Below are 40,436 nucleotides of genomic sequence, written 5' to 3' on the forward strand. Positions count from 1 at the left end.
TCGGGCGGGTTGTGCGCGGCGAAGCTGTTCTGCTTGCCGCTGGGGATAGCCAGAGCCAACGCGCGAGTAAACGCCTCGACTGCTGCCAGGGTCAGATCACGGTCGTTCAGATTGCTCCGCAGCTTGTGTAGATCGAGCACCGCATAGCGATAGAGGGTGGCCGAGTTGAACTCAACTTGGCCGATCATGCCGGCGCCGGTTTCGCCGGCATCGCCCTTGTCGTCAACCGCGGTGAAGTAGTCGAACTCCCGCTCAACGCGGTGGGTGCTGATGGCGTGGGCGACCTGGCAGGCGGCATCCTGATTCACTGCCGGCAAGTCGGCCAGCATGCGGCCGAACAGGGCGACATCGACAGCCTTACTGCGCCCAAGGATGTCTTTTAGCTCATCCTTGAAGTCTGCTGACACATCCGAACGTTTTATCTTTTTCTTCTCCGCCAACTCCTTGAGCTTGTTCGCGTGCTTCGTCACCAGTGCTTTCATCGCGTCCACCTCGGTAGCCGAGACGAACAACAGGTAAGACAGGACAGGAGCAGACTTCTCCTCTTTATCGCCTCCAGAATCCTCATCCTTCTTATCCTTCGACTTGAGCGCTTGCTTTACGATCTCGTTGAACTTTGCCGGCTCGTCCAATCCCGCTGCTTTGAGCTCGTCGAATAACACGCGGTCGAGGTGACGCGTCCTCACTCCCAGATCGGCTGCGGACACAAGCCCAGACGATTTGAATCGATCTCTAATCGCTTTCTTCTGACATTGGCTGCTCTGCCTTGCCCGACGATGGCCACCGAAGATCGCGTCTTTGGGGGCACCAGTATCATCTCGGTTGAGGTTGGAAGGGGCGAAGTTCTGGATCAGGTGGTATTCGAGGAATGCGCTCATAGTCAATCGTTCCTTCATTCGTCGTCGGTGGTTTCGGTGGCGGTCTGGGCAGCCCGGTAGAAGTCGCGTGCCCACGACTGGCGCAGGCGACTGGGGTCGGCATGAGGGCTCATCCAGTGTTTGAGGTCATCGAGCAGGCGTGCGTAGTTGCAACCGATGCCATCAGCCGCGAGCAAGCTCACTGCTTGTCGCAAGTACTCGACAATATTCTCTGCGTCGGCGCCAAGTAGCGCGATGAAACGCCCTTCGATGCTGGCACTGTCGCGACACTGAAACAGTTCTCCCAGGGCCGCAGCAAAACTCTGCTCAGCCTGCTGCGGATGGCGGGCGAACAGGCCCGCCACCGCGTAAAGGGCCAGACGCCGCGCGTCGCGTTCGTGCACCGCGTTGCTGGCAAAGCGCTCGACGTACGGAAACGCCCTCGGATCGCTGCCCGGCGCAAACGCCAGGCTGTGACGTAATGCTGCCAAGGCACCGCGGTCCCGCTCTCTGAGGCCCTGCAGGTAAGCGATGAACTGTTCGGAATGTGCGCTCACGACGCAGCCTCCTTGTGGGGCGAGAGGGATTCGGAAAGTGTGGCGTGCTTTTTCACCAAGCTCTGAAAGCGCGGCCAGTAGCGAGCATCGGCGCGCGCCGCGCGTGGTGAGTTGCCGAGCCCCGCCAGCACCTGTTGCCAGGCATCCATGGCAGCACTGCGCAATACGCCGCGCCACTGCCTCGAGGCCGACTCGAACTCGCCCTCGCCGATCTGTTGCAACACCGCAGGCAAGCTGCGTTCGGCGCTAGCGAAATACGTCGTGTTAAGCGGCCCCGCCTCGACCAAGCTGCGTGCGCGGGCGCGTGTGTCCTTGCTCGACGGGTCGGGCAGAGTATCGGCCAGCAGGCCGGTCGCCAATCGCTTCAGTTCTGCGAACAATGACTCGGCATCCGCTACCCTCTCGCGCAAAAACAACCCTTTCTCGGCTTCCAACAACAGGGCTGTGGGAAGCACGAGTCGTTCAGAACGCCAGCGCAATAGTTTGCCCTTATTGCTGGCCAGGCCAGCGACCAACAAGGGTTGATAGATCTGCTCGAACGCGTTCAGTGCTTGGTGCAGCCCGAGAGCAAACTGCACAACGGCGGCAGCCTGAACGCCCTCTCCGGTACTCGGCACCAGGGCCGGCAAGTCACGCCAGAGCACCCGACCATCGCCGAAGGTAAGGCGCACCAGTCCGTTGCTACCGGCACGGAAACTGGCCATCGGGTCTGGCGCCTGGGCATCCTCGCCGAGTGCCATGCCCGCAGCGAAGTGCAGGCAACGGACACCACCATCCTCCTCGCGGCATAGCAGCACCGCGCGGCTCAACCGTGTGTAGCGATCATTCGGGCCGCTGGCCAGTGTCGGCTCACCACGCAGCGCAGCGATGCTAAGCGAATCCCGCTCCCAGTTCGGCAAGTCTGGCTGATGGCCCTCGCGCGGGGCCGAATGCAGAGCGAGGAGCAATGTACGCGCGAGTGAATGGCCTGTCGGCAACACAGCGGCCGTATTGGTCAGAGGCCCCGCCTTCTCCGAGCTCTTCAGCTTCTTGCCCGGGAAGAATCCGCCTGGTACGAACTGAAGATATCCAAGCAAGGATCTGAGAACGCTTGCCGGGTTCCATGGACCCTGCGCGTATATCTCTTGGTTGAACATCTCAGGGCCATAGAACTGCTCCAGCGCTACCGTGTTAACGGGGTACAACGCCCTTGTTTCTTCGCAAGTAGCTAGCGCCGCCACCTGCATGAACGGATGCTCGGGGTGAAAAAGCCAGAAACGTTCGCGCCAATGCTCCAGGTAGGTGCGGATTTCAGCCAGAGGCAGTCCTTCCCGATACCAGCGCGCCCGATCCTTGTCGCGCCAATCACCAAACGCGGCAGCCAGCGCCCGATGAGTAATCGCAAGCAACAGTCGGTACTCGGCTACCAGACTGGGTGGAGCTGTCTCGGCCAGGCCGACGATCTCGCCGCTACGTGCGAAGGTCTCCAGCAGTCCCAACTCCATCACCCGCCCATCGGCCAGGCGCACGGGCAGCCAGGGCTCGTCCAACAGACAGAAGTCCTTGCTCATGCCCCCTCCTTGTTCGCGCCATCGGCGGGCTCGTAGACCAGCCCGAGTTTGTCATCCAAGCGCAGGTGTACGCCGTCCTGCGCATACCTGCCCTGCTGCAAAGGCAACGGATAACAGTTGCGCAGCGCAGGATGCTGGAACGCCAGCGGTACCACCGCACACTTGAGGCGCTTGACCAGCCAAGTACGCGAGACCTTCAACTGGCGGTCGTGGAGTCGGCGCGCCAGCCCGTCCGGCAACGGCTGGTCGGGCGAGAAGGGCTCTTCGTCCCGACGCAGGCACCAGCCGCCGTCGACCACCTCCAGCGGGATCAAGGTGATCGATTCACGGCCCAGCCGGGTCCTGTTCTCCAGCCCCGTGCCTTCGCCTTCCTCGTTGCCGCGCGGCCTGTGCAAATAGGCGGACTGCGGTTCCTCGGTCGGGTCGATAGCGATGTGCTGTGCCGCCAACCGCTCGTTCTTCACCTTGGCTAAGTACTCGCCGTACGACCCGACCTCGATACGTTCACGAGCGGCCGCTTCCAGATCGTCAGGCAGGGGAGCGTCGCTGTACACGGCCTGCACCAGGCGGTCGATGTCGCCGGGCAGATCGAGCACTGCCTCGTCCCGAAGCAGCGCCCAGGTACGCAGCAGGATATAGGCGTCGTAGACATATCCCCAAGCGGTGTCCTTGAGTTCGGGTAGCACTTCGCGATTGAGCCCGGCTACCCACAGTCGCGCCTGCCGATGTCGCGCTGGCCTGCAGCGCTCGTGGCGATGCAGGCGGCCAGCGCGCTGCAGCAAGAGGTCCACCGGCGCGAGATCGCTCAGCATGAAGTCGAAGTCGATGTCGAGCGACTGCTCGGCCACCTGGGTAGCGATCAGCAAGGCGCGCGCCGGTCGCTCGCCTCCAGTGCCAAAGGAAGCCAGCACTTGGCGTTCGCATGCGGCTCGCTCATCGGCGGGAAATCGCGCATGGAACAGCTGCAGGTCCGCCGCATCGCCCAGGCGGTCACGAAGGTGAAGATAGAGTCTCTGCGCCCGGTCGACCGTATTGACGATCAACGCGCCGCAACCGCCGCCAGCGAGCTGCTCGATGGCGACATCGGCGAGCGATTCCACGCCTTCTGCGACGCTCGACAAATGGACCGGCGCCAGCGGTCTGGCGGCGAAGCGCTCACCGCGCACACCACCGTTGTCCGCCAGCAGCAGGCGAGGGTAATCGAGTTCGGGAAGCTCAAACTCGCCCACACCCCAAGCACGCAACAGCTCGTTGCGCCGCGCCTGTGGCAAGGTCGCGCTCATCAGTACGACCGAGCAACCGAGCGCTCGCAGCCAGCGCAACAGGACGACGATCAAGCCGTTGGTGTAGGTGTCGTAGGCGTGCACCTCGTCGAGCACCACCACCCGATTGGCTAGCCCCCACAGCCGAACGAAGTGGTGCTTGACGTTGAGTACAGCGAACAAGGCCTGGTCAATGGTACCGACACCGTAGGGCGACAACAGCGGTCGCTTGCGCTGGGCAAACCAGGCGGACGCAGACAGACTCTCTTGCGGATCGTTGGCAATGCCTCGAAGGTGCCGAATTTCTTCGTTCATTCCGGCGCCACCGTGCACCAGCTGCACGTCCAAAGGGCCGCTGGCAAATTGCCTCAGGAAGGTCAGTGCACGTCGAAACAGCGCGTTACCAGTGGCCTGGGTCGGAAGGGCCAAATACAACCCGCGATGACTATTCGCCGCCTGCAATCGCAAGTAAGCGAGAAACGCCAGTTCTGTCTTGCCTTCACCCATCGGCGCTTCGACCAACAGCAGCGCTGGCCCCTTCACGCCGTGGAGCAGCGCATCACCGACCTGTTGCAGAGGGCGAACACTGGACGCGGCATGGCCCATGATGCGTGCCAGCAGCCGGTCCGTATCGGAGGGGCTATCGAGGAGGATGAAAGCCTTGGACCAGCCGATCTCTTCCAATGCTCGTGCCGCACGATTGCGAGCATCGGCATAGTAGGCTGTGAGGTCGTCGTGTCGCTCGCCGAGCGGGAACCACTCTGGATTCGATGCGATCCAGTCAGCGGCACTCGTCATACCGGCAAGCCAGTTCACTTCCGGCAAGCTGAGCTCGTCACGGGTTGGGATGCCTATCGGTGACAAGACATTCCAATAGGTCCGAAGAATCGCGTGTCTCGCATCTGCCCACGGACGTGGTTCGCCTCGCGGCACCGCCATGTTCACTTCGTCTAGGAGGAAGTGGTATCCGTGGTGGGCACTGATGGCTTGGACGGCATGGCGCACCCAGCCCGCCTCGGTGGCCGACACTGTTGTCAGCGGCTTTCCGAGAAGTGCAGCCGTCGCGCAGGAGTGCGCCTCTACGCTACAAGCGATAGGAGGAAAAGCGAGTCCTGCATCCTCGTCGCCTTGCATTCCCTCCGGCCATTTCGCCTGAAACCCAGGTATCGCCTTGCCGAAGTCGTGAAGTCCGGCAATCGCCGCCAACCATCTGGTTACCACATCGACTGGAAGGCCAAATCGAGTACTTGCCCAGCCCGTGCTGGTTTTCGGTTCGATCTCGAGCATCGTTTCGACGACGGCCGCGACGTCCAGGAGATGGGCGAGTAGCCCATGACCGGTGGTTTCCCCGCTCTTCGCCCAAAGTACGCGTGCCGCAGTAGGCAGTTGCGAAAAGCGCAGCGTTGGAATCGACTCGTCCATTGCCACTCCCGGTCGGGCTGCCACAACGGCGGCTTGCATTACTGAGCCCAGTAGATGACTGAAAGTCGAGTCCCTTCGCGTCTCAAATTCTGAGACGGGCTCGCAAGTTGAAATACTTCACTCCGTGCGGAACGTTTTTCGCGTCCACTCATTAACCTCTCCACCATTCGTTCGACGAGACGAGCGCCTTCACCCATCACTTCACCGCAAGGTCGCTGAATCGGGTCCCATTGGCGCCGTGACCATGTCGCGACCCGACCTACACAGAGATCGAGAGCCCATGCGACTGATTAAAGACAGATTGCAGATACATGGCCTCTTTGCTTGATTGAGCTCAACTGATCGAGTAGTTATGCCCTTCATACCCCGGGTCGCCATTCAATCTGCCAGCAGGACTGATAGAACTTGGCGCCGTTCGCCCCCCAATTGCCGATGCAAGTGAGCTTCCGCACATTCGTTGAAATGGCAGCCGTCGCACTCGTGTTTGACGTAAGTTGCAATCAGACCTCCCTCGACTGGATGCAGGCTGAGTTGAGAGAGCAGTCCAGGCGCAACGGGTAGCGCGTTGCGACTCAATCCGGTCGGGAAACTGGCCGGAGGAAAGCCCAGCTTGGTCAAGAAATCCAACGAGATTCGGCCCGGATTCAAGAAAACCTGATCTCGAGCGAAAGAAACGAGCGCGCGCTGTTGAGGCTCGCTTCGACAAGCTCAGCGAGCACAATGGCCACAGCACCCGACAATGTTCAAGGCAGTAGAGATTGGCCCGCTTGGAATGCAGGATCGTCTTGAGGTCGCTGGGTGAGATCTGCTCCACGTGACCGACTGCGCCCCCTTGCGCTGCGCCTCACCAAACGCCTTTCTTTGTACACCTGCGTCGTGCGATGTGGAACGGTGTGCTGGGAGGAAATAGTTCACACCTCGCTGTTTGACGCATAACCAAAGCAATCGAGGCTTGCGGTGTTGGCGCATGAGTGGCCTGCCCCCCCCCCAACCCCGAGCAACCTGCACGAGCACGAAGTCCATCAAGCAGAGCGCGCGCTGTTGAGGCTCGCTTCGACAAGCTCAGCGAGCGCAATGGCCACAGCACCCGACAATGCACGCAAGGCGCCACCACGCGCGAAGACAGCGCTTGTTGACTCCCCGCAAAAGGCAGCGGAACGCGTTGCTTGTCCCGAGCGCGCGCTGTTGAGGCTCGCTTCGACACGCTCAGCGAGTGCAATGGCCACAGCACCCGACGATGCACGCAAGGCGCCACCACGCGCAAAGGCAACGCTTGTTGACTCCCCGCAATAGGCAGCGGAGCGCGTTGCTAGTCCAGAGCGCGCGCTGTTGAGGCTCGCTTCGACAAGCTCAGCGAGCGCATCCGGCAGCGGTGCGCGCCGACTGAGGCCCGCGCCAATCTGGGGTCGGGGCGACCATGACACGCAGGGGAAAGTATGGCGGCAGAGTCGTTTGCCGCCGACGTAGCCATGAAAATCGGATCCGACCCCATTGTTCATCCGCCGGTCGTTGCTGTGCGGTCATGAGAGACACGCGGGAGGGACATCGCCTCGACCTGCCGCGGGCGCGAGCCTTGACGGCGGCGCCCCACGGCCGCCACGTTAGCGGCATGGCCATCCCAATTCCTACTCGCCGACCGAGCGCCAGCGCGCCGCCTGCACCGCAAGTGCCGGCGCAATCCGCGCGGGAGCGCATTCTCCGCGCACTGCAGCGTGGGCGGCGTGGGCAGGCGCTGCGCGCGCTCGCTGAGCATGCTCGATCGGGCAGGAACACTCGCGCTCGCTGAGCACGTCGCCGCAGAAGCCGAGCGGCAGGGCTTCCAAACCGCTGATCGGCGTCGCGGCACTCGCCGTGCATCGATCCTGCGGCACCGAAGACATGGATCGGGGCGTTGCGGTCGATCCCCGGCGGCAGTGGGTGGCACTGCAGAACGCTCTGGATGCAGTCGGATTGCAGACCGAGCTGCGGCTGCCGGCGGGTATCCGGGAAACTGGGCCGCTGGCCGAGGGGCTCGCAGGATGACGTTGGGCGCCGGAGTCGTCGATAATGGGTGGCTTAGCTGGCCGGCGACGCGCGTTAGGGAAGCTTTGAACGAGCCGTCGTTCTGGTGAGTTGGGATCCATGGTGTTCGCTTTCACTGGATCCCGGCTTGCGCCCGGATGACGGCGTAGCGTTGCGCGAGGCCGGCTGTCGCGTTCATCAGCCATAGGACTCCGCCCATGAACCACGCCCATCGCAAGCCCTTGCCCGGCACTTCGCTGGATTACTTCGATACCCGCGCGGCGGTGGAGGCGCTAAGGCCGGGGGCGTATGACCGGCTGTCGTATACCGCTCGCGTGCATGCGGAGAATTTGCTGCGGCGTTGTGACCCGGCGATTCTGGATGAGTGTCTGAGCCAGTTGATCGAGCATCGGCGCGATCGCGATTTCCCTTGGTTTCCGGCCCGCGTGGTGTGCCACGACATTCTCGGACAAACCGCCCTGGTCGATCTGGCTGGGCTGCGCGATGCGATTGCCGATCAGGGCGGCGATCCGGCGGCGGTCAATCCGGTGGTGCCGGTGCAGCTGATCGTCGATCATTCATTGGCGGTCGAATGTGGTGGTTATGTGCCGGAAGCATTCGAGAAGAATCGGGCGATCGAAGATCGGCGCAACGAGGATCGCTTCCACTTCATCGACTGGACCAAGCTGGCGTTCAAGAATGTCGATGTGATTCCGCCCGGCAACGGCATCATGCATCAGATCAATCTGGAGCGAATGAGCCCGGTGATCGGCGTTCAGGACGGGGTGGCGTACCCGGATACCTGCGTCGGCACCGATAGCCACACACCGCACGTCGATGCCCTGGGCGTGATCGCGGTGGGCGTGGGCGGGCTGGAAGCGGAGAACGTGATGCTGGGGCGCGCTTCGTGGATGCGGCTGCCGGAGATCGTCGGCGTCGAGCTGAAGGGCCGGCCGGCGCCGGGCATCACCGCCACCGATATCGTGCTGTCGCTGACCGAGTTCCTGCGCAAGCAAAAGGTGGTGGGCGCGTATCTTGAGTTCCGTGGCGAGGGCGCGGCGTCGCTCACCCTGGGCGACCGGGCAACGATATCCAATATGGCGCCGGAGTACGGCGCCACGGCGGCGCTGTTCTTTATCGATCAACAGACCCTGGACTATCTGCGCTTAACTGGTCGTTCAGATGAGCAGGTAAAACTCGTCGAGACCTATGCCAAGACCGCCGGTCTATGGGCCGATGCGCTGAGCAATGCACGCTACGACCGCGTGCTGGAGTTCGATCTTTCCAGCGTGGTGCGCACCATGGCAGGGCCGTCGAATCCGCATGCCCGCGTGGCCACCAGCGAGCTGGCGGATAAGGGCATTGCCAAAGCCTGGAGTGAAACCGAAGGCCAGATGCCGGATGGCGCGGTGATCATCGCGGCGATTACCAGCTGCACCAATACCTCCAATCCGCGCAATGTGATTGCTGCCGGCCTGTTGGCTCGCAATGCCAATCGACTGGGCTTGTCGCGCAAACCATGGGTGAAGAGCTCGCTGGCGCCGGGTTCGAAAGCGGTGGCCCTGTATCTGCAAGAGGCCGGGCTGAAGTCGGAGCTGGAACAGCTTGGCTTTGGCATTGTCGCCTTCGCTTGTACTACCTGTAACGGCATGAGCGGCGCGCTCGATCCGGCTATCCAGCAGGAGATCATCGAACGCGATCTGTACGCCACCGCGGTACTCAGTGGCAATCGCAATTTCGATGGCCGCATCCACCCCTATGCCAAGCAGGCCTTCCTCGCCTCGCCGCCGCTGGTGGTGGCCTACGCCATTGCCGGCACGATTCGCTTCGATATCGAGAAGGATGCGCTGGGCCATGACGCCGATGGCAAACCGATCACCCTGAAGGATATCTGGCCCAGCGACGCCGAGATCGATGCCATCGTGAAATCGTCGGTAAAGCCCGAGCAGTTTCGTCGGGTGTACGACCCGATGTTCACAATCAAGGTGGAACACGGCGCTAAGGCCAGCCCACTGTACGACTGGCGGCCGCAGAGCACCTATATCCGCCGCCCGCCGTACTGGGAAGGCGCACTGGCCAAACCGCGCACCATGACCGGCATGCGACCGCTGGCGGTGCTGGGCGACAACATCACCACCGATCATCTGTCGCCATCAAACGCCATCATGGCCAGCAGTGCGGCCGGTGAATACCTGGCCAGGATGGGCCTGCCGGAAGAAGACTTCAATTCCTACGCCACCCATCGCGGCGATCACCTCACCGCGCAGCGTGCGACCTTTGCCAATCCGAAACTGTTCAACGAAATGGTGCGTAATGAGGATGGCAGTGTGCGCCAGGGCTCACTGGCCCGGGTGGAACCGGAAGGCAAGGTGATGCGCATGTGGGAGGCGATCGAAACCTATATGGAACGCGGCCAGCCGCTGATCATCGTCGCCGGCGCCGACTACGGCCAGGGCAGCTCGCGCGACTGGGCGGCCAAGGGCGTGCGCCTGGCTGGTGTCGAGGCGATCGTCGCCGAAGGCTTCGAACGCATCCATCGCACCAACCTGATCGGCATGGGCGTGCTGCCGCTGGAGTTCAAACCGGGTGTTAATCGCAACACGCTGGGTTTGGACGGCAGCGAGACCTATGACGTGATTGGCGAACGCACCCCGCGCGCCGATCTCACCCTGGTAATTCATCGCAGCAATGGCGAGCGGGTGGAAACGATTGTCACCTGCAGGCTGGATACCGCCGAGGAAGTATCGATTTACGAGGCCGGCGGTGTGCTGCAGCGGTTTGCGCAGGATTTCTTGGAGTCGAGCAAGGCGGCGTGATGTTGGGTTTCTCCTCCCTCATCCTGCGTTCCTTTCCCCCGCACCCCAACCTTGCTCGGTGCGAAACTACTGCCCCTCACCCCAACCCCTCTCCCTCCGCGGTAGAGGGGCTCTAAATCCGGACTTGCTTATGTTGTAGAGCGTGAAGCGATACGCTTTGAAAGCCCCTCTCCCCTGGAGGGGTGAGGGGCTTTCGAGCAGCACGAACTGCGAGCCGCCGAACGCCATCGCGCCTGCATGCGCGATGGCCGGGGTGCGGGTTGGGGTGAGGGGGACGAGAGAGCATGGTCATGAATAGCAAGCAGGATGACTCAGCCAGCGCGCAAGATCGATGCGCCGAACGCCCACCGATGCCGAGTCCGAATTGTGGTTTCTCCTGCGCGATGGCCGCGTCATCGGCCAGAAATTTCGCCGCCAGGTGCCAATGGGGCATTACATTGCGGACTTCGTGTGCCACGAATGCCACCTCATTGTTGAGGTGGATGGCGGGCAGCACAGCGAAGCGCGTGGCTATGATGCAGCACGCGACGCGTGGTTTCGTGAAAGCGGCTACCGGGTGCTGCGCTATTGGAACGATGAAGTCTTGAAAAGCACCGAGCGAGTCCTGGAGGATATTGTTCGGCATCTCGAATCCTGACCAGGACTTCCCCCTCACCCCAACCCCTCTCCCTCCAGGGGAGAGGGGCTTTGAAGAAACATATCGTCCTAACGCCCTGTCTCAAGCAATACCCAGCACCTCGCCACGCTTTGAGCCCCTCTCCCCTGGAGGGAGAGGGGTTGGGGTGAGGGGGAACAGACCAACAATGCAACTAAACACCCTGTTCAAGGTAGCCAATCATGGATTTCACCCCCCAACTCCGCATCCCCGCCACCTACATGCGCGGCGGCACCTCCAAAGGCGTCTTTTTCCGCCTTGATGATCTTCCCGAAGCCGCGCGCGTGCCGGGGCCGGCCCGTGATGCGCTGTTGATGCGCGTCATCGGCTCGCCTGATCCCTACGCCAAGCATACCGACGGCATGGGCGGGGCGACGTCCAGCACCAGCAAGTGCGTGATCATCAGCAAGAGCTCAAAGCCCGATCACGACGTCGACTACCTCTACGGCCAAGTGGCGATTGGCGAACCCTTTGTCGACTGGAGCGGCAACTGCGGCAATCTCAGCACAGCCGTGGGCCCGTTCGCCATCGCCAATGGTTTCATCGATCGCGCGCGTCTGCCGCAGCACGGCAGCTTCGCGGTAAGAATCTGGCAGGCCAATATCGGCAAAACCATTGTTTGTCACGTGCCAATCGCGAACGGCGAAGTGCAGGAAACCGGCGATTTTGAGCTGGATGGCGTGACCTTCCCGGCCGCCGAGATCGTATTGGAGTTCGTCGATCCGGCTGACGATGCCGAAGGCGATGGTGGGGCGATGTTCCCCACCGGCAATCTGGTCGACGATCTCGAAGTGCCGGGCATCGGCACGATCAAGGCAACCATGATCAATGCCGGCATTCCCACCGTGTTCGTCAATGCCAAGGATATCGGCTACAGCGGTAGCGAGCTGCAAGAGGCGATCAATGCTGATGTTCAGGCGCTGGCGATGTTCGAGTCGCTGCGCGCGCATGGCGCGGTGCGTATGGGGCTGATCGCTACGCTAGGCGATGCGCAGAAGCGCCAGCACACGCCGAAGATCGCCTTCGTGGCGCCGGCCGCCGACTATGTCGCTTCCAGTGGCAAGAAGATTGCCGCCGGCGAGATCGATCTGCAGGTCCGTGCCTTGTCGATGGGCAAGCTACATCACGCCATGATGGGCACCGCGGCGGTGGCTATCGGCACCGCTGCCGCCATTCCCGGCACCTTGGTGAACGCCGCAGCCGGCGGTGGCGAGCGGCAGGCGGTACGCTTCGGGCACCCATCCGGCACCTTGCGCGTCGGAGCCGAAGCGGTGAAGGTCGATGATCAATGGACGGTAAAGAAAGCCATCATGAGTCGCAGCGCCCGGGTGTTGATGGAAGGGCATGTTAGGGTGCCGGCGGAACATGGGGCGGTTGGTTAGGTCTACGGCCATATCGCCTATCGGTGCGTCCAAGACGCACCCTATGGCGAACCTCGATAGGGTGCGCTTTGGACGCACCGTTTGGGTCTGAGCACGACTACACGAGTGATACTGGAGAACACCATGTACCCAGCAGAAGGTGGCTGTGACTGCAAGCAAATTCGCTATCGCATGGCCAGCGATCCGTTGATCGTACACTGCTGTCATTGCCGCTGGTGCCAGCGCGAGAGCGGCGCCTCGTTTGCTTTGAATGCGATGATCGAGGCCAATCGGGTGAAACTGCTGGCCGGCGAACCCGAACGAGTCGATACACCAAGCGCCAGCGGCAAGGGGCAGACGATTGCCCGCTGCCCGAAATGCCGGGTGGCCTTGTGGAGTCACTACGCCGGTGGCGGCGCCAGGCTCAGCTTCGTGCGCGTGGGCACGCTGGATAATCCGGATATCGCACCGCCGGATATCCACATCTTCACCTCCAGCAAGCAGCCCTGGGTGGTGATTCCCGAGGGCGCCCGCGCGGTGCCGGAGTATTACGACGCGCGTGAGGTGTGGCGGGAAGAGAGTCTGGCGCGTTTTCGCGCGCTTAAGGCGACCGAACCGAATCCTTAGCATATCGTATAGCTGGCGAGCGCAATACCGGTGGGCCGCTCCCTGGCCTCAATGCAGGAAGCGTTGCGCCGTTTCGGGGGTGGGCAGCAGGCAGGTATCTCGCCGGCCAAACAGACGGTAGCGATTGCGGGCGATCCAGCGATACAACGGGTCGCGCAAGGCAACGGGGATAAGCCTGAACACTGCGCTCAGCCGCCAAACCCCACCGAGAAGATGCAGCACGTGCAGGATGGCATCGCTATCGGTGCGTGCCCGCCCTTCGCTCAGCAACAGGAACGAGTTTGGATCGTCGGGATTGAGACCGTGTTCGGTCAGCAATCGCCGACCGGAGTCGCTTTGCATGCTGGCAAATCGAAACTGCTCAGCGCGGTCAAAGCGCAGCAGGAACTGCACCCAGGCATTGCAGAGGTGGCAAACGCCATCGAAGACAATGATGGCTTGAACACCAGGCTCAGTCGACATGCAACCACCCGTGATAGCGCACAAGTCGACCCAGCACAGGCAGACCGCCGTAAGCGTCGAACAAGTAACGCCCGTCTTCGGACTGCTGCTCACTGCCACCAATATGCCGGGCCCAGCTCAGCGGCAAGGGTAGACTCAGCAAGCGCAAGCCGCTGGGACACCATTCGATACCGCGCTCGGATACCTGCAGCCGAAAGCGCAGGGTAGCCGGGCCCAGTCGTTCAACCAGTTCGGTACCTCGCAAGCGCAGGCGCGAACGCATGGTGTGGCCGGGAAAGTGGCGTATCCAGCATTGCCCCTGCCGATCGGCTTCAATCACCAGCCGGATCGGGCCGTGCACCGTCCGGCTGGGCAATCCGGCCAGCCGCGCTAACAGGCGGATCCATCGCCCAGGCGCTGGTTCGATGCTCACCTCGCCGCAACAGCGCACTGGCAAGCGGGCGCTGTGCAGGCGGGCAACCACCGGCGGCAATTGATCAAAGCGCTGGCCCAGATGACGAACAAAAAGCGTCCTGGCCGGCTCGTCTGTGCATGCATTGTCGATCGCCCGCACCTCGCTCATTGAATCTCCCGCGCCCTCAGCTCTTCGCATCGCTGCGGATGTGCATACAGCGTACAGCGCTGCTCGCGCACAAATGCCCCCAGGGTCAGGCCACTGCGCTGAGCCAGCTCGATGGCCAGGGAGGTGGGCGCCGAAATGGCAAATACCGCCTCGATGCCGGCACGGATCGCCTTGTGGACGATCTCGTACGAGGCACGCGAGGTGACCAGCAAGCAGGCCGGCCGAGCATCAGGCCAGTCACAGCGCTGCAACGAACGACAGGACGCACCGATCACCTTGTCGACCGCATTGTGCCGCCCGATGTCCTCGCGCACGATCAGACACGAGCCCGACCACCAGGCCGCCGCATGCACACCTCCGCAGGCCGCATTCAAGGGTTGCCGCGCCGCCATATGCGAGAACCGCTCAGCGACCTCGCGCAATGACAGACGCAGGCGATTGCCCACTGGGGGACCCTCGCCATCGATCATTCTTAACAACTCGCTACCACAGGCACCACAACCGCTGCGACCGCTGAGCACACGGCGACGCTCGAGCAGCGCGTCAAATCGTGTTTGCGGGATGTGCGCGTGCACGGCATAGCCCTGCCCGGTCTGATCATCCGACCTGACTTCGACCAGACGATACTCGGCCGGTGACTGCACGATGCCTTCGCTGAGGGCAAATCCCAGCGCGAAGTCCTCAAGATCCGTCGGGCTGGCCAGCATCACCGCATGCGGCTGATCGTTGTACAGCAGGGCCACCGGGACTTCATGGGCGACCGCATCCTGCACCGCATCGACCATGCCGTCGCGCTGGCACAGCGCCGGCAGGACCAGGCTGCCATCCGGCGCACACTCGCTGCCGATCTCGGCCGCTGAGGGCTGTATACCGAACAGCTGGCGACCGCCCGCACTGAGTCGATAGCGATTTTGATCACGATTCCGCTGATCACGCCAGGGCACGGCTTCGATCAGTCCCAGGCCACCCTGTTCGGGCGTCGGCTGCAGCACGCTGAGACAGCGCTGTAGCTCACTGGCGCTCCAGCCCAATTGCTTGCAGATTCGCGCCTGGCTGGCACCCTCGGCCTGCTGCCCCAACCAACTCAAAAGTTCAGTAATGCGCTGATCGAAGTCAGCTTCCAGTGGCGATTGCGGATCGCTGGACATGATCAAGCCGAGCGCGCGTGCAACGAGACCGGGATCGACTTCGAAGCCGGAGTGCCGGCACGTTCAGCCACACTGTCGAGCGGCACCAGCGGATTGGTTTCCGGGAAATAGCTGGCCAGGCAACCGCGCGGCAGATCGTAGTCTACCAACAGGAAATCACGCACCCAGCGCTCACCGTCATGCCAATGCGAAGCGATATCGATCCGCTGACCGGCCCCAAAACCCAGCGCCTGGCGATCATCGGGGTGGATGAAACAGACTCGTCGCTCACCATTGACGCCGCGGTAGCGGTCATCCAGTCCGTACACGGTAGTGTTGTACTGATCATGCGACCGCACCGTCATCAGTGTGAAGCGGCCCAGCCGCTCGCCCCCGCCTTGCACGCCCTGCACGTCGAGCAAGTCATGAACATACAGTTTCGCCTTGCCGCTGGCGGTGGGGAAACGACGTTGTCGGCAGGGGTGATCAAGATGAAATCCACCGGGCCGGTGCACGCGCAGATTGAAGTTCTCGAAGCCGGGCACGACTTTGCTGATTCGATCGCGAATGCGGTCATAATCGGCCAGCAGTTCTGACCAAGGCACTCGGCTGTTCGGCAGCAGCGCCTGCGCCAGTCCGACGACAATGGCCGGCTCGGACTTCAGCTGCTCCGAGGCAGGTCGGTTCATCCCCGCCGAGAGATGCACCATGCTCATCGAATCCTCGACGGTCACCGCCTGCGGCCCCTGGGCCTGCAGGTCGATTTCGGTACGCCCCAGACAGGGCAGGATCAGCGCCTGCTCACCGTGCACCAAGTGCGAGCGATTGAGCTTGGTGCTGACCTGCACGGTCAACCGGCAGCGTCGCAGGGCGGCGTGACAGCGTTGGCTATCGGGGGTGGCGGCGGCGAAATTGCCGCCCATGGCGAACAGAATCTGGGCCTTGCCTTGCAGCAAGGCATCAATGGCGCCAACCACATCGAAGCCGTGTTCACGTGGTGGCGCAAAGCCGAACTCGGCGTTCAGGGCATCGAGAAAGGCCGCGCTCGGCTTCTCGTAGATGCCCATGGTGCGATCGCCCTGCACATTGCTGTGCCCGCGCACCGGACATGCCCCGGCGCCCGGCTTGCCGAACTGGCCACGCAGCAAGAGCAGATTGATCAGACTCTGGATGGTGGCAACACTGCGCCGATGCTGGGTAATGCCCATGCCCCAACAGAGGATACTGGCCTGACTCCCGGCAAGGATGCGAGCAGCCGTTTCGATATCACTGCGCGGCAAACCGGCTTGCTGCTCGATTGCCTGCCAATTCAGCGCAGCCAGAGAGTCAGAGAGTGCCTCGAAACCCTCTGTATGCGCGGCGATGAATTCGCGATCAAGCGCACCCTGCTCAACCAGCCATTTGGCCATACCCAGCGCCACCGCCAGATCGCCACCGATGCGTGGCTGAAAGTAGTGACTGGCGATCGGTGTGCTGCCACCGCTCAACATCTCCACTGCACTTTGCGGATCGGCGAAGCGCTCAAGTCCGCGTTCGCGCAGCGGGTTGAACACCACGACCCGACAGCCGCGCTTGGCCGCCGCACGCAGCTCACCCAGCATGCGCGGGTGATTGGTACCGGGGTTCTGACCAAACACGAAGATCGCTTCGGCGTGGGCGAAATCATCCAGCACCACACTGCCCTTGCCGGAGCCGATCTGCTCGGTCATGGCGACGCCCGAAGGCTCGTGACACATGTTCGAACAGTCGGGCAGATTGTTGGTGCCAAACTCGCGCACCATCAATTGATACAGAAAGGCGGCCTCGTTCGAGGTGCGCCCGGAGGTGTAGAACAGGGCCTGATTCGGCGAGTCGAGTCGGCGCAACTCGGCGGCGATCAAAGCAAACGCATCTTCCCAGTCGATCGGCTGATAGCGGTCGCTGGCCGGCTCGTAAACCATCGGCTCGGTCAGTCGACCCTGCGCCTCCAGCCAGAGATCATCGCGTTCCAGTAGCGATGAAACGGCATGTTCTGCAAAGAAGCGACGGTCGATACGCTTGGCAGTCGCCTCGGCAGCCACTGCCTTGACGCCGTTCTCACAGAACTCAAAGGTCGAATGCGGGTTCTTGTCCGGCCAGGCGCAGCCGGGGCAATCAAAGCCGGTGGGCTGATTGGCCCGCAGCAGGGTCTTGCTGCCCAAGGCCGTGATGTGCTCATCGCGCAGCGCCTGCCAGGAGCGCCTCAAGGCATCCCAGCCGCCGGCCGGCCCGGTATAAGGCTCCACCCGCGGCGTGGGTAATTGGGGTCGTGGCGGACGGGAATGAGGCATATCGCTTCCTGCGCTGGAACATGGCCGCCCCTGGTGCGGAACCGGCCACCGCCATTGTAGCGGGCCTGTACTTGCGTCAACGGCAGCACGCGCAGGTCTTGACCGACCGAATAGGCACGTGATTAGGTCTGGTTTAAACGCAGCGCAAGCATTCGGAGATGGGTGTTCAAGTGCGTTTCTGCGGGTTGAAACGTGTTGATCCGCCGCTTTGTTGGTCTGACGGTTTCCAATCCGCCGCCGAACCCCACCAATCTGTCTGCGTTGCTCGACGCAGGCGCCGAACGCAGGCGCCGATCGTTGGCAACGCTCAGGGCGAAGCGTTGAGGTCGCTGGTCGACATGCCCAGAAAGTGGGCGAAGGCGCGTCGGAACTCTGCCGACTCGCGCCACCGCGCGATATCCGTCCAGATGCGTTGCGCCCGTTCCGAATCTCGCTCCACGAACGGTGATGAGAAAGCCAGAAAGTAGTCGCGTTGCATCAAGGCCGGCCCGCCGGGTTCCAGCTTCTCGGCCCAGGCCGGCTGCGCCATCAAGTCACGCCAGTGTGGTTGGCTGACGGCGATGCCATCAAGCCGACCATAGTTCAGCTTGGCCAGCAGGGCATCGGCGTCGCTGGTGCCATCGTCCACTGCTACTCCGAGGGTTCGCAGATAATCGGCAATGGCATGGCCGCGCTGCACGCCAATCGGTCGCTCAACGGCCATGAAGCTGCGGCCGTTCCATCGTGCGACGGCGTCTTTGGGGCGCAGAAACAGATAGCCGAGTCGATACATGCGCAGACGATGATCCGGCAGTCCCTGCTCATCGAGTGGAAAGCGCAAGCCCTCACCGCGCTCGGCCGTGTGGCTGGCCGCCAGCGCAGCATCCATTTCGCCCGCCGCCACCATCGCCAGACAGCGTAACCAGGGAAGGGAATGCTGCTCGAAACTGAGCGCGGGGTTGTCGGCCTGCAGCAGATTGATCAGCAGAAAGGCCGGCTCACGATCAGCCAGGCCGCTGAGTTGCTGGTTATGACAGAGACGAATCGGCGCAGCCCACAAGACCGGCGCCAACAGCAGCCCGGACAGCCACAGCAGGATGCGGCCCGACACGCCGAACGGCACGCCCTATTCGTCCTGCTTGCGGCCGTAATAGTCGGCCAGCAACCCGTCGCAGATCTCTTTCCATTCGTAGGACGCAGCGGGGCTGTTGCCGCCATGCCACACCGGCCGCCGTTCGGCCAAGGCATCCGCCACCGCGATACGACGGTGCAGATAGGGCTTGCGCAGATTCACCATGCTGGCCAGCTTCTTGGTGATCGCGGCATGCGAGTTAGCCTGCTTGATCACCATGTTAAGTACGAAATCGGCCGGCTTCAGATCCGGATTGAGGTGTTCTTGAATGGCAGTGGCTTCACCCAACACCGAGGCCACGCCCTCGACAGCGTAGAGCTCGGGAATCAAGGGCACCACCACTCGGTTGGACGCCGCCAGCGCAGCAGTCAGACGCAGGCCCAGGGCCGGCGCGCAGTCCACCACCACCACGTCATACTGCTTGGCCAACTCGCGAATCCAGCTGCGCGCCTGCAGGCCGGAGGAAAGGTTGAGCCGATCGGTGGCGTTGAGCGCCACCGATGCCGGCAGCAAGTCGATGTTCTGCAGGCCGGTAGCCATCGGCTTCGGGCAGTGTTCGCCGGTGAACAGCTGATCGGCAGAGGGCCGCCCCACGGCATTGCCGCGTGACACCAGGCTGGAGGTCAGATTGCCCTGCGCATCGAGATCAATCGCCAGCACCTTGCCACTCTCGGCAGCGCGGAAGACCAGATGGACGGCCAAGGCCGTCTTGCCCACACCACCCTTGTGGTTGGCCACGGTGACGATCATCCGGCAGGTCCTCGATTGGGTCTAGACCGATTGTGCCGCAAAAGGCGTGAGCGCGGCGATGTCCCTGGGCCCGCTGGGAGCGAGGCGTCACCAGCCGATGCAGCGCATCGGGCTTACCCCCTCCCGACCTCCCCCTGCGGCGCTACTCGCCGCAAGGGGAGGAGCACGAGCAGCCAAGCCGTCGACTCATGAAAGGCTGTTCAAGAAAACCGTACTGCCGACACGCTTTGCTGCAGAGCCGCCCCACTCGTCCCCCTGCGGCGTTGCGCGCCGCAAGGGGAGGAGCAGAGCAACCGACGGTTCCTGGCTAGACCACGCCCTGAGCAATCATGGCGTCGGCCACCTTGACGAAGCCGGCAATATTGGCGCCTTTCACATAGTCGACATAGCGGCTGCCCTCGCCTTCGCTGCCGTACTTGACGCAGCGATCGTGGATGCCCTGCATGATGTCGCGCAGCAGGCGCTGCAGTTCATCCTCCTTCCAGGTGATACGCGCCGAGTTCTGGCTCATCTCGAGGCCGGAAACGCCGACGCCGCCGGCATTGGCCGCCTTGCCGGGCGCGAACAGAATCTTGGCCGCCTGGAACTGATGCACCGCTTGCAACGTGCAGGGCATGTTGGCACCTTCCGACACCGCGATGGCACCGTTCTTCAGCATCACCATGGCATCTTCGCCTGATACTTCGTTCTGGGTGGCGCACGGCACCGCCAGTTGGCCCGGCACCCGCCACGGAGTGGCGCCATCGCCATGGAACTCGGCACCAAACTTTTCAGCGTACTCCGCAATCCGCCCGCGACGCTTGTTCTTCAGCTCCTTGACGAAGGCCAGCTTTTCCTCGTCGATGCCGTTCTTGTCGTAGATGAAGCCGTCGCTATCGCTCATGGTGACCGGCTTGGCTCCCAGGTGCAGCAGCTTTTCCACCGCGTGCTGGGCGACATTGCCGGACCCGGACACGATCGCCACCATGCCTTCCGGCGACTTATCCACATGCTTCAGCATGTCCTGCAGGAAATACACAGCACCGTAGCCGGTGGCTTCGACGCGAATCGGGCTACCGCCGTACTCCATGCCCTTGCCCGTCAGCACCCCGACGTAACGATTGGTGATGCGCTTGTACTGGCCGAACATGTAACCGATTTCGCGGCCGCCAACGCCGATATCGCCAGCCGGCACGTCGGTGTCCTCACCGACATGGCGGTACAGTTCGGTCATGAAGCCCTGGCAGAAGCGCATGATTTCGGCGTCGGACTTGCCCTTGGGATTGAAGTTTGAGCCGCCTTTGCCGCCGCCCATCGGCAATCCCGTGAGCGCGTTCTTGAAGGTCTGTTCGAAGGCCAGGAACTTGAGGATGCCCTGGTTCACCGAGGGATGGAAACGAATGCCGCCCTTGTAAGGCCCGATCGCATTGTTGTTCTGCACCCGATAACCGCGATTGACCCGCACATTGCCTTCGTCGTCCTGCCAGCAGACGCGAAAGCTGACCACTCGATCGGGCTCGGCCATGCGCTCGAGAATCTGGTGGTCGTGATACTTCGGATGCGCCTTGATGTAGCCAAGCACACTCTCGGCGACTTCCTTCACCGCTTGAATGAATTCGGGCTGGCCTGGGTTGCGCTTGTCCAACCCGTCGATGAATTCGGCCAGACTCGGAACGTGATCGCGTGTCATGGGTCCCCTCCCCGGTGGATAGGCGGCCGCGGGGCCGCCGCGAACTTCCGAGCCTACTCCCTCTTGGCGAACATCGAAACCGCGACGAACCCGATTCGAACCCTGGCTCGGCGCAAGCCTGCGCCTCGGCACCTTGGTTCGCCGGCTCGATGAACTTCGCCGGCTCGATGAACAGCGAATCTCGATGGCTCACATGGGGCAGCTGACGCCGGTGCCGCCCAGACCACAGTAGCCGCCAGGATTCTTGGCCAGGTACTGCTGGTGATAGTCCTCGGCGAAATAGAAGGTCGGTGCGGGATGCACGATCTCGGTAGTGATCGCCGGCAGTCCGCGCGTGCTCAGCGCCTGCTGGTAAAGATCGCGACTGCGCTGCACCACCTCGAGCTGTGCAGGCTCAGCGCAATACACGGCCGATCGATACTGGCTGCCACGATCATTGCCCTGGCGCATGCCCTGAGTCGGGTCGTGACTCTCCCAGAACACCCGCAGCAAGGCCTCCAGGTCCACCGCCTGCGGCTGGTAGACCACCCGAACAACCTCGGTGTGCCCGGTGAGGCCGGAACAGACTTCCTCATAGGTCGGATTCTCAGTGAAACCGCCGGCATAGCCGACCGAGGTGGTCCAGACCCCATCGAGGCCCCAGAACTTGCGCTCCGCACCCCAGAAGCAGCCCATTCCGAACACCACCACACGACAATCCACTGGCACCGGCTCGATGGCCCGGCCATTGACCACGTGACGCTCGGAGACCCGCAGGGCCACCGCGCGCCCCGGCAGCGCCTGCGCCTCACTCACCATGCGTTGTTTGAATGCACCAATTCCCAGCATCGGCTGCGCCCTCGTCGAACCCACATGCAGGATACGCCGGACCCAGCCTTGAGGAAAAATTCCAAAGCGCCTCAAGTTGTGGACGCAAGCCTCGGATTTGCGAAGGATTTGTGATGGGTGCACTATGGCGGTGCTTTGTTTGTAAACACCGCAAAATGACGCAGAATGCGCCTTGACCGGATCGCTTCGAATCCGGCAGGGAAACTGGCGGCAGGGATCCCATCTCGCCGCCCAGAACATCGCGGGAGGCGAATCGATGCGATCAGCGGCTGGTGCACAGGTGGTGAAGCGTGCGCACGGATGGACGATAGGCTTGTTGTCCATGCTTTGCCTGTTGTTGGCCAGCTGCGGCAGCCCCAGCGGCGCGGGCAGCGGCGGCGGCGAGGGCCCCAGCACGCGCAAGATTCTGCAGATCAGCCTCAACCTGCTCGACAGCAGCGGCAATCCGACCACCTCGGTGGCAGCCGGCGGCAGCGCGCGAATCGAACTCAGCGCCAGCATTCGTACCATCGTCAGCAACAATGGCCGAACCACCAGCGATACCACGGCGGCGGCCAATGGCCTGATCATCGACCTGAGCAGCGAGGGTGCCAGCTTCGATCCCAGCAGCGGTCGCGTGCTGACCGGCAACGACGGTCGCGCCGTCGCCACCTTGCTGGCTGGCAACAGCACTGGTGCACAGGTGCTGTCGGCCCAGGCCAGCACCACCGACACCGGCAGCGCGGCGGTCAGCCTTAACTATCAGATCGTACGAACATCCGAGCCGCTGATCACGCTCAGCCTGGTCGACGCCAGCGCCCAGCTCACCAATACCTTGCGCGCCGGCCAGACGATCAGCGTTCGCGCCCTGGTCGAAGACGTCGTGTACGGCGCCGACGGCAGCATCACCTCACGCAGTCCACGCAGCGGCGCTGCCGTTACCTTCACCTCCGACGGCGGTCTGTTCGACCCGGCCAGCGGCACCGCCCTGAGTGATGGCAGCGGCCTGGCGCGGGTCAGCTTTCAGGCGGGTGTCAGCACCGGCGTGTTCAACATGACCGCCTCTGCCAGCCTCAGCGGCGCCACCCGCAGCGCGTCGACTGCCTATCAGGTCAGCGCCCCGCAACTGCTGCTGGGCAGCGGCAGCCCGTTCGTTGCCGGGCGACTCTCGGCTCCGGCCGGGGGTTCGGTACGTGCCGGCGAGCCGGTGCTGCTGCAGGGCGAAGTGCGCACCGCTGACGGCGCCCTGTTCACTATCCCGGTCGATGTCAACTTCACCAGCAGTTGCGCCAGCGTTGGCAGCGCCACCCTGCCGGCCAGCGCACGCAGCAGCAATGGCATCGTCACCGCGCAATACACCGCAGGTGCTGGCTGCGCCGGCCAGGACATCGTCAGCGCCGAGGCCTTGCTGCCCAGTCAGGTGTTGGGCGCGGAGGCCAGTATTACCCTGAATGTGCTGCCGCCCAGTCCCACCACGATTCGTTATCTGGACAGCGATGCCCAGCAGCTGGGCCTGCTTGGCCGCAGCAGCGCTGGCCGGCCCGACCGCGCCACCCTGCGTTTTCAAGTTTCCAACAACCAGGGCGTGGCGGCCCCCGGCGCCAGCGTCAGCTTTGCGGTGACCAGCAATGCCGGCGGCATCGGCTTGTTAAGCAGCTCCGCCATCAGCGATCAACTCGGCGTAGCCAGCGTGACCGTGTTGAGCGGCAGTCGTGCCACCAGTTTCCGCGTGATCGCAACCCTGCTGAGTCAGGGCGTCAGCGCGCAATCGGAGGTCATCACCATTTCCACCGGCACGCCCGATCAGGAATCGTTCTCGGCGGCCGTTTCCACCTTCAATATCGAGGGCTGGAACTTCGATGGCGTAGAAACCAGCCTGACCCTGCGCGCCGGCGACTTCTTCAACAACCCGATCGCCGATGGCAGCCGCGCCTTCCTGACCACCGAGGGCGGTGCAGTCGACCCGGTCTGCACCTTTGCCGGCGGCGTCTGCACGGTCACTCTGCGTTCGCAGAATCCGCGACCCAGCGACGGCCGCCTGAGCGTGTTGATGACCGTGCCGGGCGACGAGAGCTTTGTCGACCTGAACGGCAACGGACAGTTCGATTCGGGCGAGCCGTTCGACGATCTGGCCGAAGCCTTTCGCGACGACAATGAAGATGGCATCTATCAATCGACCGAACCGTTCAGCGATCGCAACGGCAATGGCGTGCGCGATCTCGGCAATGGCCTGTACGACGGCATCCTGTGCGGCTCCAGCGGCGGCTGTGTCAACAACTCATCAGTCGATGTACGGGCGCAACGGGTGCTGGTGTTTTCCACCAGCCCGGCCAGCATCGTGGTCACTCCATCGGTGATCAGCGTCGATGAGCTGACCCCGCAATTGATCGAGATTCTGATCAGCGATCAGAACGGCAACCTGCCGCCGGCTGGCAGCACGATCGAGATCAGCAGCACCAATGGCATCTTGCTCACGCCAGGCAATTTCGAAGTCGGCAATTCGAACGCCCGTGGGCCGCTGCGACTGCTGGCGCAGATCGTGGGCGATGGCCAGGCGTCCAGTGGCATTCTGAATATCAACCTGACCACGCCGCTGGAAATCACCACCAACCGACAGATCAGCGTCAACGATTTCTCGATCTGCGACAGCCTGCCGGCACCGCTGCCGCCGGGCTGCGACTCTGGCGATGTGGAAATCGGCTCGCTGACCGTGACGCCGCTTGACGTCATCGTTCAGCCCAATGACACCGATCGGGTGGTGAACCTGAGTGTTGGGGTGTTTGCCGGCAGCGGCAGCACGGCGCGACCGTATTTCGGCATCACGCCGACCATCGTGTGCCTGCCCAATCAGGGCGCCAATGGCATGGTGATCACGCCAGCTGCCACTTATTCGGCCACCAACTCCGGCGGCCAGACCACCATCCCGGTCACCATCAATGCCACGGCATTGCCGAGCGGAACGGTGACCTGCACCGTGCGCGCCGGTGAACAATCGGAGTCGACCATCTTCCGGGCGGCGCCGCTGACCGTTTCCCAGCTGGTCCTCAACCCGACCGATTTCGCGGTGACTGCCAATCAGTCCGATCTCACCCTTAACCTGCAGGTGGTACTGTTGGCCGACGCCGGCGGCGGCGCCACGGTGCCGGTGGCCGGCGTGATTCCGCAGGTCACCAGCTGCTCACAGGGCAGCGCAAGCGGATTCTTTGTCCTGCAACCCGCCCCCGAGGCCATCCAGCCGACCAATTCGCAAGGACTGAGCGTGCTGGCCTTTGTGGCCAACAGCGGCGCCACGCCAAGCGGCGTGTACAGTTGCACCATCGCCGCCGGCAGCCTGACCGCCACCGTCACCTTCACCGGACAATGAGACACGCCATGTCGAGCCAGGCGATGACCGGCAGGAGCGGGCGAACACAGGGAGGAACACTCCATGACCTCACTCTATAACGAGCATTTCGGTCTCAACGAAGCGCCGTTTTCGATCACCCCGAACCCGCATTTCTTCTTTGCCGGGTCGGGTCGCGGCTCAATGCTGGAAGCACTGCGCTATGCCTTCGCCTCTGAAGAGGGCATCGTCACCGTGATTGGCGAGGTCGGTAGCGGCAAGACCATGCTCTGTCGCATGCTGCTCGATGAGCTACCCGACGACATCGACGCCATCTACCTCGGCAACCCATCGTTCTCCCGCAACGAAATTCTCGATGCCATCGCCCATGATCTCGGCGTGTCCGCCGGCAGCGCGCCGACCCGTATCGACGCTTTGAACGCGGAGTTGATCCGGCGCTATGCCGATGGCCGCCGGGTGGTGCTGCTGATCGATGAAGCCCACGCCATGCCGCGCGACTCGCTGGAAGAAGTGCGTTTGCTCTCCAACCTGGAAACCAGCGAACACAAGCTGCTCAATATCATTCTGTTTGGACAGCCGGAACTTAACCAGCTATTGGCGCAGAATGATCTTCGACAGTTGCGCGAACGCGTGGTCCAGCGCTTTGAACTGGGCCCGCTGCCGAAATCCGAGATTGCAGACTATCTGGCATTTCGGCTGCGCGCCGCCGGCCATCGGGATTCCTTTCCGTTCGCGCCGCCTGCCGTTGCCCTGATCGCCCGCTGCTCAGAGGGCATCACCCGCCGAATCAATATTCTGGCCGACAAGGCCCTGTTGTCGGCGTTTGCCCGCAACACGCGCAAGGTCGAGCGCGAGGATGTCGAGCGCGCCGCCCGCGATGCCGGGCTGGTGGCGCCAAGGAAGCGTGAGTGGAAACCTCTGGCGCAGGCGGCAGCCGTGCTGCTGGCCATTGGTGCCGCGTTTGGCCTGGGCAGAATGGGCGGCGCTGACAGCGAGGCCAGTCGACCCGGCGCGCCGAATGCCGCAGTGCCGAGCGCGGTGCAAGAGCAGTCGACCGAGCCTGCGCCAGCACCTGCCCCGGCCGTCGTCGTCGACACGTCGCGCAATGAGTTGATTGCCGAAGCGGCCCAGCCGGCAGCCTCGCCCGCGACTGTGACTGCGCCCGCCGCAAGCGCGGACTTTCTTGCCGACGGCCATCTGCTGGCCAGCGCCGAGCGCGATCTGCGCCACTGGATCGGGCATGACAACGCCGGCTACACACTGCAAATCGCTACCATGCGCACGCAGAACGAAGCCCAGGCCGAGGATGAACTGCGCCGTCTGGTGCAGTCGGTGCCCGATCAGGCAGTGCGAGTACTGCGCCGACCACAGTCAAACGGACAGTTATTCATCTTCTTCCTCGGTGATTTCGCCTCCAATGCCGATGCGCAGCAGGCGATCGCGCGCCTGCCGGATAACCTGCGCACCAATCAGCCCATCGTGCGATCGCATAGCGCGGTCAGAGCCGGAGCCAGCCCGACCTCATGAAACCACAGCCGCTCGCCTTCGCCCTCGCCTGCAGCCTGCTCGGCGCCTGCGCCCATCAACCGCTGGATGTCGATCGCGCCCACATTACGCGGGACAACACCGCCACGGCTGTGGTGCCCGCCGACATTCCGGCGCCGGTGATGCAATCAGCCACCTTGCCGCCGCCGCGCGACCTGCCCCCGGTGGAGACCTACAACGTGGTGGTGAACGGGGTTCCGGCCGGCGAGCTGTTGTTCGCCCTGGCCCGCGACGCCAATCTTAACGTCGATGTTCACCCAGGCATTGCCGGCACGGTGACCTTGAATGCGCTGGATCAGACACTGCCGCAGATTCTTGACCGCATCAGCGAGCAGGTCGACCTGCGCTATGAGTTGCGCGACGGCACGCTGAGTGCTCGGCCCGACACGCCGTATCTGCACCTGTACAAGGTCGACTACCTGAACATGGCCCGCAATGCCTCGAGTACGGTATCGATCGCCACGCAGGTCGCAGCACCGGGCGGCGTCAGTGGCGAAAGCTCCACCGAGCTGAACAACAATTCCTCTACCCTGCTGGAAAACACCTCGAATAACCGCTTCTGGGAAACCCTGGTCAGCAATATCACCGACATTCTGCGCGAAACCGACAAGGTGATCGTCGAGGGTGCCGAGAATCCAGCGCAAGCCGCGGCCGCTGCCTCGGCCTTTGACCAGACCGCCGCGGCAATCAATCAGCAGAACGCCGCCGGCCAGGCGGCGGCCAGTGCCACCGTACCAGTCGCCGTGGCACCGCTGAGCGCCACCTATCGCGAAGCGGCTTCGGTGATTTCGCACCCGGAAACCGGCACCCTGGCGGTGCGCGCCACAGCCCGCCAGCATCGCTTGATCAGGCAGTATCTCGACCAGTTGATCGACAATGCCCAACGCCAGGTGCTGATTGAAGCAACGGTGGTCGAAGTCGAACTCAAGGACGGCTATCAGCAAGGCATCAACTGGGACCTGCTGCGAGCCAGCAACTCGCGCTTCCAGCTGACCCAGGCGCCCAGTGGCGGCGACAGCCTGACCTTGCCCGGCGGCGCGCCGACCTCGGCCCTGACGCCAGCGCTGGGCGTGATCAGCCATGCCGGCGCTCTTGGCAGCACCGATGTCAGCGCCAGCATCCGCCTGCTGGAGTCATTTGGTCGCACCAAGGTGTTATCCAGCCCCAAGATCAGCGTACTTAACAATCAGACCGCCCTGATCAAGGTGGTCGACAACCTGGTCTACTTCACCCTCACCTTGACCACCCAGCGCGGCGAGAGCTCAAGCGGCGGCGGCTTTACCGACATCACAGTAACCTCTGAGCCGACCACGGTGCCGGTAGGTTTCCTGATGAACGTGACGCCGCAGGTCGGTGATGACGGTCGGGTGACCCTTAACCTGCGGCCCACCATCTCGCGGCTGGCGCGCTACGTCGAAGACCCGGCGGTGGCCCTCAGTCTCGCCTTGGCACGCGGATTCGACGGCGACATCCCCGAGGTGCAGGCGCTGGTGCCGGAAATCCAGACCCGCGAAATGGAGTCGATCATCACCATTCGTGACGGCCAGACCGCCGTGCTCGGCGGCCTGATGCGTGACCAGAGTGACCGCAACAGCGATGCTGTACCGGGGCTGGGTCGCCTGAAGGGGGTCGGCAACCTGTTCAAGTACCGCAACGACGTGGGCAGCAAGAGTGAGCTGGTGATCTTCCTGCGCCCCACCATCATTCGCGACCCGAGTCTGCAAGGGGATTATCGTGGTCTGGCCGATCGCTTGCCCGGCGCCGATTTCTTTGACTCGCAGGATCTTCCGCTGGGCGAACAACGCCGGGCCGGAGAAAAGTCACCGTGAGTCTGCTGATCGAAGCGCTGAAGCAGGCGCAGGCGCGCAAGAAGCCGAAGCAGGATTCGGCCGATGCGGCTGCCCGACAGGAGGGCGATGCTCTCGCTCCTGAACACAGCGTTTCGCCCGAGCCGGAACAGAACAAGGACACGACCAAACCGACGATCAGTGCCCCCCGTCCGAACACGCCTGCGATCCCGACCAGCAGCGAGCTCAGCCTGGAACCGGCGCCGCCCGCCGAGCCGAACACAAGCGGCGACACACTCAGTCTGGAGCCGAGTCCGTTGCCAGACGGCGAGCCACCAGCCACAACGCACGCCGATCCGCCGAGCGCCGTCACCGACGACAGCGACGATGACGTACCCAAGCCAGCGCCCACCGCGGCAGCGATCGGCAGCCCGTCCAGCGCTGCTGAGTCGAGCGCCGCACCGGCGGAAAGCGCTGCTGTGCCGGCGTCTGCCAAGGGCGGGCTGCGCACCGGCATGGAAGGTACGGCATCGCCACAGCAAACCGCCAAGGCCCTGCTTGATGCAGCCAGGTCCGAGCGTCTGGTACGCCAGCGGGCCGCGCAATCACCGGCCGGCAAGATTCTGCTCTGGACCGGCCTGCTAGCCATTCCGCTCGTCCTGGCGGGGGCCTACTGGTACTTCAGCCAGTCCAGCAGTTCGATCAATCTCGCGTCCACGCCGGCAGCCAGCGACCTCGCAGAACCCGCCCCGCCCACGGAGGAGGCGCTGAACGAGGGCAGCGAGAGCGCGCCTGTCGCGCCGCTGAGCAATGAAGCCAGCGCGCTCGATGTGTTCAATCAGGAGCTGGTGGTGCCGACGGAACAAGCAGTTCAGGCCGGAGTGAACGAGGCCGCTGAAACGATCGCCGAGCTGATCGGCGAACCGGCCAAACCCGCTGAGCCGGAGCTGCCCCCAGCGCCAACGCCGGCAGCCTTCACCCAGCCCACCATCAGCATCGAAAAGCGCGATCTGGCGCAACCGATTCTGCACAAGGTCGAGCACCCCGGCGCGCCCCTGCAGGAGGCCTATGCGGCCTTGAACCGTGGTGACCTGGAACGCGCCGAGCGCCTGTATCGGCAAGCACTGGCACGCGCGCCACGCCATCCGGATGCTTTGCTCGGGCTGGCCAGCATCGCCGAACGGCGCGGCCTGACCGAAGTGGCTCAGCGCCGCTATCGCGAAGTGTTGCACTCTGATCCCGGCAACCCGATCGCGCTGTCGGCCGTGCTGGCCGGCCTGCAGGCCGACCAGCTGCCCGGCGCGGAAAGCGAACTGCGCATCGCCATCAGCCGCCACCCCGATCACGCCGCGCTGTACTTTGCCCTGGGCAACCTGATGACGCAGCGGCAGCGCTGGTCGGAAGCGCAACAGGCCTATTTCGAAGCAGCGACGCGCGCGCCCTCCAACCCGGATTACGCCTTCAATCTCGCCGTCACCCTGGACCGCCTGGCCAAGCCGGATCTGGCGGCGCGCTTCTACCGCCAGGCGCTGCAGCTGGCAGAAAGCGGGCCCGCGGCGTTCGCGCCGGAAACGGCTCAGCGGCGCTTGGCAGCGCTGGAAGCACACGCTGCAGGAGCGCAGCGATGAACCTCAGAAGCCGCAAGCCGATACGGTGCGCCTCGGGCTCACCTTCGTGGCGCCAGCCAGCCTCGGTCGGTATGTTCAAGACGCACCCTATGCAATGTCGACACAGCAGCGGGGCCTCGCCATGAATGCCGTAGCCGCGCCGCGCAAACGCCGCCTGGGCGATGAACTCTTAGCTCAGGGTTTGATCACCAGCGATCAGCTGAAGATCGCCTTGTTTGAGCAGAACCGGCTGAAGAAGCCGCTGGGCGAGGTTCTGGTCACGCTTGGCTTCCTCACCGAGAACACGCTGCGCGAGGCGCTGTCGGAAAACCTCGGCTTTGAAGCGATTTCGCTCGGCGACATCCTGGTCGACCGCGAAGCTCTGCTGCTGATCCCGAAGGAATCGGCGCGCCGCCACACCCTGTTCCCGGTCAGTCTGGATCGCCAGACCCGCCAACTCACCATCGCGATTTCCGACACCAACAACATCATCGCGATGGATCAGACACGTGCCCTGCTGGGTGACAAGGCCGAGCCGATCTGGCGTCTGGCCTCCAGTGGCGAAATTCTGCGTGCCATCGAGCAGTACTACGGCCACGAGCTCTCGATCGACGGCATCCTGCACGAAATCGAAACCGGCGAAGTCGATTTCACCAGCCTGTCGGCCAGCGATGCCAGCGAGTACAGCCACCCGGTGGTGCGTCTGGTCGACGCCATTCTTGCCGACGCCGCCCTGCTCGGCGCCTCCGACCTGCACTTCGAGCCCGAATCCTCCTTTCTGCGCATCCGCTATCGCGTAGACGGCGTGTTAAGACAGGTGCGCGCCCTGCACTCGCGCTACTGGCCGGCCATGCTGGTGCGCTTGAAGATTCTGGCCAACATGAACATTGCCGAGAATCGTGCACCGCAGGATGGCCGCATCTCGCTGGTATTGGCCGGGCGCGAGTTCGACTTCCGTGCTGCGGTACAGCCGACCATCCACGGCGAGAATTTCGTCGTACGTATTCTCGATCGGAAGAAAGGCATCGTGCCGATCGATTCACTGGGCATGCGCGACGATCAGCTGATGCTGCTCAAGCTGATGCTGTCTCGACCGGAGGGCATCCTGCTGGTGACCGGCCCCACCGGCAGCGGCAAGACCACGACCCTGTATTCCATCCTCAATTATCGCAACAGCGAGCAGGTCAACATCATGACCCTGGAGGATCCGGTCGAGTATTCGATTCCGATGATCCGCCAGACCGCGGTCAGCGAAGCGGCCAAGCTCGGCTTCGCTGATGGCATTCGATCGATGATGCGCCAGGATCCCGACATCATCCTGGTCGGTGAGGTACGTGACCGGGACACCGCTGAGATGGCTTTCCGTGCGGCCATGACCGGCCATCAGGTATTCAGCACCCTGCACACCAATTCGGCGGTTCGTTCGATTCCGCGCCTGCTTGATCTCGGCATCGACCCCGAGGTGATCGCCGGCAATGTGATCGGCATCGTCGCGCAGCGACTGATCCGCAAGTTATGCACGCACTGCAAGCAGATGTATGTCGCCGAACCGGTGGAGAAAACCCTGCTCGGGGTCGACGACGAAGAAGATCTGGTGCTGTATCGGGCGGTGGGCTGCGAGCACTGTGGCGTCACCGGCTACCGCGGCCGTGTCGCCATCGTCGAGGCACTGAAGTTCGATGCTGGCATGGACGAATTGATCGCCCGTCGCGCCACCCTGCGCGATCTCACCGACTATGCGCTGGCCAATGGCTTCTCGCCGATCTCCGATGACGGCCTGCGGCGGGTACGTGAGGGCCTGACCACCATCGACGAAGTAGCCCGCGTGATCGATCTCACCGAACTGGTGAATCGATGAGTGTATTCAAGTATCGCGCAGTCGCCGAGGACGGCCGGGTAATCACCGGTCAGGCCGATGCGCTGAACGTGCCGGAACTGGAGTCGCGCCTGAGTCGCATCGGGCTGAGCCTGATCCGCGCCGACCAGCTGAAGTCAGCAGGCTTGGGATTGTTTCGTGGTCGCAAGGTCAAATCGCGCGAACTGATCAATTTCTTCTTCCATATGGATTCGCTGATTCGTGCTGGCGTTCCGATCATGGATGCCCTGGCCGATCTGCGTGACTCGGCAGAATCGCTGGCGATGCGCGAAATGTCCGGCGGCCTTCGCGATCGCATCGAAACTGGCTCGGCGCTGTCCGATGCCATGGCTGCCTATCCGGAGAACTTCAGCAAGCTGGTGATCGGCCTGGTCCGCGCCGGCGAGGTCGCCGGCAAGTTGCCCGACGTGCTGGCCGAAATCACCGCCAGCCTGAAATGGCAGGATGAGCTAGCCGCCCAATTGAAGAAGGTGATCATGTATCCCGCCTTCGTTGGCGTGGTGATCACCGGCGTGGTGATCTTCCTGATGACCTATCTGGTACCGCAGCTGGTGGCCTTCATCCAGAACATGGGGCACGACATTCCCCTGCACACCAAGGCACTGATTGCAACCTCCGACTTCATCCGCGCCTACTGGCACCTGATCTTCACTCTTCCGGTGGTGGCGGTGCTGATGATCCGCCAGCTCGCCAAGACGCGGCGGAGTGTCAGGTTAAGACTGGATCGGATGTGGTTGCGCCTGCCGATGATTGGCGATCTGATCAGCAAGGTGATACTGGCCCGCTTCGCCAATACCTTCGGTCTGATGTACGCCTCTGGCTTCACCATCATCGAAGGCTTGCGCTATTGCGAAGAGGCCGCCGGCAATCTGGAAGTGGCCGACGGTATCGCCATGGTGCGCAACCTGATCAGTCAGGGCGTGCCGGTCAGCGAGGCCTTCGCCACCGTCGGGCTGTTCCCGCCCCTGGTGCTGCGGATGATCAAGGTCGGCGAACACACCGGCAACCTCGACGATGCCCTGAAGAATGTCAGCTATTTCTATTCGCGCGACATCGCCGACTCGGTGGCCCGCATCCAGGTGATGATCGAGCCGGTCATGACCGTGGTCATGGGCTTGATCCTGGGCTGGATCATGCTTTCGGTGCTGGGGCCGATTTACGACACCATCTCGAAGATTAGAACCTGATGCGGCAAGGACTGCTCTATCTCAGCTCCGAGGCCGAGCTCCTCTATGAGGTGGCCGGCGGCTTTCATCGGGTCGACTTTGACACTCGGTTCAATCGACTGACCGTGGTGGCCGATTTTGTCGAAGAAGCGCTCACCCGGGTGGCACTGCCGAAGATGAGCGGTCGCGACATGAGCGCCCTGGTCGAACGACGACTGCAACAGGAATTCCGCGAAACCGCCTATCGCGACGCCCACAAACTCGGGCCCGGCAAGGCCGAGAAGACCCTTGAATACCTGTTTGTCGGTTTGCCGGTGGCGCAGCGCATCGATCGACTGCTGAAGCCGCTGGTCGATCAAGGCTGTGCGGTCGAGGCCGTCGTACCGGTTTCCGCCCTGGTGGCGCACTGGATCAAGAAGGCCAGACAGGCTGAAACGCAGCGCTTGATCGTGCTACCAACACCCGCGGGCATACGTCACGTGTTCGTCGAGCGCGGCCAGGCGGTGCTGTCGCGTCTGACCAATACCAGCACCCAACAGCAAGAGCCGCTCACCGCTGCGGTCGACGAGCTCGGGCGCACGGTGCAATACTTGTATAACGCTCGACTGATTGAACGTGGCGTTTCGTTGCCGACCTGGGTCTGGGGCAACGATGATGTATCAAAGGCGCTGCAGCGCCGTGAGGTGTCCGGCATCATCTTTGAGGACAGCCCGCAGGCCACTGGACTGCAAGATCCAGCCAGCCTTGGCTTGCAGGCACTGTTCGCACTGGCGGTACGCGATGCCGGCCCAATTCAGCTGGCGCCGCCGACGGTACGATTGCATCACTACGCACGCCGCTTGCGCAATTATCTCAGCGCCGGAACTGCAGCGGCGGTGATCGCCTTGCTGGCGCTATCCGCCTGGACCCTGGGCGACAGCTACCAGGCGCGCTCCAAGGCCAACGAGCTGGAGCAGCTGAGAACGCAACTGTCAGCTCAGGCCGAGCAGCTTCGCGGCACCGTCGAAGGCGCGACGACCTCCGCCGACAACGTGCGCGAGTCCATTCTGAGTTTCGAGCACGAAATCGAAAAGGCACCGTCGATGACCGAATGGCTGGTGGCGGTGAGTCGAGGCTTCGATGTCGCGCCCGCCTTTCAACTGAACAGCCTGACCTGGCGCACCGAGTCGTCCTATGACAACGACGACAGCGGCATCGGCGAGGCGGCGGACTGCCCCAAGGCGTATGTCGCCGGTGCGGACACTGGCTTACCGATTGAGCCCGGCGAGCGACGCACCGGACTGTTGCTTTCGGGCACCGTCGATCAGGCACTCAGTCTGCGCGAAGCACTTGGTGAGCGGCAGCGATTCGAGCGCGCTTTGAGTCTGTTCCCAGACTTCGAACTCAATGCCCAGGAAACCCCAATCGATATCAGCGGAGGGGGCGCGATTCGCGGCAGCAGCGGCGCCAGCGAAGACGTGCGCTTTTTTGACTACTGCGTCACCGACCGCAAGCCCAATAGCGACCCGGCGGAGGCGATCCCGCAATGAGCGGATTCGGCCAGCTACTGCAAGCGCAACATCGCGGATTGATCAAGCGTCACGCGATCATCTGTGCTGTGCTGGTGATCATCGCAGCGGCGATCTATTTCGCGCTCACCTGGCAGCGCGACCACGCCCTCATCAACCAGCAGCAGACAGAATCCATGTTAAGTGAGGCACAAGCCGAACTTTCGTCGTTCGAGGAAGCCAAGCTGGAGCTGGACCGCAACCTCGGTCGTTATCAGGGGCTGGCAGCCACCGGGTTCATCGGCAGCGGCGATCGCATCGCCTGGGCCGAGGCCCTGTTAAGCTTGCAACGCGAGCTTGATCTGCCGGAGCTCAGTTTCGAGCTGGCAGCGCAAAAGCCGCTGTCAGAAACGCCGGTCGATCCGGCCCTGGAGAGCTACGGCGACGTGGCGCAAGCCACGCATGGACGCTTCGCGCACGACATGCGAATCCGCTCCAAAGGCATGCACGAACTCGACCTGCTGCGCTTGATCGAAGGCCTGCGCGCCAAGCAAGTCGGCTTTTTTCGAGTCAATCAGTGCCAGCTGAGCCGGGTATCAGGGGAAAACGGGCTGAACGTCGATTGTGCCTTGCGCTGGATCACGTATGTGCCGGCGCCAAGAGCGGGTGACCTGCCGGCCGAGGAGGCAGACGCCCTATGATCGAGCATCGTCTGAACTCTCTGTTAGCGCTGAGTCTAATGATCACCGCAGGAGCCGCATTTTCGCAGTCGGCCAGCGCTGCCGATCAAGCGACGCAGTTCAATCCCGAGCAGCTGGGTCGACTGTTCTTCAGCCCGGAGCAACGCACCGACATCGAACGCACTCGCTCGCAGCCGATCGACAGCGCGGCGGGCGGCAGCCAGAGTGAAGTGCCGGTACTGACCGAGGCGCCGCCTGCCCTGATCCGCTTCGACGGTATTGCGCACCGGCCGCAGCGCAGTGCGGTGATCTGGATTAATGGACGCGCCTTGGAGGAAGAGTCAGCGCTGTATCGCTATCGCCTGCATATCGACGCTGGCGCCCTGGTGCTGACCGACCAAACGGGCCAGCGCTTCCGTCTGTCGGTCGGTCAGCTGTTTGATATGGACCGAGGCGCTATTCTCGACACCGTGCCCCCGAATGCAGTTGAGGTGGCAAGACGATGAGAATCCGTACGCAGCGTGGAGCTGCTCTATTGGCCCTGGTACTGATCACGGTGCTGGGACTGATCGCGTTCCTGGTCAGCGATCTGGTCCGCCACAACCCCAAGCGAGTCGCCGAGCGCTCAGCCAATGAGAAGCTGGGCCAGGCCAGGGAGGCGTTGATCGGTCATGCCAGTCGCGCCTGGTGCGCAGGCACCGGCAATCAGGCACTGCCCTACTTGCCTTGTCCGTCTGGCATTGACGGCCAAGCGCCCGCCTCCTGTCCCGGCACGGCAATCAACCGCTTGCCATGGTCGACCATCGGTACCGGCCCACTGACCGATGCCGCGGGAGAGTGTTTCTGGTTCGAGCGCGGCGGAACCACTGCTGTGGTCTATGCGCCGGGTGCCGCCGAAGGTGGGCAGAGCCGCAATCCGGCCGCTGGCGGCCTCTGCAGCAGCGGCAGTCAGGCCAGCTTTCTTGAACTCGGCGTTCCGACCAGCAATGACATACGGTTGACGATAACGGAGAGCGATATTCCGAAACCGACCGCCTGCCGCCCGCCAGGCGGACCAGGAGTACCTGGGAACGGCAATCCCGCCTGCCAGGCTGCTCGCGACGTATTTCTCAGCTATCTGGTGTTCAGCCCCTCACCCGGCGCCAACAACTGTCGGACCACCGGCAACAACTACCGACAGGAGTGCATCGACGCCGCCGCCGCCATCAACAATGCATCGCCGGCCTGTTCCTCCCAGTGCGTCAACGCTGCCAACGCGGCCATGTCTGCTGCGTGTCGACAGAACTTTCAGGGCGCCAGCTGTCGCAACATCGAAACTGATTTCGGCGGTTGCTGATGGCCAGCCAAGGTGATTCCATGAGTGCAACGCGTACCTCAACTGCCGGTTTCACCCTGTTGGAGATGGCAGTGACCCTGGCCATTGTTTCCATTCTGCTGGGCGGACTTCTGCTGACGCTGGGTGCGCAGCAAGATCTGGCTCGAGATAGGGAAACCCGCATCCTGCTGACACAAGCGCGTGATGCCCTGTACGGGTTCGCCATGCAGAACGGCAGATTGCCCTGCCCGGCGGATGTGGGCACTGCCAGCACCGGCGTCGAACGCCCTGCGACTGCGGCGGGATGTGGAGGGGGCGGCGTGCATGGTGTGCTGCCCTGGGCAACCCTCGGCCTGCCCGAAGGAGACGACTGGGCACGCCGTTTCACTTACAGCGTCACCCCGGCATTTGCCAGACAAGTGCCTGCCCTACCCGCTCGCTCCGCCTTCACGCTGACCGATGTTGGCAACATCTCGATTCGTCGCCGCGGCGGAACGGAGATCTTGATCGACAATGCACCGGCGATCATCGTCTCGCACGGCCCCAATGGGTGGGGGGCACGCAGCGTGGGTGGCGGCACCATAACCAATTCATCCGACCCTGATGAGCAGGAAAACAGCGACGCAGACTTTGTGTTCCGTGATGATCTGCGCGCCGAGGACTATGACGACATGGTCGAATGGGTGGTGCCGGCGATCCTGATGAATCGTATGGTGCAAGCAGGCCGACTGCCCTGATGAGCCTGCATCCGTTGCGGCGACGACGGCATCCGGCCTGGCGCTGGAGCGTGCTTGCGACCGGGCTACTGATCATTGCCGCGGGCTACTACACCTTGGCGGTATCGCCGGATGTTTCCAGTGCCGAAGCCAGCGACGCCGCTTTCCGCGGCATCGGCCTGGTGATTGGAGGCAGTGTGGTGGCCCTGATCAGCCGCTTCCTGTAGATGCCATGAACTCGACTGGCACACCAACCAAACTGCTGGTAGTGGATGATGATCCGTCGCTGTTGCAGCTGTTGGCGTTGACCCTGCAACAGGCCGGGTTTCAGGTCTACACCGCAGAGTGCCGGGACGATGCCCTGGAGATTGCCAGGGCTGAGCCCGACATTCAGATCGCCCTGTGCGATCTCGGCCTGCCACCGCGGCCCAATGAGATCACCGAAGGGATTCACCTGGTCGAACAGCTGTTGATGCAACGGCCAGATATGAAGGCCATCGTGATCACCGGCCAGGATCAGGAATCGGCGGCTCTGGCCGCGATTCGCGCCGGCGCCTTTGACTTCCTGGCCAAGCCGGTACAGGCGGTGCAGATTCGCGCCGCGGTCGATCGGGCACAATTGTTCGCCAGCAAGGAAGCCACTCTGCGCGATGCCGGCGAATCACGCATCACCATCGCCACCCGGGTCGACGAAGGCATCCGCGAAGCCGGTGAGGCCGCCGAAGAGCGACTGTTGCGACAGGTGCTGGCCGACACCGGCTTCAATGTGGCCGAGGCATCGCGCCGCTTGGGGCTGCAGCGGGAAAACCTCTATTACTTCATGAAGAAATACGGCATCAAACGCGATGCTTGAGTGGCTGGCCTTTGCCCTGGTGCTGACTGGACTGGCCGTAGTGGTCAGTGTGCAGGTATTGCGAGTGGAAGCTCGACGCTATGTGCGCCGCGCTGCCGAACTGATCGCGCTGCGTGAACAGGCCGGCGTCGATGCATTGCTTTGGTTCGAACTCGCCAAGCCGGTGCTGCAAAGAATGCCGATCATCGGTCTGCGCTATCGCGGCGAATGGTACGGTAGCCAAGTCCATGGCGGTTGGGGCGACCAGCAGGGCGAACGCCGCCAGCGTCGCTTGCAGGTCGGTGATATGCAACTGGACATCGACTGGCATCTGCAGCCCAGCCGCGGTGAACGGCGCCCAATGCGCGAAGGTGTGTTGGCCGTGTTCGAACTGCTGGTGGAGCAGTCGATGATGGGCAAGGCGCAGGCGGTATCCGCGGCCCTGGCGCAGCAGGCCGAGCTCTCGCTCTATCTTCAACATGACGTCAAGAATCTTGCCCAATGGGTATTGCTGGCCACCGATCAGCTGCTGGAGGCTGATCCTTCGAACTTGGCTGAGGTGGCCGGATTGCTGCGCTCAAGTGCCGAAATCGCACGACGCAAGGCCGAAGGCCTGGCCAAGCAGCTGAGCGATAGGCAAACCCCGGAACCCTTGCTGCGCGAACTCGACTTACTGAGCGAAGCGCAGATCTACGCCGGATTTCATGGCTTTCATCTTGAGCTCCCCAGCAACGGCCCGCGTTTTCGGCTGGCGAAACTGGCGGTCGAGCGCTGCCTCGATGGCCTGTTCGCCCACCTCGCCAATTGGGCGACAGGGGCCGATATCAGGGTGAGATTGCGGCCAGAAGCGCAGGGCGTCTGCGTTTCCATCTGCGTGGCTCGGCTGCCACCGATCACCATCGAACGACTATTCGAACCCCTGCTCAGCGACGCGGCGGGCGGCATGGCGCTGTTTCAGGCACGCCTGGCCGCCCAGGCAGCGGGTGGCGAATTGATCGCCGCGCTGGAATCGAACGGCATCGAGTACCGCTTGTGTTTGCCCTTGCCCTCGGCCACGTCGGCAAACGAAGCGTGAACTGGCTCACAAAACCCGATAAATCAAAGCGTTTGGTGCCAAACCTGTAAATTTTCTGCACTCCCCGGGCTTGACCTGAGGCCCTAACCTGCAGCCACGGTTCACTCCGGCCCCAATCGTTCAAAGGACTCGCACTATGAAGCGTCAGCAATCCGGTTTCACCCTGGTGGAAATCGCCATCGTTCTGGTCATCATCGGCCTGCTGCTGGGCGGCATCCTGAAAGGCCAGGAATTGATCGAGAATTCCCGCGTCACCAATGCGGTGAACGACATCAACGGCCTGAAGGCGGCCTATAACGCCTACCTCGACCGCTATCGCCGCATCCCGGGCGACGACAACTCCTTCACCACCCCGCTGCGCGGCAGCGAGTGGACCGGCGTGACCGCTGGCGGTGGCAATGGCGTGCTGAATATCACGGCCGGCCAGACCTTCAGCGGCGCCGGTGAGAGCACGGCCTTCTTCCAGCAGCTGCGTGCCGCCGGCTTTATCTCGGGCGACAAGACAGAAACCGGCGCCGCCGTGGTGCCGCAGAACTCCTGGGGCGGCAAGACCGGCGTCACCAATGCCGCCGTGCAGGGCTACGTCGCCGCCACCAAGCTGATCTGCCTCAGCAATGTGCCGGGCAAGGCTGCGATCGCCATCGACAACCGTCTTGACGACGGCCTGTCCAATAGCGGCAGCGTGCGCTCAACTCAGGGTGCCAATGTCACCAATCCGGGCGCCGCCGCCGGCAACTACTCGGAAGACAACAGCTACACCGTCTGCGCACAGCTGTAATGCCATAACACGCGGCTTCGCCGCGATCAGCAGCATCGTCAAGGGCCCTTCGGGGCCCTTGTTGTTTTGGCCTGCCGGCCTGCAGACTACTTGTCTTTCCGAACCGAAAGACAGTCGCCATAAAGCCCCTACCCAGGAACCTCGCTATGCGAGGCCCCTGGGCAGGCAAAGATCGGCTCCCTAACCCGGATATTTCATGAAGGGGCGCGGATGATCACCGAGGACTTTGCGTCGAGTGCAAGGCGCGACGAGCCCAAGTGGTGGGCCCACTTGGGCGAGATCGGGACGCAGTCCCGCGTAGCTGCGACAGCAGCCGACCGAGCG

At 62.9% G+C, this 40,436-nt stretch carries 32 protein-coding genes (1 of these 32 only partly in view); 19 read left to right on the top strand and 13 right to left on the bottom strand.

What is annotated here, in order from left to right; all coding sequences use genetic code 11:
- The 5 genes from cas7e to IFO71_RS09520 all read right to left on the bottom strand — a co-directional run.
- Positions 1–878, bottom strand: partial view of a type I-E CRISPR-associated protein Cas7/Cse4/CasC gene (gene cas7e, locus IFO71_RS09500; protein ID WP_192029397.1) — the 5' portion only. Its footprint begins 283 nt before the window's first position; only the first 878 of its 1,161 coding nucleotides appear in the window; it begins with the start codon at positions 876–878; the stop codon falls past the left edge of the window.
- Between the two features lie 14 nt (positions 879–892).
- Entirely contained in the window at positions 893–1,414 is a 522-nt protein-coding gene (casB, locus tag IFO71_RS09505; protein WP_192029398.1) for a type I-E CRISPR-associated protein Cse2/CasB, read from the bottom strand.
- Positions 1,411–2,964: a type I-E CRISPR-associated protein Cse1/CasA gene (gene casA, locus IFO71_RS09510; protein ID WP_192029399.1), complete on the bottom strand. Its 1,554-nt coding sequence runs from the start codon at positions 2,962–2,964 to the stop codon at positions 1,411–1,413. The genes casB and casA overlap by 4 nt, the downstream gene beginning before the upstream one ends.
- Entirely contained in the window at positions 2,961–5,687 is a 2,727-nt protein-coding gene (gene cas3 / locus IFO71_RS09515; RefSeq protein ID WP_332309355.1) for a CRISPR-associated helicase Cas3', read from the bottom strand. The genes casA and cas3 overlap by 4 nt, the downstream gene beginning before the upstream one ends.
- A 1,586-nt stretch (positions 5,688–7,273) precedes the next feature.
- The gene (locus IFO71_RS09520) at positions 7,274–7,528 is read right to left on the bottom strand and encodes a hypothetical protein (RefSeq protein WP_192029401.1); all 255 of its coding nucleotides are present in this window, start codon (positions 7,526–7,528) and stop codon (positions 7,274–7,276) included.
- A gap of 339 nt (positions 7,529–7,867) precedes the next feature.
- Between IFO71_RS09520 and acnD the strand changes: the two genes are divergently transcribed.
- The 4 genes from acnD (at position 7,868) to IFO71_RS09540 (ending at position 13,108) form a co-directional block, all read left to right on the top strand.
- Entirely contained in the window at positions 7,868–10,465 is a 2,598-nt protein-coding gene (acnD, locus tag IFO71_RS09525; RefSeq protein WP_192029402.1) for a Fe/S-dependent 2-methylisocitrate dehydratase AcnD, read from the top strand.
- A 331-nt stretch (positions 10,466–10,796) separates the two neighbouring features.
- Entirely contained in the window at positions 10,797–11,102 is a 306-nt protein-coding gene (locus IFO71_RS09530; protein ID WP_192029403.1) for an endonuclease domain-containing protein, read from the top strand.
- A 200-nt stretch (positions 11,103–11,302) separates the two neighbouring features.
- Complete coding sequence (gene prpF / locus IFO71_RS09535) at positions 11,303–12,502, top strand: 2-methylaconitate cis-trans isomerase PrpF (RefSeq protein WP_192029404.1); 1,200 nt, start codon at positions 11,303–11,305, stop codon at positions 12,500–12,502.
- 123 nt (positions 12,503–12,625) lie between these two features.
- Entirely contained in the window at positions 12,626–13,108 is a 483-nt protein-coding gene (locus IFO71_RS09540) for a GFA family protein (RefSeq protein WP_192029405.1), read from the top strand.
- Between the two features lie 48 nt (positions 13,109–13,156).
- Here IFO71_RS09540 and IFO71_RS09545 read toward each other — a convergent pair whose 3' ends face one another.
- The 8 genes from IFO71_RS09545 to msrA form a co-directional block, all read right to left on the bottom strand.
- A complete protein-coding gene (locus tag IFO71_RS09545; protein WP_192029406.1) occupies positions 13,157–13,570 on the bottom strand; it encodes a thiol-disulfide oxidoreductase DCC family protein in 414 nt (137 codons plus the stop codon).
- Positions 13,560–14,132, bottom strand: coding sequence for a DUF4166 domain-containing protein (locus IFO71_RS09550; protein WP_192029407.1), 573 nt, complete (start codon positions 14,130–14,132; stop codon positions 13,560–13,562). Before IFO71_RS09550 ends, IFO71_RS09545 begins: the two co-directional genes overlap by 11 nt.
- Positions 14,129–15,280 (bottom strand): formate dehydrogenase accessory sulfurtransferase FdhD, encoded by a 1,152-nt coding sequence (gene fdhD / locus IFO71_RS09555; RefSeq protein WP_192029408.1) that lies wholly within the window; start codon positions 15,278–15,280, stop codon positions 14,129–14,131. Before fdhD ends, IFO71_RS09550 begins: the two co-directional genes overlap by 4 nt.
- A 2-nt stretch (positions 15,281–15,282) precedes the next feature.
- A complete protein-coding gene (locus IFO71_RS09560; protein ID WP_192029409.1) occupies positions 15,283–17,568 on the bottom strand; it encodes an FdhF/YdeP family oxidoreductase in 2,286 nt (761 codons plus the stop codon).
- A 307-nt stretch (positions 17,569–17,875) separates the two neighbouring features.
- The gene (locus IFO71_RS09565; protein ID WP_192029410.1) at positions 17,876–18,670 is read right to left on the bottom strand and encodes a type 2 periplasmic-binding domain-containing protein; all 795 of its coding nucleotides are present in this window, start codon (positions 18,668–18,670) and stop codon (positions 17,876–17,878) included.
- Positions 18,671–18,673: 3 nt separating this feature from the next.
- A complete protein-coding gene (locus IFO71_RS09570) occupies positions 18,674–19,429 on the bottom strand; it encodes a ParA family protein (RefSeq protein ID WP_192029411.1) in 756 nt (251 codons plus the stop codon).
- A 307-nt stretch (positions 19,430–19,736) separates the two neighbouring features.
- Positions 19,737–21,098 carry an NADP-specific glutamate dehydrogenase gene (gdhA, locus tag IFO71_RS09575; RefSeq protein WP_192029412.1) on the bottom strand — a complete coding sequence of 454 codons (1,362 nt, stop codon included), beginning with the start codon at positions 21,096–21,098 and terminating at the stop codon, positions 19,737–19,739.
- Between the two features lie 189 nt (positions 21,099–21,287).
- On the bottom strand, positions 21,288–21,926 hold the full coding sequence (msrA, locus tag IFO71_RS09580) for a peptide-methionine (S)-S-oxide reductase MsrA (protein WP_192029413.1): 639 nt from the start codon (positions 21,924–21,926) through the stop codon (positions 21,288–21,290).
- A gap of 256 nt (positions 21,927–22,182) precedes the next feature.
- On the opposite strand from msrA, the gene IFO71_RS09585 reads away from it, so the two are divergent.
- The 15 genes from IFO71_RS09585 (at position 22,183) to IFO71_RS09655 (ending at position 40,112) form a co-directional block, all read left to right on the top strand.
- Positions 22,183–25,269 (top strand): Ig-like domain-containing protein, encoded by a 3,087-nt coding sequence (locus IFO71_RS09585; protein ID WP_192029414.1) that lies wholly within the window; start codon positions 22,183–22,185, stop codon positions 25,267–25,269.
- Positions 25,270–25,332: 63 nt separating this feature from the next.
- Positions 25,333–26,775 (top strand): AAA family ATPase, encoded by a 1,443-nt coding sequence (locus IFO71_RS09590; protein WP_192029415.1) that lies wholly within the window; start codon positions 25,333–25,335, stop codon positions 26,773–26,775.
- Positions 26,772–28,622 (top strand): pilus (MSHA type) biogenesis protein MshL, encoded by a 1,851-nt coding sequence (locus IFO71_RS09595; protein WP_192029416.1) that lies wholly within the window; start codon positions 26,772–26,774, stop codon positions 28,620–28,622. Before IFO71_RS09590 ends, IFO71_RS09595 begins: the two co-directional genes overlap by 4 nt.
- A complete protein-coding gene (locus IFO71_RS09600) occupies positions 28,619–30,208 on the top strand; it encodes a tetratricopeptide repeat protein (RefSeq protein ID WP_192029417.1) in 1,590 nt (529 codons plus the stop codon). The genes IFO71_RS09595 and IFO71_RS09600 overlap by 4 nt, the downstream gene beginning before the upstream one ends.
- Positions 30,209–30,329: 121 nt before the next feature.
- Positions 30,330–32,045 (top strand): GspE/PulE family protein, encoded by a 1,716-nt coding sequence (locus IFO71_RS09605; RefSeq protein ID WP_192029418.1) that lies wholly within the window; start codon positions 30,330–30,332, stop codon positions 32,043–32,045.
- Complete coding sequence (locus IFO71_RS09610) at positions 32,042–33,250, top strand: type II secretion system F family protein (protein WP_192029419.1); 1,209 nt, start codon at positions 32,042–32,044, stop codon at positions 33,248–33,250. The genes IFO71_RS09605 and IFO71_RS09610 overlap by 4 nt, the downstream gene beginning before the upstream one ends.
- Positions 33,250–34,758 (top strand): hypothetical protein, encoded by a 1,509-nt coding sequence (locus tag IFO71_RS09615; protein WP_192029420.1) that lies wholly within the window; start codon positions 33,250–33,252, stop codon positions 34,756–34,758. Before IFO71_RS09610 ends, IFO71_RS09615 begins: the two co-directional genes overlap by 1 nt.
- Positions 34,755–35,417: a hypothetical protein gene (locus IFO71_RS09620; protein ID WP_192029421.1), complete on the top strand. Its 663-nt coding sequence runs from the start codon at positions 34,755–34,757 to the stop codon at positions 35,415–35,417. The genes IFO71_RS09615 and IFO71_RS09620 overlap by 4 nt, the downstream gene beginning before the upstream one ends.
- Positions 35,414–35,902, top strand: a complete 489-nt coding sequence (locus IFO71_RS09625; protein WP_192029422.1) for a hypothetical protein — start codon at positions 35,414–35,416, stop codon at positions 35,900–35,902. The genes IFO71_RS09620 and IFO71_RS09625 overlap by 4 nt, the downstream gene beginning before the upstream one ends.
- Positions 35,899–36,732, top strand: a complete 834-nt coding sequence (locus IFO71_RS09630) for a hypothetical protein (RefSeq protein ID WP_192029423.1) — start codon at positions 35,899–35,901, stop codon at positions 36,730–36,732. The genes IFO71_RS09625 and IFO71_RS09630 overlap by 4 nt, the downstream gene beginning before the upstream one ends.
- 20 nt (positions 36,733–36,752) lie before the next feature.
- Complete coding sequence (locus IFO71_RS09635; protein ID WP_192029424.1) at positions 36,753–37,448, top strand: type II secretion system protein; 696 nt, start codon at positions 36,753–36,755, stop codon at positions 37,446–37,448.
- Positions 37,448–37,654, top strand: coding sequence for a hypothetical protein (locus IFO71_RS09640; RefSeq protein ID WP_192029425.1), 207 nt, complete (start codon positions 37,448–37,450; stop codon positions 37,652–37,654). Before IFO71_RS09635 ends, IFO71_RS09640 begins: the two co-directional genes overlap by 1 nt.
- A 5-nt stretch (positions 37,655–37,659) precedes the next feature.
- Positions 37,660–38,280 (top strand): response regulator, encoded by a 621-nt coding sequence (locus IFO71_RS09645; RefSeq protein WP_192029426.1) that lies wholly within the window; start codon positions 37,660–37,662, stop codon positions 38,278–38,280.
- Complete coding sequence (locus IFO71_RS09650; RefSeq protein WP_192029427.1) at positions 38,273–39,334, top strand: hypothetical protein; 1,062 nt, start codon at positions 38,273–38,275, stop codon at positions 39,332–39,334. Before IFO71_RS09645 ends, IFO71_RS09650 begins: the two co-directional genes overlap by 8 nt.
- 136 nt (positions 39,335–39,470) lie before the next feature.
- A complete protein-coding gene (locus tag IFO71_RS09655; RefSeq protein ID WP_192029428.1) occupies positions 39,471–40,112 on the top strand; it encodes a prepilin-type N-terminal cleavage/methylation domain-containing protein in 642 nt (213 codons plus the stop codon).
- The last annotated feature ends 324 nt before the right edge of the window (positions 40,113–40,436 follow it).

It is taken from the genome of Pseudomarimonas arenosa (genome assembly GCF_014841215.1).
In the GTDB taxonomy this organism is placed as follows: domain Bacteria; phylum Pseudomonadota; class Gammaproteobacteria; order Xanthomonadales; family Xanthomonadaceae; genus Pseudomarimonas; species Pseudomarimonas arenosa.

What these genes read in the sequence shown, in the direction of transcription:
- msrA (WP_192029413.1), bottom strand. Translation starts at nt 21,926, where the DNA reads ATGCTGGGAATTGGTGCATTCAAACAACGCATGGTGAGTGAGGCGCAG.
- IFO71_RS09560 (WP_192029409.1), bottom strand. Translation starts at nt 17,568, where the DNA reads ATGCCTCATTCCCGTCCGCCACGACCCCAATTACCCACGCCGCGGGTG.
- IFO71_RS09585 (WP_192029414.1), top strand. Translation starts at nt 22,183, where the DNA reads ATGCGATCAGCGGCTGGTGCACAGGTGGTGAAGCGTGCGCACGGATGG.
- IFO71_RS09635 (WP_192029424.1), top strand. Translation starts at nt 36,753, where the DNA reads ATGAGTGCAACGCGTACCTCAACTGCCGGTTTCACCCTGTTGGAGATG.
- IFO71_RS09590 (WP_192029415.1), top strand. Translation starts at nt 25,333, where the DNA reads ATGACCTCACTCTATAACGAGCATTTCGGTCTCAACGAAGCGCCGTTT.
- IFO71_RS09640 (WP_192029425.1), top strand. Translation starts at nt 37,448, where the DNA reads ATGAGCCTGCATCCGTTGCGGCGACGACGGCATCCGGCCTGGCGCTGG.
- fdhD (WP_192029408.1), bottom strand. Translation starts at nt 15,280, where the DNA reads ATGTCCAGCGATCCGCAATCGCCACTGGAAGCTGACTTCGATCAGCGC.
- IFO71_RS09545 (WP_192029406.1), bottom strand. Translation starts at nt 13,570, where the DNA reads ATGTCGACTGAGCCTGGTGTTCAAGCCATCATTGTCTTCGATGGCGTT.
- IFO71_RS09520 (WP_192029401.1), bottom strand. Translation starts at nt 7,528, where the DNA reads ATGTCTTCGGTGCCGCAGGATCGATGCACGGCGAGTGCCGCGACGCCG.
- cas3 (WP_332309355.1), bottom strand. Translation starts at nt 5,687, where the DNA reads ATGCAAGCCGCCGTTGTGGCAGCCCGACCGGGAGTGGCAATGGACGAG.
- IFO71_RS09625 (WP_192029422.1), top strand. Translation starts at nt 35,414, where the DNA reads ATGATCGAGCATCGTCTGAACTCTCTGTTAGCGCTGAGTCTAATGATC.
- IFO71_RS09595 (WP_192029416.1), top strand. Translation starts at nt 26,772, where the DNA reads ATGAAACCACAGCCGCTCGCCTTCGCCCTCGCCTGCAGCCTGCTCGGC.
- IFO71_RS09540 (WP_192029405.1), top strand. Translation starts at nt 12,626, where the DNA reads ATGTACCCAGCAGAAGGTGGCTGTGACTGCAAGCAAATTCGCTATCGC.
- IFO71_RS09620 (WP_192029421.1), top strand. Translation starts at nt 34,755, where the DNA reads ATGAGCGGATTCGGCCAGCTACTGCAAGCGCAACATCGCGGATTGATC.
- IFO71_RS09570 (WP_192029411.1), bottom strand. Translation starts at nt 19,429, where the DNA reads ATGATCGTCACCGTGGCCAACCACAAGGGTGGTGTGGGCAAGACGGCC.
- casA (WP_192029399.1), bottom strand. Translation starts at nt 2,964, where the DNA reads ATGAGCAAGGACTTCTGTCTGTTGGACGAGCCCTGGCTGCCCGTGCGC.
- IFO71_RS09615 (WP_192029420.1), top strand. Translation starts at nt 33,250, where the DNA reads ATGCGGCAAGGACTGCTCTATCTCAGCTCCGAGGCCGAGCTCCTCTAT.
- IFO71_RS09530 (WP_192029403.1), top strand. Translation starts at nt 10,797, where the DNA reads ATGCGCCGAACGCCCACCGATGCCGAGTCCGAATTGTGGTTTCTCCTG.
- prpF (WP_192029404.1), top strand. Translation starts at nt 11,303, where the DNA reads ATGGATTTCACCCCCCAACTCCGCATCCCCGCCACCTACATGCGCGGC.
- IFO71_RS09610 (WP_192029419.1), top strand. Translation starts at nt 32,042, where the DNA reads ATGAGTGTATTCAAGTATCGCGCAGTCGCCGAGGACGGCCGGGTAATC.
- IFO71_RS09605 (WP_192029418.1), top strand. Translation starts at nt 30,330, where the DNA reads ATGAATGCCGTAGCCGCGCCGCGCAAACGCCGCCTGGGCGATGAACTC.
- IFO71_RS09650 (WP_192029427.1), top strand. Translation starts at nt 38,273, where the DNA reads ATGCTTGAGTGGCTGGCCTTTGCCCTGGTGCTGACTGGACTGGCCGTA.
- acnD (WP_192029402.1), top strand. Translation starts at nt 7,868, where the DNA reads ATGAACCACGCCCATCGCAAGCCCTTGCCCGGCACTTCGCTGGATTAC.
- IFO71_RS09655 (WP_192029428.1), top strand. Translation starts at nt 39,471, where the DNA reads ATGAAGCGTCAGCAATCCGGTTTCACCCTGGTGGAAATCGCCATCGTT.
- IFO71_RS09550 (WP_192029407.1), bottom strand. Translation starts at nt 14,132, where the DNA reads ATGAGCGAGGTGCGGGCGATCGACAATGCATGCACAGACGAGCCGGCC.
- IFO71_RS09645 (WP_192029426.1), top strand. Translation starts at nt 37,660, where the DNA reads ATGAACTCGACTGGCACACCAACCAAACTGCTGGTAGTGGATGATGAT.
- gdhA (WP_192029412.1), bottom strand. Translation starts at nt 21,098, where the DNA reads ATGACACGCGATCACGTTCCGAGTCTGGCCGAATTCATCGACGGGTTG.
- IFO71_RS09630 (WP_192029423.1), top strand. Translation starts at nt 35,899, where the DNA reads ATGAGAATCCGTACGCAGCGTGGAGCTGCTCTATTGGCCCTGGTACTG.